The 53,788-nt window shown below is 70.5% G+C and carries 65 protein-coding genes and 20 pseudogenes (2 of these 85 running past the window's edge); 65 read left to right on the forward strand and 20 right to left on the reverse strand.

Going from position 1 to position 53,788, the window contains the following annotated elements; all coding sequences use genetic code 11:
* The 29 genes and pseudogenes from LP418_RS33605 to LP418_RS29905 all read left to right on the forward strand — a co-directional run.
* Positions 1-21 carry the end of a hypothetical protein gene (locus tag LP418_RS33605; protein WP_442940272.1) on the forward strand. 330 nt of this gene lie to the left of the window's left edge, so only the last 21 of its 351 coding nucleotides appear in the window; the start codon falls outside the window, past its left edge; the stop codon is at positions 19-21.
* 73 nt (positions 22-94) lie between these two features.
* The gene (locus tag LP418_RS15985; protein ID WP_257952816.1) at positions 95-268 is read left to right on the forward strand and encodes a hypothetical protein; all 174 of its coding nucleotides are present in this window, start codon (positions 95-97) and stop codon (positions 266-268) included.
* Entirely contained in the window at positions 208-819 is a 612-nt protein-coding gene (locus LP418_RS15990; protein WP_257952817.1) for a hypothetical protein, read from the forward strand. The genes LP418_RS15985 and LP418_RS15990 overlap by 61 nt, the downstream gene beginning before the upstream one ends.
* Positions 816-1,673: an ATP-grasp domain-containing protein gene (locus LP418_RS15995; RefSeq protein WP_257952818.1), complete on the forward strand. Its 858-nt coding sequence runs from the start codon at positions 816-818 to the stop codon at positions 1,671-1,673. The genes LP418_RS15990 and LP418_RS15995 overlap by 4 nt, the downstream gene beginning before the upstream one ends.
* Before the next feature lie 52 nt (positions 1,674-1,725).
* A complete protein-coding gene (locus LP418_RS16000; protein ID WP_257952819.1) occupies positions 1,726-2,241 on the forward strand; it encodes a SigE family RNA polymerase sigma factor in 516 nt (171 codons plus the stop codon).
* Positions 2,238-3,293, forward strand: coding sequence for a hypothetical protein (locus LP418_RS16005; protein ID WP_257952820.1), 1,056 nt, complete (start codon positions 2,238-2,240; stop codon positions 3,291-3,293). Before LP418_RS16000 ends, LP418_RS16005 begins: the two co-directional genes overlap by 4 nt.
* A 350-nt stretch (positions 3,294-3,643) precedes the next feature.
* Positions 3,644-4,894, forward strand: a complete 1,251-nt coding sequence (groEL, locus tag LP418_RS16010; protein ID WP_257952821.1) for a chaperonin GroEL — start codon at positions 3,644-3,646, stop codon at positions 4,892-4,894.
* Positions 4,830-5,231 (forward strand): TCP-1/cpn60 chaperonin family protein, encoded by a 402-nt coding sequence (locus tag LP418_RS16015; protein ID WP_257952822.1) that lies wholly within the window; start codon positions 4,830-4,832, stop codon positions 5,229-5,231. The genes groEL and LP418_RS16015 overlap by 65 nt, the downstream gene beginning before the upstream one ends.
* A 394-nt stretch (positions 5,232-5,625) precedes the next feature.
* Complete coding sequence (locus LP418_RS16020) at positions 5,626-5,898, forward strand: RidA family protein (RefSeq protein WP_257952823.1); 273 nt, start codon at positions 5,626-5,628, stop codon at positions 5,896-5,898.
* Positions 5,899-6,024: 126 nt separating this feature from the next.
* Positions 6,025-6,537 (forward strand): Uma2 family endonuclease, encoded by a 513-nt coding sequence (locus tag LP418_RS16025; RefSeq protein ID WP_257952824.1) that lies wholly within the window; start codon positions 6,025-6,027, stop codon positions 6,535-6,537.
* 126 nt (positions 6,538-6,663) lie between these two features.
* Positions 6,664-7,053: a nucleotidyltransferase family protein gene (locus LP418_RS16030; protein WP_257952825.1), complete on the forward strand. Its 390-nt coding sequence runs from the start codon at positions 6,664-6,666 to the stop codon at positions 7,051-7,053.
* 42 nt (positions 7,054-7,095) lie between these two features.
* Positions 7,096-7,857, forward strand: coding sequence for an AAA family ATPase (locus tag LP418_RS16035; RefSeq protein WP_257952826.1), 762 nt, complete (start codon positions 7,096-7,098; stop codon positions 7,855-7,857).
* Positions 7,773-7,979: a hypothetical protein gene (locus LP418_RS33610; protein WP_257952827.1), complete on the forward strand. Its 207-nt coding sequence runs from the start codon at positions 7,773-7,775 to the stop codon at positions 7,977-7,979. Before LP418_RS16035 ends, LP418_RS33610 begins: the two co-directional genes overlap by 85 nt.
* Complete coding sequence (locus LP418_RS16045; RefSeq protein WP_257952828.1) at positions 7,976-8,314, forward strand: hypothetical protein; 339 nt, start codon at positions 7,976-7,978, stop codon at positions 8,312-8,314. The genes LP418_RS33610 and LP418_RS16045 overlap by 4 nt, the downstream gene beginning before the upstream one ends.
* Complete coding sequence (locus LP418_RS16050; RefSeq protein ID WP_257952829.1) at positions 8,244-8,741, forward strand: VWA domain-containing protein; 498 nt, start codon at positions 8,244-8,246, stop codon at positions 8,739-8,741. The genes LP418_RS16045 and LP418_RS16050 overlap by 71 nt, the downstream gene beginning before the upstream one ends.
* 17 nt (positions 8,742-8,758) lie before the next feature.
* Positions 8,759-8,833 (forward strand): annotated as a pseudogene (locus LP418_RS16055) (hypothetical protein); the annotation flags it as partial.
* A gap of 76 nt (positions 8,834-8,909) precedes the next feature.
* The gene (locus tag LP418_RS16060; RefSeq protein ID WP_257952830.1) at positions 8,910-9,089 is read left to right on the forward strand and encodes a VWA domain-containing protein; all 180 of its coding nucleotides are present in this window, start codon (positions 8,910-8,912) and stop codon (positions 9,087-9,089) included.
* Entirely contained in the window at positions 9,082-9,348 is a 267-nt protein-coding gene (locus LP418_RS16065; protein WP_257952831.1) for an XdhC family protein, read from the forward strand. The genes LP418_RS16060 and LP418_RS16065 overlap by 8 nt, the downstream gene beginning before the upstream one ends.
* 112 nt (positions 9,349-9,460) lie before the next feature.
* Complete coding sequence (locus tag LP418_RS16070; protein WP_257952832.1) at positions 9,461-10,219, forward strand: XdhC/CoxI family protein; 759 nt, start codon at positions 9,461-9,463, stop codon at positions 10,217-10,219.
* A gap of 84 nt (positions 10,220-10,303) precedes the next feature.
* Positions 10,304-10,708, forward strand: a pseudogene (locus LP418_RS16075) (alpha-hydroxy-acid oxidizing protein); the annotation flags it as partial.
* 347 nt (positions 10,709-11,055) lie between these two features.
* A complete protein-coding gene (locus LP418_RS16080) occupies positions 11,056-11,496 on the forward strand; it encodes an alpha-hydroxy-acid oxidizing protein (protein WP_257952833.1) in 441 nt (146 codons plus the stop codon).
* 7 nt (positions 11,497-11,503) lie between these two features.
* Complete coding sequence (locus LP418_RS16085; RefSeq protein ID WP_257952834.1) at positions 11,504-11,812, forward strand: SDR family NAD(P)-dependent oxidoreductase; 309 nt, start codon at positions 11,504-11,506, stop codon at positions 11,810-11,812.
* Positions 11,740-12,297, forward strand: a complete 558-nt coding sequence (locus LP418_RS16090; protein ID WP_257952835.1) for a mycofactocin-coupled SDR family oxidoreductase — start codon at positions 11,740-11,742, stop codon at positions 12,295-12,297. Before LP418_RS16085 ends, LP418_RS16090 begins: the two co-directional genes overlap by 73 nt.
* A 202-nt stretch (positions 12,298-12,499) precedes the next feature.
* Positions 12,500-12,913 (forward strand): annotated as a pseudogene (locus LP418_RS16095) (iron-containing alcohol dehydrogenase); the annotation flags it as partial.
* A 70-nt stretch (positions 12,914-12,983) separates the two neighbouring features.
* Positions 12,984-13,631, forward strand: a complete 648-nt coding sequence (locus tag LP418_RS16100; protein ID WP_257952836.1) for an iron-containing alcohol dehydrogenase — start codon at positions 12,984-12,986, stop codon at positions 13,629-13,631.
* Complete coding sequence (locus LP418_RS16105; protein ID WP_257957267.1) at positions 13,628-14,332, forward strand: hypothetical protein; 705 nt, start codon at positions 13,628-13,630, stop codon at positions 14,330-14,332. The genes LP418_RS16100 and LP418_RS16105 overlap by 4 nt, the downstream gene beginning before the upstream one ends.
* Entirely contained in the window at positions 14,329-15,042 is a 714-nt protein-coding gene (locus tag LP418_RS16110; protein WP_257957064.1) for a sensor histidine kinase, read from the forward strand. Before LP418_RS16105 ends, LP418_RS16110 begins: the two co-directional genes overlap by 4 nt.
* Before the next feature lie 50 nt (positions 15,043-15,092).
* Positions 15,093-15,377, forward strand: a pseudogene (locus LP418_RS33615) (response regulator); the annotation flags it as partial.
* 73 nt (positions 15,378-15,450) lie between these two features.
* Complete coding sequence (locus LP418_RS29905; protein ID WP_272496270.1) at positions 15,451-15,717, forward strand: response regulator transcription factor; 267 nt, start codon at positions 15,451-15,453, stop codon at positions 15,715-15,717.
* A 357-nt stretch (positions 15,718-16,074) separates the two neighbouring features.
* Here LP418_RS29905 and LP418_RS33620 read toward each other — a convergent pair.
* From LP418_RS33620 to mdo, 7 genes and pseudogenes are all read right to left on the reverse strand, one after another.
* A pseudogene (locus LP418_RS33620) lies at positions 16,075-16,347 on the reverse strand (hypothetical protein); the annotation flags it as partial.
* A 370-nt stretch (positions 16,348-16,717) separates the two neighbouring features.
* Positions 16,718-17,308 carry a VWA domain-containing protein gene (locus tag LP418_RS16125; protein WP_442939928.1) on the reverse strand — a complete coding sequence of 197 codons (591 nt, stop codon included), beginning with the start codon at positions 17,306-17,308 and terminating at the stop codon, positions 16,718-16,720.
* A complete protein-coding gene (locus tag LP418_RS16130; RefSeq protein ID WP_257957268.1) occupies positions 17,305-17,640 on the reverse strand; it encodes a hypothetical protein in 336 nt (111 codons plus the stop codon). The genes LP418_RS16125 and LP418_RS16130 overlap by 4 nt, the downstream gene beginning before the upstream one ends.
* A 51-nt stretch (positions 17,641-17,691) precedes the next feature.
* Positions 17,692-18,183, reverse strand: a complete 492-nt coding sequence (locus LP418_RS16135) for a hypothetical protein (RefSeq protein ID WP_257952838.1) — start codon at positions 18,181-18,183, stop codon at positions 17,692-17,694.
* A gap of 58 nt (positions 18,184-18,241) precedes the next feature.
* Positions 18,242-18,406: a hypothetical protein gene (locus LP418_RS16140; protein WP_257957269.1), complete on the reverse strand. Its 165-nt coding sequence runs from the start codon at positions 18,404-18,406 to the stop codon at positions 18,242-18,244.
* 459 nt (positions 18,407-18,865) lie between these two features.
* Positions 18,866-19,156: pseudogene (locus LP418_RS16145) on the reverse strand (AAA family ATPase); the annotation flags it as partial.
* Between the two features lie 415 nt (positions 19,157-19,571).
* Positions 19,572-20,828: pseudogene (mdo, locus tag LP418_RS16150) on the reverse strand (NDMA-dependent methanol dehydrogenase); the annotation flags it as partial.
* A 228-nt stretch (positions 20,829-21,056) separates the two neighbouring features.
* On the opposite strand from mdo, the gene mftA reads away from it, so the two are divergent.
* From mftA to LP418_RS16235, 19 genes and pseudogenes are all read left to right on the forward strand, one after another.
* Positions 21,057-21,164 (forward strand): mycofactocin precursor MftA, encoded by a 108-nt coding sequence (gene mftA / locus LP418_RS16155; protein ID WP_257952839.1) that lies wholly within the window; start codon positions 21,057-21,059, stop codon positions 21,162-21,164.
* Positions 21,164-21,412, forward strand: a complete 249-nt coding sequence (gene mftB, locus LP418_RS16160) for a mycofactocin biosynthesis chaperone MftB (RefSeq protein ID WP_257952840.1) — start codon at positions 21,164-21,166, stop codon at positions 21,410-21,412. Before mftA ends, mftB begins: the two co-directional genes overlap by 1 nt.
* Positions 21,413-21,425: 13 nt before the next feature.
* Positions 21,426-21,884, forward strand: coding sequence for a radical SAM protein (locus LP418_RS16165; RefSeq protein WP_257952841.1), 459 nt, complete (start codon positions 21,426-21,428; stop codon positions 21,882-21,884).
* Between the two features lie 29 nt (positions 21,885-21,913).
* Positions 21,914-22,420 (forward strand): annotated as a pseudogene (gene mftC / locus LP418_RS16170) (mycofactocin radical SAM maturase); the annotation flags it as partial.
* 221 nt (positions 22,421-22,641) lie between these two features.
* Positions 22,642-23,409, forward strand: coding sequence for a mycofactocin biosynthesis peptidyl-dipeptidase MftE (gene mftE / locus LP418_RS16175; RefSeq protein WP_257952842.1), 768 nt, complete (start codon positions 22,642-22,644; stop codon positions 23,407-23,409).
* A 267-nt stretch (positions 23,410-23,676) separates the two neighbouring features.
* Positions 23,677-24,240 (forward strand): glycosyltransferase family 2 protein, encoded by a 564-nt coding sequence (locus tag LP418_RS33625; protein WP_442940273.1) that lies wholly within the window; start codon positions 23,677-23,679, stop codon positions 24,238-24,240.
* Between the two features lie 647 nt (positions 24,241-24,887).
* Positions 24,888-25,214 (forward strand): hypothetical protein, encoded by a 327-nt coding sequence (locus tag LP418_RS16185; protein WP_257952844.1) that lies wholly within the window; start codon positions 24,888-24,890, stop codon positions 25,212-25,214.
* Positions 25,214-25,813, forward strand: a complete 600-nt coding sequence (locus LP418_RS31000; RefSeq protein WP_336276085.1) for a GAF domain-containing protein — start codon at positions 25,214-25,216, stop codon at positions 25,811-25,813. Before LP418_RS16185 ends, LP418_RS31000 begins: the two co-directional genes overlap by 1 nt.
* The gene (locus LP418_RS31005; protein ID WP_336275735.1) at positions 25,810-26,118 is read left to right on the forward strand and encodes a hypothetical protein; all 309 of its coding nucleotides are present in this window, start codon (positions 25,810-25,812) and stop codon (positions 26,116-26,118) included. Before LP418_RS31000 ends, LP418_RS31005 begins: the two co-directional genes overlap by 4 nt.
* A 260-nt stretch (positions 26,119-26,378) precedes the next feature.
* Positions 26,379-26,855, forward strand: coding sequence for a (2Fe-2S)-binding protein (locus LP418_RS16195; RefSeq protein WP_257952846.1), 477 nt, complete (start codon positions 26,379-26,381; stop codon positions 26,853-26,855).
* A gap of 128 nt (positions 26,856-26,983) precedes the next feature.
* A pseudogene (locus LP418_RS16200) lies at positions 26,984-27,778 on the forward strand (xanthine dehydrogenase family protein molybdopterin-binding subunit); the annotation flags it as partial.
* A gap of 112 nt (positions 27,779-27,890) precedes the next feature.
* A pseudogene (locus LP418_RS31010) lies at positions 27,891-28,016 on the forward strand (molybdopterin cofactor-binding domain-containing protein); the annotation flags it as partial.
* 3 nt (positions 28,017-28,019) lie between these two features.
* A complete protein-coding gene (locus tag LP418_RS16205; protein ID WP_336276086.1) occupies positions 28,020-28,841 on the forward strand; it encodes a xanthine dehydrogenase family protein molybdopterin-binding subunit in 822 nt (273 codons plus the stop codon).
* Positions 28,799-29,310 (forward strand): annotated as a pseudogene (locus LP418_RS16210) (molybdopterin cofactor-binding domain-containing protein). The gene LP418_RS16205 and the pseudogene LP418_RS16210 overlap by 43 nt, the downstream one beginning before the upstream one ends.
* A complete protein-coding gene (locus LP418_RS16215) occupies positions 29,307-30,161 on the forward strand; it encodes an FAD binding domain-containing protein (RefSeq protein WP_257952848.1) in 855 nt (284 codons plus the stop codon). The pseudogene LP418_RS16210 and the gene LP418_RS16215 overlap by 4 nt, the downstream one beginning before the upstream one ends.
* A 4-nt stretch (positions 30,162-30,165) precedes the next feature.
* Positions 30,166-30,858 (forward strand): SRPBCC family protein, encoded by a 693-nt coding sequence (locus LP418_RS16220; protein WP_257952849.1) that lies wholly within the window; start codon positions 30,166-30,168, stop codon positions 30,856-30,858.
* An 84-nt stretch (positions 30,859-30,942) separates the two neighbouring features.
* Entirely contained in the window at positions 30,943-31,392 is a 450-nt protein-coding gene (locus tag LP418_RS16225; RefSeq protein WP_257952850.1) for a hypothetical protein, read from the forward strand.
* Between the two features lie 27 nt (positions 31,393-31,419).
* On the forward strand, positions 31,420-33,180 hold the full coding sequence (locus tag LP418_RS16230; protein ID WP_257952851.1) for a DUF2207 domain-containing protein: 1,761 nt from the start codon (positions 31,420-31,422) through the stop codon (positions 33,178-33,180).
* A gap of 46 nt (positions 33,181-33,226) precedes the next feature.
* Positions 33,227-33,799, forward strand: a complete 573-nt coding sequence (locus LP418_RS16235; protein ID WP_257952852.1) for a LemA family protein — start codon at positions 33,227-33,229, stop codon at positions 33,797-33,799.
* Positions 33,800-33,862: 63 nt separating this feature from the next.
* Here the strand turns inward: LP418_RS16235 and LP418_RS16240 are convergent, their stop codons facing one another.
* The gene (locus tag LP418_RS16240; protein WP_257952853.1) at positions 33,863-34,489 is read right to left on the reverse strand and encodes an alpha-ketoglutarate-dependent dioxygenase AlkB; all 627 of its coding nucleotides are present in this window, start codon (positions 34,487-34,489) and stop codon (positions 33,863-33,865) included.
* 107 nt (positions 34,490-34,596) lie between these two features.
* Between LP418_RS16240 and LP418_RS16245 the strand changes: the two genes are divergently transcribed.
* The 4 genes from LP418_RS16245 (at position 34,597) to LP418_RS16265 (ending at position 38,869) form a co-directional block, all read left to right on the forward strand.
* Positions 34,597-35,355 carry an ABC transporter ATP-binding protein gene (locus tag LP418_RS16245; RefSeq protein WP_257957066.1) on the forward strand — a complete coding sequence of 253 codons (759 nt, stop codon included), beginning with the start codon at positions 34,597-34,599 and terminating at the stop codon, positions 35,353-35,355.
* Positions 35,356-35,496: 141 nt separating this feature from the next.
* Positions 35,497-37,671 (forward strand): FtsX-like permease family protein, encoded by a 2,175-nt coding sequence (locus tag LP418_RS16250; protein ID WP_257952854.1) that lies wholly within the window; start codon positions 35,497-35,499, stop codon positions 37,669-37,671.
* Positions 37,571-37,957 carry an ABC transporter permease gene (locus LP418_RS16255; protein ID WP_336276087.1) on the forward strand — a complete coding sequence of 129 codons (387 nt, stop codon included), beginning with the start codon at positions 37,571-37,573 and terminating at the stop codon, positions 37,955-37,957. Before LP418_RS16250 ends, LP418_RS16255 begins: the two co-directional genes overlap by 101 nt.
* A gap of 192 nt (positions 37,958-38,149) precedes the next feature.
* Positions 38,150-38,869, forward strand: coding sequence for a GntR family transcriptional regulator (locus LP418_RS16265; protein WP_257952856.1), 720 nt, complete (start codon positions 38,150-38,152; stop codon positions 38,867-38,869).
* Here the strand turns inward: LP418_RS16265 and LP418_RS16270 are convergent.
* Together LP418_RS16270 and LP418_RS16275 are read right to left on the reverse strand one after the other, a co-directional pair.
* Positions 38,856-39,461 carry an HD domain-containing protein gene (locus tag LP418_RS16270; RefSeq protein WP_257952857.1) on the reverse strand — a complete coding sequence of 202 codons (606 nt, stop codon included), beginning with the start codon at positions 39,459-39,461 and terminating at the stop codon, positions 38,856-38,858. The two genes, LP418_RS16265 and LP418_RS16270, sit on opposite strands and share 14 nt — an antisense overlap.
* Positions 39,433-41,076, reverse strand: a pseudogene (locus tag LP418_RS16275) (DNA repair helicase XPB). The gene LP418_RS16270 and the pseudogene LP418_RS16275 overlap by 29 nt, the downstream one beginning before the upstream one ends.
* A gap of 179 nt (positions 41,077-41,255) precedes the next feature.
* Here LP418_RS16275 and LP418_RS16280 point away from each other — a divergent pair.
* Positions 41,256-41,663: a family 43 glycosylhydrolase gene (locus LP418_RS16280; protein WP_257952858.1), complete on the forward strand. Its 408-nt coding sequence runs from the start codon at positions 41,256-41,258 to the stop codon at positions 41,661-41,663.
* Positions 41,657-42,130 (forward strand): hypothetical protein, encoded by a 474-nt coding sequence (locus tag LP418_RS16285; protein ID WP_257952859.1) that lies wholly within the window; start codon positions 41,657-41,659, stop codon positions 42,128-42,130. Before LP418_RS16280 ends, LP418_RS16285 begins: the two co-directional genes overlap by 7 nt.
* Before the next feature lie 16 nt (positions 42,131-42,146).
* Here the strand turns inward: LP418_RS16285 and LP418_RS16290 are convergent, their stop codons facing one another.
* The 3 genes and pseudogenes from LP418_RS16290 to LP418_RS33635 all read right to left on the reverse strand — a co-directional run.
* The gene (locus LP418_RS16290) at positions 42,147-42,290 is read right to left on the reverse strand and encodes a hypothetical protein (protein WP_257952860.1); all 144 of its coding nucleotides are present in this window, start codon (positions 42,288-42,290) and stop codon (positions 42,147-42,149) included.
* A 52-nt stretch (positions 42,291-42,342) separates the two neighbouring features.
* A pseudogene (locus LP418_RS33630) lies at positions 42,343-42,663 on the reverse strand (substrate-binding domain-containing protein); the annotation flags it as partial.
* Positions 42,590-43,153: pseudogene (locus LP418_RS33635) on the reverse strand (LacI family DNA-binding transcriptional regulator); the annotation flags it as partial. The pseudogenes LP418_RS33635 and LP418_RS33630, both read right to left, overlap by 74 nt.
* A gap of 302 nt (positions 43,154-43,455) precedes the next feature.
* Here LP418_RS33635 and LP418_RS33640 point away from each other — a divergent pair.
* The 3 genes and pseudogenes from LP418_RS33640 to LP418_RS16305 form a co-directional block, all read left to right on the forward strand.
* Positions 43,456-44,001 (forward strand): annotated as a pseudogene (locus LP418_RS33640) (ABC transporter substrate-binding protein); the annotation flags it as partial.
* 157 nt (positions 44,002-44,158) lie between these two features.
* Positions 44,159-44,353, forward strand: a pseudogene (locus LP418_RS33645) (hypothetical protein); the annotation flags it as partial.
* A 51-nt stretch (positions 44,354-44,404) separates the two neighbouring features.
* Positions 44,405-44,629 (forward strand): hypothetical protein, encoded by a 225-nt coding sequence (locus tag LP418_RS16305; protein ID WP_257952863.1) that lies wholly within the window; start codon positions 44,405-44,407, stop codon positions 44,627-44,629.
* Here the strand turns inward: LP418_RS16305 and LP418_RS16310 are convergent.
* A complete protein-coding gene (locus LP418_RS16310; RefSeq protein ID WP_257952864.1) occupies positions 44,623-44,853 on the reverse strand; it encodes a hypothetical protein in 231 nt (76 codons plus the stop codon). The two genes, LP418_RS16305 and LP418_RS16310, sit on opposite strands and share 7 nt — an antisense overlap.
* Here LP418_RS16310 and LP418_RS16315 point away from each other — a divergent pair.
* The 5 genes and pseudogenes from LP418_RS16315 to LP418_RS16335 all read left to right on the forward strand — a co-directional run bounded on the left by LP418_RS16315 (position 44,837) and on the right by LP418_RS16335 (position 48,940).
* On the forward strand, positions 44,837-45,841 hold the full coding sequence (locus tag LP418_RS16315) for a carbohydrate ABC transporter permease (protein WP_257952865.1): 1,005 nt from the start codon (positions 44,837-44,839) through the stop codon (positions 45,839-45,841). The two genes, LP418_RS16310 and LP418_RS16315, sit on opposite strands and share 17 nt — an antisense overlap.
* A 115-nt stretch (positions 45,842-45,956) precedes the next feature.
* On the forward strand, positions 45,957-46,784 hold the full coding sequence (locus LP418_RS16320) for a carbohydrate ABC transporter permease (protein WP_257957067.1): 828 nt from the start codon (positions 45,957-45,959) through the stop codon (positions 46,782-46,784).
* Positions 46,765-47,304, forward strand: coding sequence for a glycoside hydrolase family 32 protein (locus tag LP418_RS16325; protein WP_257957068.1), 540 nt, complete (start codon positions 46,765-46,767; stop codon positions 47,302-47,304). Before LP418_RS16320 ends, LP418_RS16325 begins: the two co-directional genes overlap by 20 nt.
* Positions 47,301-47,819, forward strand: coding sequence for a hypothetical protein (locus tag LP418_RS16330; protein ID WP_257952866.1), 519 nt, complete (start codon positions 47,301-47,303; stop codon positions 47,817-47,819). The genes LP418_RS16325 and LP418_RS16330 overlap by 4 nt, the downstream gene beginning before the upstream one ends.
* 40 nt (positions 47,820-47,859) lie before the next feature.
* Positions 47,860-48,940 (forward strand): annotated as a pseudogene (locus LP418_RS16335) (ABC transporter ATP-binding protein).
* Between the two features lie 236 nt (positions 48,941-49,176).
* On the opposite strand, the gene LP418_RS16340 reads toward LP418_RS16335, so the two are convergent.
* Positions 49,177-49,392 (reverse strand): hypothetical protein, encoded by a 216-nt coding sequence (locus LP418_RS16340; RefSeq protein ID WP_257952867.1) that lies wholly within the window; start codon positions 49,390-49,392, stop codon positions 49,177-49,179.
* Between the two features lie 83 nt (positions 49,393-49,475).
* Here LP418_RS16340 and LP418_RS33650 point away from each other — a divergent pair.
* The 3 pseudogenes from LP418_RS33650 to LP418_RS33660 form a co-directional block, all read left to right on the forward strand.
* Positions 49,476-49,850 (forward strand): annotated as a pseudogene (locus LP418_RS33650) (alpha-galactosidase); the annotation flags it as partial.
* Positions 49,732-50,124 (forward strand): annotated as a pseudogene (locus LP418_RS33655) (alpha-galactosidase); the annotation flags it as partial. The pseudogenes LP418_RS33650 and LP418_RS33655, both read left to right, overlap by 119 nt.
* Positions 50,125-50,209: 85 nt before the next feature.
* Positions 50,210-50,840, forward strand: a pseudogene (locus LP418_RS33660) (alpha-galactosidase).
* 453 nt (positions 50,841-51,293) lie between these two features.
* Here the strand turns inward: LP418_RS33660 and LP418_RS16355 are convergent.
* The 5 genes from LP418_RS16355 to LP418_RS16375 form a co-directional block, all read right to left on the reverse strand.
* Positions 51,294-51,545, reverse strand: a complete 252-nt coding sequence (locus tag LP418_RS16355; RefSeq protein ID WP_257952870.1) for a hypothetical protein — start codon at positions 51,543-51,545, stop codon at positions 51,294-51,296.
* Positions 51,546-51,554: 9 nt separating this feature from the next.
* Positions 51,555-52,037 carry a WYL domain-containing protein gene (locus tag LP418_RS16360; RefSeq protein ID WP_257952871.1) on the reverse strand — a complete coding sequence of 161 codons (483 nt, stop codon included), beginning with the start codon at positions 52,035-52,037 and terminating at the stop codon, positions 51,555-51,557.
* Positions 51,988-52,689, reverse strand: a complete 702-nt coding sequence (locus LP418_RS16365) for a helicase-associated domain-containing protein (protein ID WP_336275736.1) — start codon at positions 52,687-52,689, stop codon at positions 51,988-51,990. The genes LP418_RS16360 and LP418_RS16365 overlap by 50 nt, the downstream gene beginning before the upstream one ends.
* Before the next feature lie 298 nt (positions 52,690-52,987).
* Positions 52,988-53,215, reverse strand: coding sequence for a hypothetical protein (locus tag LP418_RS16370; protein ID WP_257952873.1), 228 nt, complete (start codon positions 53,213-53,215; stop codon positions 52,988-52,990).
* A gap of 13 nt (positions 53,216-53,228) precedes the next feature.
* Positions 53,229-53,788, reverse strand: the 3' portion of a protein-coding gene (locus tag LP418_RS16375) for a hypothetical protein (protein WP_257952874.1). The gene runs 52 nt beyond the window's last position; only the last 560 of its 612 coding nucleotides appear in the window; its start codon lies off the right edge, out of view; it ends in the stop codon at positions 53,229-53,231.

The raw sequence follows: 53,788 nt of genomic DNA on the forward strand, positions 1-53,788 counted from the left end.
GCGGTCCCGGCCGGCGGTTAGGGTCATGCACGTGCCATTTCGTCGTGCTCCCGCTCCCGTGCCCGATCCCGGGGCGGAGCGCCGGCAGCGGCTGATGTCGCTCGACCTCACCGAGCTGGCCGTCGAGTTCGGCACCGACAAGTGGGGCGTCCACCGCTACACCCCGCACTACCAGCGGCACTGGAGCACCTGCGCCAGCAGAAGTTCGTGCTGCTCGAGATCGGCATCGGCGGCTACACGCGCAAGCGTCGCAGTGGTGCCTCGCTGAAGATGTGGCGCTGGTTCTTCCCGAAGGCCCGGATCGTCGGGCTCGACATCGAAGACAAGTCCTTCCTCGACGGCGGCCACATCCAGACCTACCTCGGCGACCAGACGGACCCCGAGATCCTGCGGCGGATCATCGATGAGGAGGGCGCGCCGCTCGTCGTGATCGACGACGGCAGCCACATCCCCGAGCACGTGCGCGCGACCTTCGCGATCCTGTTCCCGCTCCTGCCAGACGGCGCGATCTACTGCATCGAGGACATCCAGACGTCCTACTGGCCGGCCCGGGGCGGCGCGGTCGACCCGAAGGCGAGCGGCACGTCGATGGACCTCGTCAAGGACCTCGTCGACGGGCTCAATCACGAAGAGCTCCTCGTCGAGGGCTACGAGTCGAGCTACACGGACCGGCACGTGAAGGCCGTGCACTGCTACCACAACCTCGTCGTCATCGAGAAGGGTGACAACGTCGAGGGCAGCAACCGCGACACCGCGGCGCACACCTTCCACGGCAGCAACGACGACCCTGCCCACGACGACGACGAGGGCACCCCATGACCGTCCTGCTGGCGACCTGCACCGACTGGCCCGATGGTGAGCCCGGCTTCGAGGCGCTGAACACGGCGTTGAAGGCTCGCGGCATCGACTTCGCGTGGGCCTCGTGGGACGACGACTCCGTCGACTGGGCCGCCGCCTCGCTGGTCGCCGTCCGGGCGACGTGGGACTACGCCGTACGCGCCGAGGAGTTCCTCGCCCGGGCCCGATCGCTCGACCAGTCGCGCCTGCTCAACGGAGCCGACGTCTTCGAGTGGAACCACGACAAGCTCTACCTCACCGACCTCGGTCGGCTCCCGGTCGTGCCCACCCGGCTGGCGTCCGCGTCGGCGGAGTTCGGCGCGGCCATCACCGAGTTCGGCACCGCGGTCGTCAAGCCCCGCGTCAGTGCCGGTGGGGCGGGCCTGATCGTCGTGACCGACCCGCTCGACAGCCGGCTCGGCCAGACGCTGCGCAGCCACCCGACGTACCCGCCCGTCGGCGGCCCCCGGATCGCGCAGCCGCTCGTGGAGTCGATCCGCACCCGCGGCGAGGTGTCGGTCTTCGTGCTCGCCGGCCGGGTGATCTCGCAGGTCGACAAGCTGCCCGTGGGCGACGAGGTGCGCGTGCACGAGCAGTTCGGCGGCGGCTCGTCGGTCGCGACGATCGACCCGGCGATCGCCGCCGTCGCGCTCTCCGCCAACGACTGGCTGACCCAGCGGTTCGGGCGCGAGCTCGACTACGTCCGCGTCGACCTCTTGTCGTACGGCGACGCGTGGGTCGTCTCCGAGCTCGAGGCGATCGAGCCCGGGCTCTACCTCGACATCCTGCCCGCCAACGCCGAGCCCTTCGCCGACCTGATCGCCTCGCGGCTCTAGGTTCTTCGCGACACCCTCCAACCTTTCGGTGCACGATGGCGTTGAGGTGGTCATGGAGCAACGGACGGGCGATCGCGAGTCGTTCACGGCGTGGGCGACGGTGTGCCGTCCGCGGCTGCTGCGGACCGCGATCTTCCTGTCCGGCGACCGCGGCCGGGCCGAGGACCTCGTCCGGGAGGCGCTGACCAAGGTCGCCCAACGCTGGCCGCGCCTGCGCGACGGCAACCCCGATGCCTACGCCCGCCAGATCCCGGTGCGCGACAACATCTCGTGGTGGCGCCGCAGCCGCCTCGAGGTCGTCTCCGACGTGGCCGATCCGGGTCGTACGGCGTCGGGTGACACCGGCGTCGAACGCCGTCTCCTGCTCCTCGATGCCCTGCGCCGACTCACCGAGCGGCAGCGGGCCGTGCTGGTGCTGCGCTACTTCGACGACCTCAGCGAGGCCGACATCGCGCACGCCCCGGGTGTCTCGACCGGCACCGTCAAGAGCACCGCCCACTCGGCTCTGCGCCGGCTGCACGAGCTCGCGCCCGAGCTCAGCGAACTGCTCTCCCCGGAGATCTCATGACCGACACCCAGCTCCGCGACCTCTTCCACTCCGTTGCGCCTTCACTGGATGGTTCCGACCCCGCCGCCGTCGACCGCGCTTGGCGGGACGGCACGCGCCGGCGCGTCGGTGTGCGCACCGCCGTGATCGGCTCCATCGCCGCGTGTGCCGCCGCCGTCACCGGGGTGGCGCTGGTCGGCGGGCCCGACGGTCGGGTCGCTCCGGACCCGTCGGTGGATTCGCCGACCTCGCCTCCCACTCCGCCGGTGACAGGGCCGCCGGTGGCCGAGCGGGTCGGGAAGTACGCCGGGGCGGACGTGTGGTGGGCGCCGTCGGCGACGGACGAGTCGTCCCTGCCACCCCTGTCCGTCGCGCAGCTGCCGCCAGTCATCGACCTCGACGCGGCAAAGGTGGAGTCGGTCGGCGAGCCCGTGGTGGCGCTGTTCTCCGGTCGTGGTGAGCAGGCGTTCGTGCTGACCGCCAGCCAGCGAGTGGTCGAGCTCGACATCTCCGGGCTGGACCGCGTGGCCGACGAGTCGGGCAACGTCAGGAGCCCGCTCTCGTCGTACAGCCTGTCCTCCGATGGCCTTCGCGCCTTCTTCACCCGGGAGAGCTCGCTCGAGGTGCTCGACCTCCTCACCGGGGAGTGGACAACGATCGACACGCCCGACTGGCTGGCCGAAGGTGCTCGATGGGTGATGCCCGACGAGATCTGGGTGCCGGAGAGTCTCGGAGAGGACTCGAACGGGACCGTGCATCAGCTCTCGGGAGGGGACACGAGCTTCGCCGCAGTCGACTGGGTCCGCGGCTGGACCGGCCCCGACGACGAGCCGTGGGGGCCGGTGGTCTTCGGACGAGGCGGCACGGCCCGGGCGGCGTTCGCCGGTCTCGGCCTCGGTGAGCCCCACCCGCTTCGCGGCACCGGAGGTCATCTTCGTGGACCAGCGCGGCGAGCGAAGCGTGCTCGCCTTCGATCGCGACCCGGACGAGGAGGGCACTCGCGTCAAGGGCTGCTGCCTGCCCCGCGCCCGGGTCGACCAGGACACGCTCCTCTTCTCGTCCGTGAGCACTGAGGGGCAGCGGCTCCTCGCCCGGGAGGTCGGCACCGGGAACGTCCATCTCGTCAGCGACATCGTCGGACGCGGAGGCATCACCGCGCTGCGCGACCTCTCCTGACGTTTGCACTCTCCGGGGTCGAGTGCTAAACATGAGGCTGGCAGTCTCATCATGAGAGTGCCAGCACGGCAGGTGACGCTGAGGTCGTCGGCGCCGGCGGGAATGGTCCGTCGGAGGTCGGGGATCGTCCGTCGCGGGCAGCCCACCAGCGCCGTACACAGACTCGACTCATGACGAAGGAAGCTCACGAGTTATGGCAAAGTTGATTGCTTTCAATGAGGAAGCCCGCCGCGGCCTCGAGCGGGGAATGAACACCCTCGCCGACGCAGTGAAGGTGACCCTCGGTCCCAAGGGCCGCAACGTCGTCCCGGAGAAGAAGTGGGGCGCCCCCACGATCACCAACGACGGTGTCTCGATCGCCAAGGAGATCGAGCTCGAGGACCCCTACGAGAAGATCGGCGCCGAGCTGGTCAAGGAGGTCGCGAAGAAGACCGACGACGTCGCCGGTGACGGCACGACGACGGCCACCGTCCTCGCCCGGGCCATGGTCCGCGAGGGCCTGCGCAACGTCGCCGCGGGTGCCAACCCGATGGGCCTCAAGCGCGGCATCGAGGCTGCGGTCTCCGCGCTGTCCGAGCAGCTGCTCTCCATGGCCAAGGAGGTCGAGACGCGCGAGCAGATCGCCGCCACCGCCACGATCTCCGCCGGTGGCGACACCACCGTCGGTGACGCCATCGCCGAGGCGATGGACAAGGTCGGCAAGGAAGGCGTCATCACGGTCGAGGAGTCGAACACGTTCGGCATCGACCTCGAACTGACCGAGGGCATGCGCTTCGACAAGGGCTACATCTCGGCCTACTTCGCCACCGACACGGAGCGGATGGAAGCGGTCCTCGAGGACCCCTACATCCTGATCGCCAACTCCAAGGTCTCCACGGTCAAGGACCTCCTGCCGCTGCTGGAGAAGGTCATGCAGTCCGGCAAGCCCCTGCTGATCATCGCCGAGGACGTCGACGGCGAAGCGCTGTCGACCCCGGTCGTCAACAAGATCAAGGGCACCTTCAAGTCGGTCGCCGTCAAGGCTCCCGGCTTCGGTGACCGCCGCAAGGCCATGCTCCAGGGACATCGCCATCCTCACGGGCGGACAGGTCATCTCCGAGGAGGTCGGCCTCAAGCTCGAGTCGGCCGGCATCGAGCTCCTCGGCCGAGGCCCGCAAGGTCGTCATCACCAAGGACGAGACCACCATCGTCGAGGGCGCTGGCGACCGGGGGCCAGATCGAGGGCCGGGTCAACCAGATCCGCGCCGAGATCGAGAAGTCCGACTCCGACTACGACCGCGAGAAGCTGCAGGAGCGCTCGGCCAAGCTGGCCGGCGGCGTTGCAGTGATCAAGGTCGGCGCGGCCACCGAGGTCGAGCTCAAGGAGCGCAAGCACCGCATCGAGGACGCCGTTCGCAACGCGAAGGCTGCCGTCGAAGAGGGCATCGTCGCCGGTGGCGGCGTCGCGCTGGTCCGGAGCCGGCACCGAGGCGTTCGCCAAGCTCGACCTGCAGGGTGACGAGGCCACGGGTGCCAACATCGTGCGCGTCGCCATCGAGGCCCCGCTCAAGCAGATCGCGATCAACGCCGGTCTCGAGGGTGGCGTCGTGGCCGAGAAGGTCCGCAACCTGACCCCCGGTCACGGTCTCAACGCGGCCACGGGCGACTACGTCGACATGATCGCCGAGGGCATCATCGACCCGGCCAAGGTGACGCGCTCTGCCCTGCAGAACGCCGCCTCCATCGCGGCGCTGTTCCTCACCACCGAGGCCGTCGTGGCCGACAAGCCCGAGAAGGCTCCGGCCATGGGCGGCGGCGACGGCGGCATGGGTGGCATGGGCGGCATGGACTTCTGATCGGCCAGCGAGACCGTTCGCGAAGCGAACGGACTCGCGTCGGCCGATCAGGTTGAGGAGCGAGCCGTACACCCGAGCGCAGCGAGGGAGTGCAGGACGCGTCTCGAACCGGTCGCCAAACGAAGCAACACCAGCAGGGCCCTCGTCCTCGGACGGGGGCCCTGCTCCATTCTGCTCCGCCGGACGTCATACGTTGTTGGACGCATCGGTCCACGCTCGTATGACGTCCCGTCGCCCGTATGACGTCGACCGTGGAGACTGACGGGCATGACCGATGTGGAGCTGCTCCGCTCACCCTCCCCGGCCCAGACTGCGCCGTACGCCTATGCCTCGAGAGTCGGAGAGCTCGTCTTCACGGCCGGCGCCTGCCCCGCTCGACGAGGACGGTCGCGTCGTGGGTGCCGGCGACGTGACCTCGCAGACCGAGCAGGTGATGGCCAACCTGACCGGGGCGCTGGCCGATGCCGGCTGCGCTCTCACCGACGTCGCGAAGACGACGGTGTACGTCGCCTCGTCGGCGCGCGAGGACCCGGTGGCCGCTTGGCAGGTGGTGAGCGCGGCGTTCGGCGGCCACGACGCCCCCAGCACGCTCCTCGGGGTCACGGTGCTCGGCTACCCGGACCAGCTCGTCGAGGTCGAGGCGATCGCCGTACGAGGAAAGCACTGAGCGCTGGCCGCTCCGCCGGGCCTGTGGACAACCGTTCACCGTTGTCGGTGTCGGGTGATGTCGTTGTCGACATGCACCCGAGGAGGCACGATGGCAGTTGTGACGTTGATTCCGCAGAGTCGTCCGATGACGGCGGCCGACCTCGAGCTGATGCCCGATGACGGGCACCGCTACGAGCTCATCGACGGCACGCTGATCGTGACGCCGTCACCGGCCGTGCCCCATCAGCGGATCGTGGGCAACCTCCACGTCCTGCTCCGCGCGGGCGTCGCGGAGCACCTCGAGGTGATGCTCGCGCCGCTGGACATCACCGTCTCCGACATCACGGTCCTCCAGCCCGACCTGCTCGTGGCCGGTCGGGAGACCTTGACCGGACGGAAGATGGTCGGGCTTCCGGTGCTCGCGGTCGAGGTGCTCTCGCCCAGCACGCGACTGATCGACCTCAACCTCAAGAAGGCCGCGTTCGAGAGAGCAGGGGTCGAGTCCTACTGGGTGGTCGACCCGGATCGACCATCGATCACGGTGTGGCAGCTCACCGACGGCGTGTACGCCGAAGTCGCCACCGCCGCCGGGGACGAGACGCTCGCCCCGGACGCTCCGTTCCCACTCACGCTCACCCCGTCCGACCTCGTGCGGTGACCACGGGACTCCTGCTCGCGGCGGGCGCGGGGCGCCGGATGGGTACGCCGAAGGCGCTGGTCGACGATTGGCTGCGGCGCTCCTTCGAAAGCGCTCGTCGAGGGCGGCTGCGAGAGGGTCGTGGTCGTGCTCGGGGCCGCGTCGGACGAGGCAAGGAGCCTGCTCGACGGGCTCGACGCGACGGTGGTCGTCGCCGACGACTGGGCCGACGGGATGGGCGCGAGCCTCAAGGCCGGACTGACCGAGATCGAGGGGGATGTGTTGATCACCCTCGTCGACCTGCCCGACGTCGGCGCGGACGTCGTGGCCCGGATCCCGGCGTCCGGATCGACGCTGGCGCGGGCGACGTACGACGGAAGGCCCGGACACCCGGTCTTCATCGGGGCCGAGCACAAGGACGCGCTCGCAACGACGCTGCACGGCGACGTCGGGGCGCGGGCCTACCTCGACGCGCACCACGTGCTGGGTGTCGAGTGCGGCGACCCGGCGACGGGACGCGACGTCGACAGCCGATGAGGCCAACGTCCGGCCAACGTGCCGGGTCGTAGCCTGACCAGCATGGACCCGGTCATGCAGGATGCCGCCGACGTCGCAGCGCGCCTCGGCGCGACCGGCTACCTCGCCGACGACGAGCTCGCGACGGTGCTGTTCCTGACGATGCGGATGCAGCGGCCGCTGCTGCTCGAGGGCGAGCCCGGCACCGGCAAGACCGCCCTCGCGGAGGCGCTCGCGGAGACTCTCGACCTGCCGCTGATCCGGTTGCAGTGCTATGAGGGCATCGATGCGACGCAGGCGCTCTACGACTGGGACTTCCCGCGCCAGATCCTGCACCTGCGCGCTCTCGAGGCCGCGGGTGCGGAGGGGACGGTGGAGGAGACCGAGAAGAGCCTGTACGACGACCGGTTCCTGCTCTCACGGCCCGTGCTCGCCGCCCTCCAGCAGTCGCCGGCGGTGCTGCTCATCGACGAGGTGGACCGGGCGGACGACGAGTTCGAGGCCTTCCTGCTGGAGGTGCTCTCGACCCGGCAGGTCACGATCCCCGAGCTCGGCACCGTGAGCGCCGCGACCCCGCCCTATGTCGTGCTCACCTCCAACCGCACGCGCGGAGCTGCACGATGCGCTCAAGCGGCGCTGCCTCTACCACTGGATCGACCACCCCGGTCTCGACCGCGAGGTGGCGATCGTCCGGTCCCGCGCGCCCGAGGTGGCCGAGTCGCTCGCGCGCCGGGTCGTCGGTGTGGTGCAGCAGCTGCGCGGACCGCGACGACCTGCTCAAGCCGCCGGGCGTTGCGGAGACCCTCGACTGGGCGCGTGCCCTGAACCACCTCGGCACCACCCACCTCGACCTCGAGACGGCGGCCGCCACGCTCGGCGCGCTGGTGAAGTACCGCGAGGACAAGGACCGGGTGCGGCAGGCGCTCGACCGGATGCTCACCACATGACCACCGACTTCGACCCGCTGCCCGTCCTCCTCGGCTTCACCCGGGCCCTGAAGGCGGCCGGCGTGCCCGTGACGCCCGACCGCGCGCACGGGTTCGTCGAGGCGACGGCCATCGTCGGGCTCGACGACCAGCAGGCGACGTACTGGGCCGGACGCGCGACGCTGTGCGCAGGACCGGACGACCTGACGCGCTACGACCCGGGTCTTCGAGGCGTGGTTCGACCCGCGCGGCGAGCTGCCGAGGCGCCGCGAGACCGGGCTGCCGATGCCGTCGGCGCCGGCCCTCCCCAGCGTCGACGAGGCTCCCGGCGAAGCCGACGCCCGGGACGACGGTGACGTCCTGCGCGCCGCCGCCACGACCACCGACGTGCTGCGCCACCGCGACGTCGCCGGCCTCGATGCCGCCGAGCGCCAACGGCTCGCCGCGATGTTCGCGAGCCTGCGTCCGACAGCACCCGTGCGCCGTACCGCGCGACACGAGCGCTGGCACCGCGGCCGCCTCGACGCCTCCCGCACCCTGCGCGACTCGCTGCGACGGATGGGCGAGCCCGGTGAGCTGGCGTGGCGACGGAGAAGGGTGCGGGCGCGGCGGGTGGTGCTGCTCGTCGACGTCAGCGGCTCGATGAGTGCGTACGCCGATGCGCTGCTGAGGCTCTCGCACCGGTTCGTCTCCACGCAGCCCGGGTGCGAGGTCTTCACCCTCGGCACCCGCCTCACGCACGTCACGCGCGTTGCGACACCGCGACCCCCGACCGGGCCCTGATCGCCGCCGGCGACTGCGTGCCCGACTGGTCGGGTGGCACCCGGCTCGGCGAGACGATGCGTGTCTTCCTCGACCGTTGGGGGCAGCGCGGCATGGCGCGCGGCTCGGTGGTGGTCGTCTTCAGCGACGGCTGGGAGCGCGGCGACGCCTCCCTCCCCGGCCGAGCAGATGGCGCGGCTGCAGCGGATCGCGCACCATGTCGTCTGGGTCAACCCGCATCGCGGCAAGCCCGGCTACGAGCCCCTGCAGCAGGGAATCGCGGCCGCGCTGCCGTACGTCGATGACTTCGTGGCCGGTCACTCGTTGGCAGCCTTCGAGGAGCTGGTGGAGGTGGTGGGACGTGCGTGACGTGATGCGTGAGCTGCTCGCGTGGTGGGAGGCCGGCGAGACGATCGGTGTCGGCACCGTGGTCGCCACCTTCCAGTCGGCGCCGCGACCGGCGGGGGCCTCGATGCTGGTCGGACCTGACGGCTCCGCGGTCGGGTCGGTCTCCGGCGGTTGCGTCGAGGGCGCCGTCTATGAGGAGGCCCAGCAGGTCGTCGAGTCCGGCGACCCGGTGCTGGAGCGCTACGGCGTCTCCGACGACGACGCTTCGCGGTCGGGCTGACCTGCGGCGGGATCCTCGACGTCTTCGTCGAGAAGGTGTCGCGCGAGACCTTCCCCGAGCTGGGGAGGTCGCGGCCGACCCGGACGCCGGTCGCCCGGTCGCCGTCGCGACGGTGATCGAGCACCCGGACCCGTCCCTGCTGGGAAAGCGCGCCATCATCCGGCCGGGGGAGAAGGCGCAGGGCTGGCTCGGCTCGGAGCGGATGAACGACGCCGTCCACGACGATGCCCTCGGCCTGCTCGCGACCGGCAGCAACGCGACCCTCACCTACGGCCCCGACGGCGAGCGCCGTGGCGAGGGCATGCGGGTCTTCGTGTGGGGCTTCGCGCCGAAGCCCCGGATGCTGGTCTTCGGTGCGATCGACTTCGCCGCCGCGGTCGCGCGCGTCGGCAGCTTCCTCGGCTACCACGTGACGGTCTGCGACGCCCGGCCCGTCTTCGCCACGAACAGCCGCTTCCCCGAGGCCGACGAGGTCGTCGTGGACTGGCCGCACCGCTACCTCGCCGCCGAGGTCGCGGCCGGCCAACTCGACCGGCGCACGGTGCTCGCGGTGCTGACGCACGACCCCAAGTTCGACGTCCCCCTGCTCGAGGTCGCCCTCCGGCTCCCGCCGGAGACCCGACCCGCCTACGTCGGAGCGATGGGATCTCGCCGTACCCACGACGACCGGATGGCCCGGCTCCGCGAAGCCGGTCTCACCGACGACGAGCTGGCGCAGCTGTCCTCCCCGATCGGGCTCGACCTCGGCGCCCGCACGCCCGAGGAGACGGCCATCTCGATCGCCGCCGAGATCATCTCCGGACGGTGGGGCGGGACCGGTCAACCACTGGCGGGCACCGACGGGCGCATCCACCACGACCCCGTCTCCTAGCCGGGCCATCCCCTCCGGACGGGCAGTTATCCCGGTCGCTCCGGGCGCCTAGCGTCGAGTCGACGACACGAGGAGGCGTAGGGAATGGCTCAGTGGTTCGAGACGGTGAACGAGGCGCAGCGGCGCGCGAAGAAGAGGCTGCCGCCGTCGGTCTACTCGGCGCTGCTGGCCGGGTCCGAGCGTGGGATCTCCTACGACGACAACACCCGCGCCTTCGGCGAGCTCGGCCCGGCCCCGCACGTCGCTGGCCTGCACGAGAAGCGCGAGCTGGCGACCCGGGTGCTCGGTCAGGACATCTCGATGCCGGTGATCATCTCGCCCACCGGCGTGCAGGCCGTGCACCCCGACGGTGAGGTGGCGGTCGCCCGCGCGGCCGCGGCGCGGGGTACGGCGATGGGCCTGAGCTCCTTCGCCAGCAAGCCGCTGGCCGAGGTGGTCGAGGCGAACCCGCGGACGTTCTTCCAGACCTACTGGATGGGGGACCGCGACGCGATGGTGCGCCGGATGGACCGCGCACGTGAGGCCGGTGCGGTAGGCCTGATCGCCACCCCTGGACTGGTCGTTCTCCCACGGCCGCGACTGGGGCAGCCCGAAGATCCCGGAGAAGCTGGACCTGAAGGCGATGGCGAAGTTCGCGCCCGAGGTGATGCGGCGCCCGCGGTGGCTGGCCGACTTCGCCCGGTCGGGCAAGCTGCCCGACCTGACGGCGCCCAACCTCGCCGAGCCCGGTGCCGCAGCCCCGACCTTCTTCGGTGCGTACGGCGAGTGGATGATGACCCCGCCGCCCAGCTGGGAGGACGTGGCCCTGGCTCCGGGAGGAGTGGGGCGGCCCCTTCATGCTCAAGGGGATCTGCCGCGTGGACGACGCGCTCCGGGCCCGCGACGCGGGGGTCAGCGCGATCTCGGTGTCCAACCACGGCGGCAACAACCCGGACGGCACGCCCGCCCCGATCCGGGTGCTGCCCTCGATCGCGGCCGCCGTCGGCGACGACGTCGAGGTGCTGCTCGACTCGGGCATCCGCCGCGGCAGCGACGTGGTGAAGGCGGTGGCGCTGGGCGCGAAGGCCGTGATGATCGGCCGCGCCTACCTGTGGGGCCTCGCGGCCGGCGGCCAGTCGGGCGTCGAGAACGTCCTCGACATCCTGCGCGGCGGCATCGACTCCGCCCTGCTCGGGCTCGGCCACTCGTCCATCCACGACCTCACGCCCGACGACGTGCTCGTGCCCGACGGCTTCCTCCGCACCCCAGGGGGCGCCGCGCCCGTGACCCGACCGTGACACCGCCATGACCCAGCCCCGCGTCGCCCTCGTCACCGGTGCCGCGCGGGGCATTGGCGCAGCTACGGTCCGCGCGCTCGTCGCCGACGGCTTCCGGGTCGTCGCGGTCGATGCGTGCCTCGGGGCCGACCACGGGCTCACCGGGGTCGGCTATCCCCTCGCATCACGTGCAGACTGGGCGGAGGTGGGCCGGCTCGGCGACTCCGTCATGACGTACGTCGCCGACGTCCGCGACACCGACGCGTGCGCGCCGCGGCGGACGCGGCGATGGAGCGCTGGGGGAGGCTGGACGCGGCCGTGGCCGGTGCGGCCGTGATGGTCGGCGGCAGCCCCCAGTGGGAGACGTCGGACGCCGACCTCGACACGCTGTGGGGGATCGACGTGCTCGGGGCCCGGAACACGGCCGCCGTCGCCGTACCCCTCATGGTCGAGGGGCCGGACCCGGCCGGCTGCCGGTTCGTGGCGGTCGCCTCGACCGCGGGCAGCCGAGGACTCTTCCACCTCGCGGGCTACACCGTGGTCAAGCACGCCGTCATCGGACTGGTCCGCGGGCTCGCCGCCGACCTCGTCGGCACCGGCGTCACGGCCGTCGCGGTCTCTCCGGGGGCGACCGGGACGACGATGCTCGAGGCGACGGCGCGGATCTACGGGCTCGACGACGCGGCGGCGCTCGCCGCCCACCAGCTCAGCCGGCGAGTGCACGAACCCGACGAGGTGGCCGCGACGATCGCGCACTGCTGCTCGGTGGCGGGCGGGCTGCTCAACGGCTCCGTGCTCGAGGTCGGTGGTGGTTCGACCTGACCGAACGGGTAGGTCTGCCCCCGCACAGTGACCGGCGGAAGGAGTGCGGCCGAGGCCTATGGTGAGGACGTCCCGGGGGGTACCGTGGAAGAGAGCCGGTGAGGAGGTCCTGTGGCGTCTGCACTGACCCCGTCGCGGCCACCCTCGTCGCACGCCCGGCCCTCGGCCCCGTCGTCGCCGCCCACCGCGCTCGCGAAGTTCCATGCGCCCGAGGTGGTCTTCGGGGCCGAATCGTTGGGTGAGGCCGGCTACGCCGCCATCCGGTTGGGCGCACGGCGACCCTTCCCCGGTGAGCGACCCCGGGATCGTCGAGGCCGGCTGGCTGGACCTGTTGCTGGCGCTGCTGAAGGACGAGGGCCTGACCCCGGTGCTCTGGACCGACGTCACGCCCAACCCCAAGGACCACGAGGTGCGTGCGGCCTGCGCGCTCTACGCCGAGCAGGAGTGCGACGTCATCATCGCCATCGGCGGCGGGTCGGTCATCGATGCCGCCAAGGGTGTGGCGATCCTGTCCGGCAACGGCGGCGACATCCTCGACTACGCCGGCGTCGACCGGGTGACGCGGCCGATCCCGCCGATGCTGATGATCCCCACGACCTCCGGCACCGGCGCCGACGTCTCGCAGTTCTGCATCGTCACCGACACCGAGCGGCACGTGAAGCTCACGATCATGGGCCGCGCCCCCGGTGCCCGACGTCTCCATCACCGACCCACGGCTGCTGACGACCATGCCCGACGAGCTCAACGCCGCAACCGGCCTCGATGCGCTCACCCACGGCATCGAGGCCTTCGTCTCGCTCGCGCACAACCCGCTCGCCGACACCCACGCGCTCAACGCGGTGGGGCTGGTGTGCCGCAACCTGCGCACCACCATCTCCGAGCCCCGGGAGATGGTGGCGCGCTCGAGGATGGCGCAGGCCAGCCTCCGGGCCGGGCTCGCCTTCACCAACGCGATCCTCGGCGCGACGCACGCGATGAGCCACCGGGTGGGTGGACTGCTCGACGCGCCGCACGGCGTCGTCAACGGCGTCCTGCTGCCCCACGTCATCCGCTACAACGCGCGCGCCAGCCCGGAGCGGTTCGTCGACTCGGCCAGATCGGCCGGCATCGCCGTCGACGGCATGCCGGGGGAGGACGCAGCCGAGCTCCTCGCCGAGCACGTCCGCCGCCCGGCCGACGACGTGGGCGTGCCGCGCGGCTTGGGCGAGCTCGGGGTGACCGAGGCCGACATCGACACGATGGCGCACACCGCGCTCGACGACGCCTGCCTGACCACCAACCCGCGCGAGGCATCCGAGATCGAGATCCGCCAGCTGTTCAAGGACGCCCTGTGACGACGCGGTCGCAGCCCTCCGCACCGGACCCGGCCACCCTCACCGGGGTCAGGTCCGGCAAGAGCTCCTACTACCGCGCCTACGTCCGCTCCGACGAGCGGATGCAACGCGCCGTGCGCGCCATGGACTCGATCTCGCGCGCGCTCGTGCGCACGCTCGAGGGTCCGCGCGGCCTGCTCGAGGAGGTCGTGCGCGCCGCCGCGTCGCACCCGGAGGCCGAGTGGACGCTGCTCGCGCTGTCCGACGGGCACCTGCGGGGCGCGCGACCACGGTTCCCGGTGCTCGGTCCGCCCGATGGTCCGCACGGCCAGCCGACCGTCGACGACACGGGGCTGCCGGCGATCGTGCGTCGCGAGCTGGGTGCGATCCGGGCCGGGCACGCCGTGCGCAGCAACGACGACGGCCGCTGGGTGCGGGTGCCGATGACGTTGGAAGGGCGACCGATCGGCTGCCCGGGTCGGACTGCACGGTCTCGAGGTCGACCCCGAGCCGGGCGACCTGTCGGTGCTGCGCATCCTCGCCAACCGGGCCGCGGTCTCGCTGCACACCTCGGAGCAGTACCCGGGCCAGCATGGCCCTGCACCGGCGCGCCCAGCTTCTGCACGACGAGGCCCGCGCGCACGAGCGCGACCTCGAGGTGCGCACGGCCGAGCTGCGCCGCGTCGAGGACCGGCTGGTGCTGGCGCACCAGCGGGAGGTGATCGACACAGAGCGCCACCGGATCGCGCGCGAGCTGCACGACTCGGTCGCGCAGTACGTCCTCTCCGCCGGCATGGCCGTGGAGGTGGCGCGTGGCGAGGCGGAGGGACTCGGCGAGACGGGTGCCGGCATCTCGCTGCGGCTCGGCACCGCCAAGGAGCTCTCGCAGCAGGCGGTCGACCAGCTGCGGCGGGCGATCTACGCCCTGCACCGCACGCCGAGCGACACCGTCGTCGAGCTGCCCGAGCTGCTGCGCGAGGGTCGCCTCCCACCACCGGCCACAGCTGGTGGTCCAGTCCGGGTCGAGGGGGAGGCCGTCGCCTTCCCCGCCGAGGCCGGCCACGAGGTGGCGCGCGCCGTCGGTGAGGCGCTGTTCAACGTCGCCGTACACGCTCGGGCGGAGCGCGCCGTGGTGCGGTTGCGCTACCAGCCGGATCAGGTGCTGGTGTCCGTGGCCGACGACGGACGGGGCGACCCGAAGGAGCTGAGCCGGCTGCTGCGGCTCGAGCGCGGGAGCCCCGGCGACGGCTCGCACCGCGGCCCGGCCAACATCGAGAGCAGGCTGCTGGACCTCGGCGGCAGCGTCGCCTTCCGGCGCGCGCGCATCGGCGGAGTGCGCGTCGAGATGCGAGTCCCGCTCCCACTCGTGCGGCCGGTCCGACCGGGCCTCATCGACCAGCTGATCGCCACTCGACCCCGGGAGGGCTCGTGACAACCTTGACACCACCCCAGCAGGGCGCCGACGTGGCGACCGTGCGGATCATGCTGGTCGACGACCACGCCATCGTCCGGCAGGGACTGCGCTCCATCCCGGAGCGCGAGCGCGACCTGATCGTGGTCGCCGAGGCGTCCACCCCGGGCGAGGCGCTCACCGTGATCGGCCGCTCCGACCCGCACATTGTGCTGCTCGACCTCAAGCTGTCGACGGCGTCCGACACCGAGGGGCTCGAGCTGTGCGCCGAGCTCACCAGCCGGCACCCCGACATCGGCGTGCTGGTGCTGACGACCTTCCTCGACGAGCAGCTGGTGCTCAAGGCGATCCGGGCCGGCGCCAAGGGCTATGTCCTCAAGGACGTCGACACCTCCGGCCTCGTCCGCGCCATCCGCGACGTCAGCCGTGGTGAGAGCGCCTTCGACGCCCGGTCTGCGGCGGCGATGGTCCGCGGGCTCAACACCCCCCGACCCCGAGGAGTCGCAGCAGCTCACCGCCCGCGAGCGCGAGGTGCTGCGGCTGCTCGCGCGCGGCCTCTCCAACCGCGACATCGGCGTCAAGCTCTACATCTCCGAGACCACCGCGAAGTTCCACGTCGGCAACATCCTGCGCAAGCTCGGCGTCTCCCGCCGGGCCGAGGCGGTCTACGAGGCGACCAAGCTGGGTCTCATCTGACGTCGCGCTGTTCCCCGGCACGGGGTGGCGGCAGATCGCGTCGTCATAGGGGGCGGGACTGTTATGTGCCGCCACCTTCCACGGGCGCGGCGACTCAACGCTTGTCCAGCACCAACCACCCGCCGTGGTGCTCGCTGACCTCGAACGGCAGCCCGGTGGCGTCCCCCCACGACGCCGGGTCGTCGAGGCTGACGGTGCGCACGTGCCCCCCGTGTCTCGTCCGCCTCGTCCTCGAGGGGTACGGCGACCACGACCCGCCGCCTCGCCAGGCGCACCGCCTCCGCCAGCACGCGCGCCGTGCTCGTCGTCGAGGTGCTCGAGGAGGTGGATCGCCAGCACCGTGTCGGCGCTCGCGTCGGCACCGGGGAAGTGGCCGGCGTCGGCGGCGATCGCGGTCAGCGAGATACCGAGTCGTGGAGCCACCTCGGCCGGGAGGCGGGTGGCGCCCGAGGACAGGTCGCTCGCCGTCGTACGACGACCGGACGCCGCGATGCGCAAGGACAGGAACCCGAAGCAGCTGCCGAGCTCGAGCACCGAGCCCGGGACCGGGGAGGCGACTCGGCGCGGGCGTAGACGGGTGCATAGTCGGCGATGGTGCCGTGGCGGCCCGCGCCCGGCCCGTCGACGCACTGCTCGATGCGCGCCATGGTGTTGCGGTAGAAGAGCTCCCAGCTGTCCGGGGCCGCGGTCCGGGAGGTGAGCACGGTGCCGGTGAAGATGCGCTCGAAGAGCTCGGGACCGCGCAGCCAGCCGGGTCCGAAGAGCTCATCGGCGAGCAGACCCGCCAGGTCGTCGTCGACGTGCTCGGCCGGCACCCGGTGGCGGACGTGCAGCAGGTCGCCGTCGCTGTGGACGTCGAAGTGCTCCGTGCGCACCATGTGCAGGCCGCGCCTCGGAGGGATCGGCCCCTGCGCGCGGACCTCGACGATCTCGTCCACGTAGGCCCCGTCGCGGCTCGGGCGGAAGGGGTCGATGGGGACGGAGGTCGTCGCCTCGGTCATCAGCCGACCCGGGACATCGAGGTGGTGACCCGGTCAAGACCGGTGAGGTTGCGCACCACCCGGACTCGGCTGCAGTAGTCCGCATAGGCAGGCAGGTCGCAGCGACCCAATCCCCGGGAATAGCGGGGTTCCGGCGTGAGCCAGACCGTCTCACGGGCCCGTCGGGTGATCTCCTCGAAGACCGGGAGCCGTGGATCGTTGCCGTTGCCACGTCCGTCGCCGAGCACGATGACCGTCGTTCGACGGGTGACGGCGGAGCCGAACTGCTCAAGGAAGTCCTCGAACGCGGAGCCGTAGTCGGAGTCGGCATCGACATCGAGCACGCCGCCGGCCGGCAGCCCCGACATCACCAGCGAGAGCGCCTCTTCGGGATGGTGCTCGGCGAACAGGTCGGTGATCTCCACGAGGTCCTTGACGAACGCGAACGTGCGCACGGAGGAGGCCAGCGACTGCAGGCTGTGCACGAGCTGGAGCGTGAACCGCGCCGCCGAGCGCACCGAGAGCGAGACGTCGCAGAGCACCAGCAGCTTGGGCCGGTCCTCCACCTTGCTGACGGTGACCGGTCGGAACGGGACGCCGTCGAATTTCATGTTCGCGCGATCGTGCGGGCCCCGTCGACGACCCCGCGTGCAGCGGCCTTGCGTCGCGGACGCGGAGCGCCGCGCAGCGATCGCAGCAGTCGGCGCAGGGCTTCCTCGAGCTCGGCCCGCTCGTGCTCGTGGATGCGCTCGCTCTGGGCGGCCCGGATCTCGCGCTTCTCGATCTCGTGCTCGACCGCCATCAGCTTCTCGAGGTGTTGCTTGAGCCGCTCCGGCAGGCCGGCCGGGAAGGGGGCGAGTGCAGCCCGCAGCGCTTCGAGGGTGGCGCCACGATCCTCGTCGACATCGGGCAGCGCGTCCTCGAGCCAACTGAGCAGGGCCATCTCCCCGGGCGACTGTGAGCTCGACGTCGAGCTCCATACCGGGGCTGCGGATCAGGTCGCCGGGGAGCCCGGGTTGTGCATCCGGTGCGTGGAGATCTGCACCCGCGCAGCCTCGCCGGCGCTGCCCTCCGTGTCGTTGGAGAGCACGATCTCATCGGTCAGCGCAGCGATGTCGATCTTGTTGGCCTCCTGATGGAGGTTGTACTGCTGCGCCATGTCCTCCGGCTTGAAGAACTCCTTGATGTCGTCGGGCTTCCCGTGCGAGTGACCGTCCTCCGGGATGTCGCCGGGCTCGTCGGAAAGCGTGAACTGCTCGAGCTCGCCGTCGTCGGTCAGGTCGTCGTGGCTGTGTCCGTGGCCGACCTCGTCCTCGAACACCGCCCGCAACCCGAAGAACAGGTCGAAGACGCGGTCGAAGGTGGCCGGGTCGCGGCGGTCCTTGATCAGACTGACCATGAGCGCCGAGCGGAGCACCTCGCGCTCACCGAGGACGCCCGCCCGGGCCACCGCGTGCATGGCGTCGATCGCCTCCGCCGTACTCACCCGAACGCCGTTGAGACGAAGGAACCTGATGAAGCGATGGACTGCGCCCTCCATCGGATCAGACCGGACGCTTGCGGGCGGTGCGCGCGGCGAACGAGCGCTCACCCCGGCCGGCCGTCACGGTCTTTGCTGGCGGCGACGCGGCGGGCTTGGCTGGACCGCCGTAGGTGTCGCCGTGACGGCCGGGCTTGTCCTTGGCGGCGCGGACCTCCTTGCCGTTCACGTCCGCGTCACCGTCGTGGCTGTGGTCGCCATCGGCGCCGTGCCCGTGTCCGTGTCCGTGCCCCTGACCGTGGTCGTGCTTGCTCGGCACCGTGGAGTTCGGGTCGACCGGGTGAGGGATCGCGGCCAGAGCCTTCTTCAGGTCGCGTTCGTACTTCACGACCACATTGAGGGTCTGCGACAACACGTCGGCACTCAGCTCGCTGACCCCGAGCACGGCGAGCGTGCGCGCCCAGTCGATGGTCTCGGAGATGCTCGGTGCCTTGCGCAGCTCGAGGGCGCGCAGGCCGCGGACGATCTCGATGAGGCGTACGGCGAGGGCCTCGCTGAGCCCGGTGTCCTTGGAATTGATGATCTCCAGCTCGCGCTCGGGCTCGGGGTAGTCGAGGAACAGGTGCAGGCACCGGCGCTTGAGCGCGGCGGACAGGTCGCGGGTGTTGTTGGAGGTGAGGACGACGTACGGCAACCGCTTGGCCCTGACCGTGCCGACTTCGGGGATGGAGATCTGGAACTCCGACAACAGTTCGAGCAGCACGGCCTCGAGGGCCTCGTCGGCACGGTCGACCTCGTCGATCAGGAGCACGACCGGCTCCTCGGAATCGATAGCCTCGAGCAAGGGGCGGGGCGCGAGGAAACGCTCCGAGAAGAAGACGCTGTCCTGCTGGGCGATCCGCTCGACGGCCTCGGACAGGTCGACGGCGTCCTCCACGACCCGGCCGATCTTCTCGCGCAGGATCTGGGTGTAGAGCATCTGCTTGCCGTAGTCCCACTCGTAGAGGGCCTTGGTCTCGTCCCCGGCCCTCGTAGCACTGCAGCCGAATCAGTCGCCGGCCGGTGACGGCGGCGAGGCTGGTGGCGAACTGGGTCTTGCCCACGCCGGCCGGGCCTTCGAGGAGTACCGGTTTGCCCAAGCGGGTCTGGAGAAACACAGTCGTGGCGAGGCGATCGTCGGCGAGATAGCCGGCTTCGCGGAAGCGCTCGAGGGCATGGGCGACGTCGTCAAACTCGCCTTCGCCGTCAGCATTGCGCGGATCGGTGTTCACTGGCGCTCCTCGTACATGGTGTGGATGGTGTCCGGACCGGGCAGCGGTCATGGCTGCCCGGTCCGGCGTTCTGGTGTGAGCTGGGACCTCAGCTGATGAGGTCGTCCGGTCACCGTTCATGCAGTGGTCGATGACGGGGCGCACCGTCTCGAACGTGCACTCCTTGGCGTTGCCGGGCGTGCAGGCGTCGCCGAGCACGTGGTTGGTGATCCGGTCCACGTCCTCGTCGTTGCCCTTGATCACCTTGGCGTTCTCGTAGAACTTCGTCGGCCCCTCGCCGAGGCGGTTCTTCGAGTAGCTGTCCTGCGTGACGTCGGTGAACTTCTCCGGGATGCCCACGTCGCGCAGCAGCCGGATCGACGCGGCGAGCGCGGCGTCGGCGGCCTGCGGCTTGGTCATCCCGTGGGTGTCGATGCCCATCGCCTCGGCGATGTCGGCGAACCGGTGGTAGACCGCCGGCATGTTGAACGCCCACACGCGAGGGAGCGCGATCGCGTTGTTGAGCCCGTGGTGGGTGTCGTAGAACGCGCTGACGGCGTGCGAGATCGAGTGGATGATCCCGAGCCCGCCGGAGTTGAACGCTCGGGCGGCGATGTACTGGGCGTACATCATCCCCTCGCGACCCTCGAGGTCCCGGCCGTTCCAGACCGCCGCGCGCAGGTGCTGTGACGTCAGCTTGATGGCGTGCAGCGCGTTGCCGAGCGAGGGCTGGAAGTTGATCCGCGAGACGTAGGGCTCACTGGCGTGCGCGAGCACGTCGAAGCCGCACTGGGCGGTGTAGTCGACCGGGCAGTCGAAGTAGAGCACCGGGTCGTCGATGGCCGGGCTGGTGACCGACGCGTCGTCGAAGGCGACGTACTTGTGCGGGTTGTCCGGGTCGGTCGTGGTGTCGGTGATGACATAGGCCCACGACGTCTCCGAGCCGGTGCCGGCCGTGGTGGAGACCGCGATGTGCGGCGGGTTCTTGGGGTTCTCGGACATGTTGAAGCCCTCGAACTCGTTGACGTTGCGACCGTCGTGCGCGACCGAGACCCGAGCGCCCTTGCAGGCGTCGTGCGAGGAACCGCCACCGATGGAGACGAACGAGTCGCACTCGTTCTCCCGGTACATCGCCACGGAGTCCATGACGTTGTAGTCCTTCGGGTTGGACTCGACCTTGTCGTAGACCACGACCTCGAGCCCGTGGTACTTCATCGACTCGACGATCTTGTGCACGATGTCGGTGCCGCGCAGGCCCGACGTCATCACCAGCGTCTTGCGGAACCCGAGCTTGAGCGCCTCGGGCCCGATCATCTCGTGCGCGCCGGGTCCCATCAGGGCTCGTGGGAACGGGTGGAACTCCTTGATGGGGAACGGCTTGAGTAGTTCGTCGACCTGCATGGATGACCTCCCCGGGGGCGGATTCCTGACTGGTTCTGGGCTGCTTCGGACGCTAGGTCCGGGCTTCCGGCGGCGACCAGACGAGGATCCGCAAACGGGTCGGTGGGGCAGGAGGCGACCTGACCGTCAGGGCAGGTCCGGCCCGCTGGCCGACGGGTGCGCGGGCACGGGGCGCTTCCTAGCGTGGAAGGGCGACATCCCATCCCAACCCGATCCCGGAGGAACGCCATGACCGACCCGAAGCAGGACACGACTACTGAGACCGAGACGGCCGCTCTCACCGAGAGTGAGCTGGTCGAGGAGGTCTCCATCGACGGCATGTGCGGCGTCTACTGATGCTCGACGGCGAAGCGTGGCGGCTGAGCCCGTCGGTGTCGTTGCGACCGGAGCCCTTCGGGGCACTGGTCTACGACTTCTCGACCCGACGGCTCAGCTTCCTCAAGACCCTGCGCCTGCTCGACGTGGTCCGTCGCCTCGACGGGACGACCGGCGTCGGTGACGCGCTGGAGTCCGCGGGAGTGGGCGAGGGGAGCGCGCCGGCTACCTCAAGGCCCTCGACGGGCTCGCCGCCAACGGCGTACTGATCAGGAGTGCTCCATGACCGCCACACTCATCTCCCCGCCGCCGGCCGTCGGTCGGCTCGTCGACCAGTTCGAGCTCGGCCTCGACGCCCCGATCTGCCTCACACGGGAGCTCACCTACGCCTGCAACCTCGCGTGCCTGCACTGCCTGTCGTCCTCGGGTCGCCGCGACCCCGACGAGCTGGACACGGAGGAGGCCAAGGCACTCATCCGCGAGTTCGAGCGGATGCAGATCTTCTACGTCAACATCGGCGGCGGAGAGCCCACCGTGCGCCCCGACTTCTGGGAGCTCCTCGACTACGCGGTCGAGCACCACGTCGGCGTGAAGTTCTCGACCAACGGCTTCCGGATCACCAAGGAGCGGGCCGAGAAGCTGGCGGCCACGGACTACATCGACGTACAGATCTCGCTGGACGGCGCGACCGCCGAGGTCAACGACGCGGTCCGCGGCCGGGCACCTATGACGCCGCCATGAAGGCGCTCGCCAACCTCCGGGCAGCCGGCATGCAGGACTTCAAGATCTCGGTGGTGTGCACGCGTCACAACATCGACCAGCTCGACGAGTTCAAGGCGATCGCGGACAGCTTCGGCGCCCAGCTGCGGCTGACGCGGCTGCGACCGTCGGGTCGCGGTGCCGACGTGTGGGACGAGCTGCACCCGCTGCCGCACCAGCAGCGCCAGCTCTACGACTGGCTGGTCGCCAACGGCGAGAAGGTGCTCACCGGCGACTCGTTCTTCCACCTTGCGGCGTACGGCGATCCGTTGCCCGGCCTCAACCTGTGTGGCGCCGGCCGTGTGGTCTGCCCGGTGGACCCGGTCGGGGACGTCTACGCGTGCCCGTTCGCGATCCACGACAGGTTCAAGGCCGGCAACATCCGTGACCTCGGCTTCGACCACGTCTGGAAGCACGCGCCGCTGTTCGAGGAGCTGCGCAGCCCGCAGACCGGTGGCGCCTGCGCGAAGTGCTCGGCCTACGACAACTGCCGCGGTGGCTGCATGGCGGCCAAGTTCTTCACCGGGTTGCCGTTGGACGGCCCGGACCCGGAGTGCGTCAAGGGCAACGCCGAGGAGGCGCTGGCCGGCCCGGGACCGGGGCTCCCTCCCGGGCTCGAGCCGGGACCACTCGCACACGGGCACCGTCCGCAACGCTCCCGTCGGGCTCACGCTCGGGCCGACCCGGACGCGGCCGACGAGCGCGTGCGACGAGAGTCCGGTTGCAGGGATGCACTGACATGGTGGCGAGCTCTGCCGGCGAGCCCAGTCGACGCCTCGGCCTCGGCGGGGCTCGCTGGCCCGCGGTGGGGGAGGACCCGCCGCTCGTGCTCGTCCCGATCGGGTCGGTCGAGCAGCACGGCCCCCACCTCCCGCTGGCGACCGACTCGATGCTCGCGTGCGCGGCGACCCGCGAGGTCGCGATCCGGCTGGACGCCGCGGGAGTGCGCGTCCCGGTGGCGCCGGCCCTCGCGTACGGCGCCAGCGGGGAGCACGAGGACTTCCCGGGGACGGTCTCCATCGGGCACGAGGCGTTGTGGCTGCTGCTCGTCGAGCTCGGCCGCTCGGCCTGCCGCTGGGCGCAGGGGCTGGTCTTCGTCAACGGGCACGGCGGCAACGTGCCGACCGTGGTGAGCGCGGTGACCACGCTCCGCGACGAGGGGCGTCCCGTGGCGTGGACCGGGTTCGGGGTGCTCGGCGGCGATGCCCACGCCGGCCGCACCGAGACCTCCCTGCTGCGGCACCTCGCCCCCTGGACCGTGCGGATGGACCTCGCCGAGCCGGGCGCCACGGAGCCGATCGACGAGCTGATGCCGCGCCTGCGCAGCGTCGGCGTGCGCACCGTGTCGCCCAACGGGATCCTCGGCGACCCCGCCGGCAGCTCGGCGGAGGAGGGACGGCGGCTCTTCGAGGTGCTGGTCAACCGGTTGCACCTCGAGCTGACCGACCTCGACGTCGGCAGCGACGGCCGGCTGAAGCGTCCCGAGCGCAGCGGGGTCGGGTCATGACCCTGCCCGCCGGCTTCGCGGTCCGCCTCTCCTCGCGGACCGGGGTCTGCGACGGCGGCCGCTCCCCGGTCGGCGGCAGCCGCGGCTCGGTGCTGTATCTCAGCGACGTCGCCGCCGGCCTGCTCGACAGTGCCGGCGTCGTGCACGCCGACCCCGGTGCCGCGGGCGCACTGGCCGTCGCTGCTCGATCGCGGGTTCGCCGAGCCGTGGTGGCCGGCGGCACCCGACCCCGACACGGCGGTCACCGACGTCACCGTCGTCGTGCCCGTGCGCGACCGCGCCCCCGACCTCGCGCGGCTGCTCGACGCGCTGCCTCCTTCCGTGCCGGTGATCGTGGTCGACGACGGATCCCGGGACCCGTCGGCCATTGCCCGGGTGACGGCAGATCACGGGGCCCGCCTCGTGGTGCACGACGTGAACCGCGGACCCGCCGCGGCTCGCAACACCGGGCTGCGCCACGTCGCCACCCCCGTTCGTCGCGTTCTGCGACTCCGACGTGGTGCCCGATCCGGGCTGGCTGGCCACCCTGCGACGCCACCTCGACGACCCCGACTCGGCCCTCGTCGCACCGCGTGTGCTCGGCCCGTCGCGCCGGCCGGGCGACAGTTGGATCGCCCGCTACGAGCAGGCGCGCTCCTCCCTCGACCTCGGCCCGGAGCCGGCGGCCGTCCGGCAACAGGGGGGTGGTGGCCTACCTGCCCAGCGCTTGCCTGCTCGCCCGCGTCTCCGTCGCGGCCCGGGCCGGCGGCTTCGACGCGGCGTTGCGCTGCGGCGAGGACGTCGACTCGGTCTGGCGGCTGCTCGCCTCCGGTGCCGGCGTTCGCTGCATGAACCCGCCGCCACCGTCCGCCACCGCCACCGCGCGGGACTGCGCGAGTGGCTGGGCCTGCAAGGCGTTCTACGGCACCTCGGCCGCACCGCTCGCGGCCCGGCACGGGGCCGCCGTCGCGCCACTCGTCGTCACCCCCCGGTCGGCCGTGTTCGCGGTCGCCCTGCTCGCCCAGCGCCGGTGGTCCGTGCCGGTTGCCCCGGCCGCCGCGTCCGTCGCCACCGCCGGGACGGCGAGGCGGCTCGGTCGCAGCCAACGCCCGGTCCGGGCGGCCGCCGTGCTCACGCTGGAGGGCAGCGTCGCCGTCGCGTGGCAGACCTCGTCCGCGCTCACCCGGCACTACTGGCCCCTCGCCGCGCTGGCCGCGACCCGTTCCCGCCGGGCCCGCCGGGCGCTGGTCGTCGCCGCCGTCGTGGAGGGGCTGGCTGACCGGCGACGGGTCGGGGCGGACCTCGATCCGGTGCGCTACGTCCTCGCGCGCCGCCTCGACGACCTCGCCTACGGCAGCGGCGTGTGGTTCGGCGCCCTGCGCGAGCACTCGCTGCGCGCCCTCGCCCCGGACCTGCGCCGCATGCGTCGGCGCGCGACCCTCTGACGCGGCGACCCCCGCAGGGCTAAGGTTTGACCAACGACCCCCGTGGAGCCACCCATGAGCACCGACGACCTGCACTCCCGCCGCGTTGACGCCGTGCGCGCTGGACCAGCTTCGTCACGCTCGGCGACGCGGCCGAGCCGGCCGTCCGCCCTGAGATCCGCCGCAGCTGGGAGCTCTCCGGCGTCGTCTCCCCGACGCTCACGCACGCCCCCCTCGCCGACGAGACGTCCACCGCCGAGTTCTGGCGCGACTCGCCGCTGCAGACCGCGGTGGCCCGGGTCCCGGGACGAGCTGCGGCGCACCGCCGAGGACGGCGACCTCGTGATCGCGGTGACCGACCCGGGGAGACCCGCATCCTGTGGACGTACGGCGGACGCGTGATGCGACGAAAGGCCGAGACCGTCAACTTCGTGCCGGGCGGTCGCTGGGACGAGGCAAGCGTCGGCACCAACGCGCTGGCCATCGCCGGTCGCACCGACGCCCCGGCGATGGTATTCAGCGCCGAGCACTACGCCGAGGTCGTCCACAACTGGGTGTGCTGGGCGGCACCCGTGCACGACCCGGTCACGGGCCGACCGCTCGGCGTCATCGACCTCTCGACGACTCGGGACCGGACCCACCCGATCGGGCTCGCCACGGCCCGGGTGATGGCACGACTGATCGAGACCGCGCTCCCGACCTCGCGCCGCTCCCCGGCGACCGGGCTCCCGGCCCCCGACCAGCCGGGCCTGACCCTGACCCTGCTGGGCACGGCCCGGTGTGGCTCGACGGCGAGCGGTTGCTCCTCAACCGTCGGCAGACCGAGATTCTCGCCTTGCTGGCGCTGCACCCCGCGGGGCTCTCGGTCGAGCAGCTGCACTCGTTGCTCTACGGCGACTCCTCGGTCACCACCTCCACCCTCAAGGCGGAGGTCTCCCACCTCCGCGCCGCTCTGCGGGGCCAGCTGTCCTCGCGCCCCTACCGCCTCACCCTGCCCGTGACCACCGACATCGACGAGGTCCAGCGGCGGCTGCGCATCGGCGACGTGCGTGCGGCGCTCGAGGCCTACGGCGGCGACCTGCTGCCCGGCACCGACGCGCCGGCCCCGGTCGAGATGGGCGACTACCTCGCGGTCAGTGTGCGGGAGGCCCTTCTCGTCAACCCGGATCCGGACGCCGTGCTTCGCTACATCGAGCTGGCGCCGTACGACACCTATGTGATCGAGGCGTGCACGGCCGCGCTCGGCCAGCGCAACCACCCGGCCGCCCCGCTGCTCAAGGGCCGGCTCGCTGCCGCGGGCCGCTGAGAATCACGCCGGGCGGTGAGTGAGCCACCTTCTCCGCGCTCGAAATGTGGTCCTCACACCTCCGCTTCGCGTGTCGTACGGCCGCCGCGCCGGCCGACGGTCACACACCCACCTTGTCGGTCGTGCCCATGTGGCTGACGCACCGCCGCGGCGCGCCGGACCCGCAGCCGGACCGCACGCGCGACACGCGCAACCTTTCGCCAACCACGCCTTCCTAGTGTGAACGCCATCACACGATTCCCCTACGTGAAGGCGGACCGATGGCCGGGATCGAACTCACTGTCGACGGGGCCGCGGTCTCCGACGACGTCGAGCCCCGGATGCTGCTCGTGCAGTACCTCCGCGAGAAGCTCGGCAAGACCGGCACCGTGATCGGGTGCGACACCAGCAACTGCGGCGCGTGCACCGTCCACCTCGACGGCCGCAGCGTGAAGAGCTGCAACGTCCTCGCCGTCCGGGCCAACGGCCGGGACGTCACCACGATCGAGGGCCTCGCGAACGGCGAGGAGCTGCACCCGGTGCAGGCGTCGTTCCGCGAGTGCCACGGCCTGCAGTGCGGCTTCTGTACGCCCGGAATGATCATGCAGGCCGTCGACCTGCTCAACGAGAACCCGAGTCCCACCGAGGCCGAGGTGCGTGAGGGCATGGAGGGCAACCTCTGCCGGTGCACCGGCTACCACAACATCGTGAAGTCGGTCCTGCACGCCGCATCGACCAGTGGGGGAGGTGCGAAATGACCGCCGTGGCCGACAAGCCCGACCTCGAGATCGGACGCGACCGCCGCCGCAAGGAGGACCAGCGCCTCATCACGGGCCGCACGCGCTGGACCGACAACCTCGCGCTGCCGGGGATGCTGCACCCGGCGATGGTCCGCAGCCCGTTCGCGCACGCGAAGATCGTCGGCATCGACACCGAGGCGGCCAAGCAGTCGCCCAACGTGGTCGCGGTCTTCACCGGCGCCGACCTTGCCGAGACCCGGGGCGCGTGCATCAACGCTCAGGCGATCACGCCCGACCAGGTCACCCCGCCGCACGTGCCGATGCCGTCGGACCGGGTCGCCTTCGCGGGCGAGACCGTCGCCGTCGTCGTGGCGAGAAGCGCCGCGGAGGCCCGGGACGCGGCCGAGCTCGTCGACGTGGAGTACGAAGAGCTCCCGGCGGCCCTCGACCTCAAGGAGTCCGCTGCCGACACCGTGCTCGCGCACCCCGACCTCGGCACCAACAAGAGCGCCTACTGGGTCTTCGACTCCGCGGAGGCCGGCACCGGCGGCAACGCCGACGAGGCGATCGAGAAGGCCCGCGGCGACGGCATCGTGATCGAGCGCGAATACCGCCAGCAGCGGCTGATCCCGGCCTTCATGGAGCCGCGTTCCACGGTCGTCGACCCGACCGGCGAGCAGATCACCGTGTGGAGCGCGACCCAGATCCCGCACATCCTGCGCTTCGCGATCGCCGCCACGACGGGCGTGCCGGAGTCCAAGATCCGCGTCATCGCCCCCGACGTGGGCGGCGGCTTCGGCGGCAAGCTCCAGCAGACGCCGGAGGAGATGATCACGTTTGCCGTCGCACGGATGCTCGGCAAGCCGGTGAAGTACACCGAGACGAGGTCCGAGTCGCTGATGACCGCGCACCACGGTCGCGACCAGTGGCAGAAGCTCACGCTGTCGGCCGAGAAGGACGGCACGGTGACCGGCCTCAAGGTCGAGCTGACCGCCGACTCCGGGTGCCTACGTCGCGATCGTCGGCGGCGGAGTCCCGGTGCTCGGGGCGTTCATGTTCAACGCGATCTACAAGTTCCCGGCCTACCACTTCGCCTGCCAGACCGTGCTCACCAACAAGACTCGGACGGACGCCTATCGAGGTGCCGGCCGGCCCGAGGCGACGTACGCCATCGAACGCCTGATGGACGAGCTCGCGATCGAGGTCGGCGTCGACCCGCTCGAGATCCGCGAGAAGAACTGGATCAAGCACGAGGAGTTCCCGTTCACCTCGGTCGCCGGCCCGGAGTACGACTCCGGCAACTACGAGGCGGCCACGGCCAAGGCCAAGGCGGCCTTCGGGTACGACGAGCTGCGGACCGAGCAGAAGCAGCGGCGTGAGTCCAAGGACCGCATCCAGCTGGGCATCGGCATCTCGACCTTCACCGAGATGTGCGGCTTGGCACCGTCGCGGGTCCTCGGTTCCCTCAACTACGGCGCCGGCGGCTGGGAGCACGCGAGCGTGCGGATGCTGGCCACCGGCAAGGTCGAGGTCGTCACCGGCACGTCCGCCCACGGCCGGGGCCACGAGACGGCGTTCAGCCAGATCGTCGCCGACCGGCTCGGGGTCGCCTTCGAGGACGTCGAGGTGCTGCACGGCGACACCCGGGTCGCCCACCGCGGCCTCGACACCTACGGTTCGCGCTCCCTCGTCGTGGGTGGTGAGGCGTTGGTCAAGGCCGCGGACAAGGTGATCGAGAAGGCCAAGCCGATCGCGGCCCACCTGCTCGAGGCGAGCGTCGACGACATCGAGTTCAGTGCCGGTCGCTTCAGCGTCCGCGGCACCGACCGGGGGGCTGGCGATGGCCGAGATCGCGATGGCGACCTTCGCGGCCCACAACCTGCCGGACGGGATCGGAACCGAGCATCGACAGCGAGGCGACGTACGACCCGGTCAACTTCAACTATCCGCACGGCACGCACCTGTGTGCCATGGAGGTCGACACCGAGACCGGCGGCGTGCTGATGCGCAAGTACGTCTGCGTCGACGACATCGGCAACATCATCAACCCGATGATCGTCGAGGGCCGGTGCACGGCGGGCTCGCGCAGGGCATCGCGCAGGCGCTCTGGGAGGAGGCGGTGTACGACGACGCCGGGACCCTCGTCTCGGGCTCGTTCGTGGACTACCTGCTGCCCACCTCCGCCGACACGATCAGCTTCGAGGTCGACCACACCACGACCGCATCGACCACCAACACGCTCGGCACGAAGGGCGTCGGCGAGGCAGGCACCATCGCGTCGACCCCGGCCGTCGTCAACGCGGTCGTCGACGCCGTACGCCAGTTCGGGGTCAACGACATCCAGATGCCGTGCACCCCCGAGCGCGTGTGGAGAGCGATCCATGCGGGTGACGGCGACGCGGCAACGGAGGGCGCGGCTGCGCCGCACTTCGAGGAAGACGCCCCCAACCGGGACGAAGGAGCAGGCGCATGATCCCGGTCCAGTTCGACTACCCGGCCCCGACCAGCGTCGAGGAGGCGCTTGCCGCGTTGGCTGAGCACGGTGACGACGCCAAGGTGATCGCCGGCGGGCAGAGCCTGCTCCCGGTGCTGCGGATGCGGCTCAACGCGCCCGAGGTCGTGGTCGACCTCGGTGGCATCGCCGAGCTGCGCGGGATCCGCGAGGACGGCGACGCCCTCGTGATCGGCGCGATGACCACGCACCACGACGTGCTCAACGATCCGTTGGTCAAGGAGCACGCGCTGTTGCTGGTGCGGGCCGAGCACCAGCTGGCCGACGCGCAGATCCGCCACCGCGGCACGTTCGGCGGCGCGCTCGCCCACGCCGATCCGGCCGGCGACCTCGGCGCGCCTGCCCTCGCGCTCGGCGCGGAGTTCGTCATCGCCGGGTCCGGTGGCTCGCGCACCGTCGCGGCCGACGACTTCTTCGTCGACCTCTTCGAGACCGCGATCGCCGAGGGCGAGCTGCTCACCGAGATCCGGATCCCCAAGTTCACGGGCTGGGGCGCGCACTACGAGAAGTTCGTCCGGGTCGCGCACCAGTGGCCGATCGTGGCCGTCGCCGCGGCCGTCAAGGTCGACGGCGGCACGATCAGCGAGGCCCGCGTCGGACTGACCAACATGGGCTCGACCCCGATCCGCGCCCGGTCCGTCGAGGAGGCGCTGGTCGGCCAACCCGCGACCGAGGACGCAGTCGCGTCGGCGGCCGCGCGCGCCACCGAGGGCACCAACCCGCCCTCCGACCTCAATGGTGCCGCGGACTACCGCAGCCACCCGGCCCCAGTGCTCACCCGACGGGCCGTGCTCGCGGCCGCGGGAGCGTGAGCGGATGGAGCTGAGCCACCAGTTCACGGTGCCGACCGGTGTCGAGGAGACGTGGGCCCACTTCGAGGACATCGCTTCCGTGGCGGAGTGCTTCCCCGGGGCCCAGGTGACCTCGGCCGAGGGCGACTCGTTCGCCGGTTCGGTGAAGGTCAAGCTCGGCCCGATCGCGCTCGTCTACAACGGGACCGGCACCTTCGTGGAGAAGGACGAGGAGGCCAAACGCTTCGTGGTCGACGCGAAGGGCAAGGACAAGCGTGGCAACGGCACGGCCGGCGCCCACGTCACGGTCACGATGACTGACGCCGACGGCTCGACCGACGTGTCGGTCCAGACCGACTTGGCGATCACCGGCAAGCCGGCCCAGTTCGGTCGCGGAGTCATGCAGGACGTCTCCGACAAGCTGCTCGGCCAGTTCGTCGACTGCCTCGAGGCCCGGCTGACGGGCCCGGGTGAGTCCGCGGGCGCCGTACCGGACGGTGCGCCAGCAACCGTTTCGGACACCGAGGAGGTTTCAGACCCACCGCCCGCGGCACAACCACCGCCGCCGACGCAGCTCCGACCGCCGACGCCGCGACCGGAGCCCGAGGCGCTCGACCCGGGCAGCGCGGTCCTGCCGATCCTCGCGCGGACCTACTGGAAGCAGGCGGCCGGAGCGCTTGCGGTGCTCGCCGTCGTCTGGCGGATGCTGCGGCGCTGAGCGGGGAACGCCCACCCGCCGAGCGGCGTCTGATCGGTGTGGAACAGTGGTTCCACCCGATCGTGGAGGACGAAGATGTCTCGGTTGACGACTGTTGCAGCCCTTGCTGCCACCGCTGTGCTGCTCGCCGGATGCGGCGGCAGCAACGAGGCGACCGGCTCGAGCGACGGCACGACGCCGACCGACGGTCCCAACATCGAGCTCACCGTCCCCGCCGCCCGGGCCGGGCGCTGCATGCCGCCCAGCGTGGAGAACCTGCAGGCCCGGGACACCGCCTTCGAGGGCATCGTCGAGGAGGTCTCCGACGGCACCGCGACGCTGCTGGTCCCGGACGGCTACAAGGGCGTCACCACCGGCACCGTCACGGTGTCCGCCCCGAGCCAGAACCTCCGGGACCTGCTGCTCGCCGTCGACTTCGAGGAGGGCGAGACCTACCTCGTCAGCAGCCTCGACGGCCGGGTCTCCGTGTGCGGGCTGAGCGGACCCCGGGACGACCTGCTCGCCGACCTCTACCAGCGGGCCTACCGCGGCTGACCCGGATACGCCCTAGGCTCAGCGACCATGAAGCGACTGGTCGTCACGCTGCTCGCGCTCGGCCCGGTCGCCTTCGGCATCGTCACGCCGGCCCTGATGTTCAACCGCTCCAGCGCGGAGGCCACCTACGAGCCGACCAGCATCTCGTCCTACCTCGCCGACTTCACCCTCGAGGCCGACGGCGACCTGCGGGTCGTCGAGACGATCACCGTGGAGTTCCCGTTGTACGGCGACCGCCACGGCATCTTCCGGTTCTGGGACCGCCACGATGTCAACGCGCCGCGACTGCGGCGAGAGCCGCTGGACGTGAGCGTGCTGCGTGACGGCAGCTACGAGGACTTCGAGATGGAGTCCCGCGAGCGGGGCCGCTTCGACGTCGCGAAGATCGGGTCGGCCTACACCACCGTCGAGGGACCGCACACCTACCGGATCGCCTACCGGATCGAGGACGTGCTGCTCCCGACCGACGAGGGATCCCGGTTCTACTGGAACCTCGTCCCGGGCGGCTGGCAGCAGGACATCGCCGACGCGCGGCTGATCGTGCACCTGCCCGCCGACGCCGGCCCCGTCCAGTGCGCGCGCGGCGCGGGCGCCATCGGCGGCTGCGAGGCGTCCGGCGAGGGCACCGACACCCTGACGGTCAACGTCTCCGACCTGCCGGCGAGAACCCCCGATCACCGTCTCCACGCTGCTTCCGCTCGACGCGCCCGAACCCCGCGACGAGCGGCCCCGGTCGATGAAGTGGGAGCCGGTGCTGGGGCCGGGCGTGCTCGCCACCTTGTTCATGCTGGGGGCTGGGCTGGTGTCCGGACTCCTCGCCCTGCGGGGGTGCGCAACGCGCACGAGCCGAAGCCGCCGTACCCGCTCCTCTATGCGCCGCCTGCGGGCGTCGGGCCGGCGCAGGGGCAGTACGTCCTCACCGAGCGGGTGCAGGACACCGCTTTCGTCGCGACGCTGATGGAGGCGGCCGAGAAGGGTGCGATCTCCATGAAGCGGAGCAACGTCAACTGGCAGATCCGGGGCACGGGACACGCGACCGGACCGGCGCTGGACGCGGTCACCCGCACCACGACCAAGCTGCTCGGCGTCACCGGCGAGGGGACCTTCCACGCCGACCGCTCAAACATCAAGGCCGGCAAGGTGTTGCAGACGGCCAAGGCCGAGACCACCAGTGCCGTGAAGGAGTGGGCACGCAAGCAGGGCCTCATGACCACCGCCGGGCTCGGCAGCGCAGGGGGCGCGTCGGTGATCCTCGCGGCGGTCGTGACCGTCCCGGTCGTCATCTTCAACCCGTTCAACATCTCGCTGCTCGCGCTGGTCCCCGGTGCGTACGCCGCATGCGGACTGTGGCTGCTGGCACCCGGGTCGGGCACGAAGCGCACCGCGAAGGGCCGCGAGCTCTGGTCGCAGCTCGGGGGCTTCCACCGCGTGCTGTCGACCCCGTCGAGCCAGCTGCGCTTCGAGTTCTCGGGACGCCGGGAGCTCTACACCGCCTACCTCCCGTGGGCCGTGGCCTTCGGCGTCGCCGACGAGTGGGCCAACAAGTACCGCACCGAGATCGGCACCGAGCCGCCCGCACCGGCCTACTTCGCGACCGGCTACACCGGCACCCATACCGGCAACCACGTCAACCAGATGGTCAACGACTTCGACAGCACCGTCGACGGGGCGATCTCCTCCTACCGGGCCAGCCAGCGCCCGCAGTCCTCCGGCAGCAGCGGCTTCTCCGGTGGGGGCGGTTTCTCCGGCGGTGGCGGCGGTGGCGGCGGCGGTGGTGGCTCGTGGTGACTCCGTGCGCCAGACTCCTCGTGACCTCCAACGAAAGGCCAGCCCCATGACCATTGCCCTGATCGTCATCGTCGTCATCGTCGTGATCGCGGTGGCCCTCATCGGCTTCGTGATCGTCGGCTTCAACAACCTGCGTCGCGCCGACATCGCCGCGCAGGAGGCGCTCGGTGGCATCGACGTGCAGCTGACGCGTCGTGCAGAGCTGGTGCCCAACCCGGTCGCGACCGTGCAGGGCTACGCCAGCCACGAGAGCCGCGTCCTCGAGGAGGTCACCAACGCCCGCGCCGGCGTGCAGGCGGCGACCGCCGGCAACGACGTGGCCGCCAAGGCCGCCGCCGACGCCGCGCTGTCGAGTGCGCTGGTGAAGCTGAACGCCGTCGCCGAGGCCTACCCGGACCTCAAGGCCAACGCCAACTTCCTCGACCTGCAGCGCCAGCTCGCCGAGATCGAGAACCAGCTGGCCTTCGCCCGGCAGTACTACAACGACGCCGTCGCCAGCCTCAACAACCTCACCCAGACCATCCCGTGGATGTTCTTCACCGGCATCGCGGGGGTGAGCAAGCGCGAGTTCTACGACGCGCCCGAGGCCAACGAGGCTGCGCCCCGCGTCGAGTTCTGAGCCCGGCCGCAGGCCTGTCTTCCTTCGGTGGTTGAGGAGGCGCGCCAGCGCCGTCTCGAAACCCTAGAAGACGTTCAGCGGCCTGAACTGCACACTGATCCTCGGCCCCGCCGCGGCCACCTTGGGGATCGCGTGCTCCCACGTGCGCTGGCACGAGCCACCCATCACCACCGGGTCGCCGTGGCCGAGCGTCACGCCGATCGACTCGCCACCTCCGCGTGGTCGCAGCGCGAGCTTGCGCGGGTCGCCGAGCGACACGATCGCGACCATCGTGTCCCGGCTCTGACCGCGACCGATGGTGTCGCCGTGCCGGGCGACGGAGTCCTTGCCGTCACGGTAGTAGCAGCAGCCGGCGCTCACGAACGCCTCGCCCAGCTCCGGCCGGTAGTGCGTGCTCAACGCGTCGCGGGCCTCTTCGAGGGCGACATGGGGGAGGGCCTCGCCGAGCATGTAGGTGTGCACGAGTCGGGGCACGTCGACGATGCGGTCATACATCTGGCGGCGCTCTGCTCGCCACGGGACCTGCGCGACCATCGTCTCGAGGACGTCGTCGGCCCCGGCCAGCCAGTTGCGCTGGACATCGAGCCGGGCGCCGTGTGCCAGGAGCGTCCGCTCCGGTGCGAGCGGGGAGAGGGAAGGGCCGGACTCGACCGGTGCGTCGGGTGCGAAGAGGGTCGACTGGAAGTCCACGCCACGAGCGTAGGTCGAACAGGCGTTCGACACAACCCTGACACCCGGATCAGGGTCAATCCCGGTGGCGGCGGTTTGTCATCGTGGTGGAGTGTGGGCGCATGACGATGACCGATGCGGTGGGCGTGGCCGTTGCCGCGCGGGTGCGGGACCTGACCAAGACCTACGGCAAGGGCGACGCGATGGTGCGCGCGCTCGACGGCGTCAGCCTCGACCTCGTCGCCGGTGAGTTCACCGCGATCATGGGCCCGAGCGGGTCGGGCAAGTCCACCCTGATGCACTGCTGTGCCGCACTCGACACGGCGACGTCGGGCACGGTGTTCATCGGTGATCGCGAGCTCGGCAAGCTCAAGGACAAGGAGCTGACCCGGCTCCGGCGCGACGAGATCGGCTTCGTCTTCCAGTCCTTCAACCCGGTCCCGACGCTGAGCGCCGAGGAGAACATCGTGCTCCCGCAGTCGATCGCCCGGCGCAAGCCCGACCGCGAGTGGTTCGACACCGTGATCGAGACCGTCGGCATCCGCGACCGTCTCGGCCACCGCCCCAACCAGCTCTCCGGCGGTCAGCAGCAGCGTGTCGCCGTCGCCCGCGCGCTCGTCGGCCGACCCACGATCATCTTCGCCGACGAGCCCACCGGCAACCTCGACTCCACGTCGGGTGCCGAGGTCCTCGACCTGTTGCGCCGCAGCGCGGCCGACTACGGGCAGACCGTCGTGATGGTGACCCACGACCCGGTGGCCGCGTCCTACACCGATCGAGTGGTCTTCCCGGCCGACGGCCGCATTGTCGATGAGCTGCGCAACCCCGACCGCGAGGGCGTGCTCGACGTGATGGCGCGCATGTCCGCGCCCGCCGCGGAGGCGTGATGTTCCGCGCCGCTCTCAAGAGCCTGCTCGGGCGCAAGGTGCGCCTGTTGATGAGCACGTTCGCGATCGTCATCGGGGGTCTCCTTCGGCGTCGGCACCCTCGTCTTCAGCGACACCCTCAGTCGCAGCTTCACCGCGCTGATGGCCTCGACGGTCGGCGACGTCGTCGTACGCCCCGCGGGCACCGACGCCGCGTCCGAGCCCACCACCCGCACTGTCGACTCGACGCTGGTCGACGAGCTCGAGGGCGTCGAGGGGGCGGCTCGCGTCGACGGCAACGTGACCGCTTTCGGCGTCTACGTCGTGGGGAAGGACGGCAAGCTCATCGGCGGCAACGGCCCGCCCAGCATCGGCGGCAACTGGAGCGAGGCTCCGGCGGGTCACGACCTCGAGGGCATGGACATCATCGCCGGGCGGGAGCCGGAGAAGCAGGGCGAGGTGCTGCTCGACTCGAGGACCGCGGGCGAGGGCGGCTACGTCATCGGGCAGGACGTCAACATCGTCACCGCCACCGATCGCGGCGCCCTCACCGCCGAGCTGGTCGGGATCATCGGCTTCCCCGAGGGCGGCTCGCTCAATGGCGCGACCTTCACCGCCTTCGACACCCGCACCGCCCGGGAGCTCTTCCTCGACGGGAAGGACGCCTTCACCGACATCTGGGTGACGGCCGAGGCGGGCACCAGCCGGGGCGACCTGGCCGAGGCCGTGACCGCCGCGCTGCCCGACGGAGTCGAGGCCGTCACCGGCGACGACGCGGCCGACGAGGCGGCCAGCGCCATCCGGGAGGCGGTCGGCTTCCTGACCACCTTCCTGCTGATCTTCGCCGGCATCTCGCTGGTCGTCGGCGCCTTCCTGATCGTCAACACGTTCTCGATCCCGGTCGCCCAGCGCAGCCGCGAGCTGGCCCTGCTGCGCGCCCCGGGCGCGAGCAAGAAGCAGGTCACCCGTTCCGTGCTGCTCGAGGCGCTGGTCCCGGGCCTGCTCGGCTCGACGATCGGGCTCGGCCTCGGCGTGCTGCTGGCGGTCGGCATCCGCAGCCTGTTCGCCCAGTTCGGGCTCGACCTCTCCGGGCAATCACTGATCATGGCTCCGAAGACGATCCCGGCGGCCTATGCCGTCGGCGTCATCGTCACCATGGGCGCGGCGTTCTTCCCGGCCCGCCGGACCACCAAGATCGCGCCCGTGCAGGCCATGCGCGACGACATCGCGATGCCGGAGTCGTCGCTGCGCAGGCGGTTCCTGATCGGGGTCGTGCTGATGCTGGGTGGCGGCGCGGCCCTCGCGGCCGGCCTCACCGACTCGGTCCCGCGCCCGCTCTGGTTCGTCGGCGGCGGGATCCCGGCGATCCTGCTCGGCGTCGCTTCCGCCAGCCCGGTGATCAGTCACCCCTTGCTCTCCGCGGCGGCGTGGATCTACGCGCGGCTCTTCGGGTCGATCGGTGCGCTGGCCGGCCAGAACTCGCTGCGCAATCCTCGCCGTACGACCGCAACGTCCTCGGCCCTGATGATCGGCCTCTCCCCGGCGTGCACGATGGCGATCGTCGGCGACTCCGCCAAGGCCAGCGTCGACCGGACGATCGAGGAGAACTTCGTCGGCGACTACGTCGTCAGCAGCCTCGTGGGACAGAGCTTCTCGACGAGGATCGGCCGCGAGATGGCGGACGTGCCGGGGGTCGAGAGCGTGTGGGCCCAGCGGTTCGCGATCTCCCAGATGGGCGGGGAGGGGCAGGGCATCGGTGCCGCCGACCCAGCCACGATGCGCGACGGCTTCAAGATCGACATGGTCGAGGGCGACCTCTCCGACTCGGGTCGACGGCACGGTCGTCGTCGACGAGACCTATGCCGAGGAGGAGGGGCTCGAGGTCGGAGGCGACGTCGAGGTTCGGCTCGCCGACGGGGAGCGCGAGATGGAGGTCGTCGGTTTGTACGCCGAGAACCCACTGCTCTTCTTCCCGATCGTGACCACCCCGCAGACCCCGGTCGCCGCGGGCCACCGGGACTCCGACAACTTCCTGATCATCGACACCGATGGTCGGTCCGGCGTGCAGGACGCCCTCGACGCGGTCGTGGAGAAGTCGCCGATCGTCACCGTCAAGGACCAGCAGGGCTTCGCTGCCGAGCAACGCGAGCCGATCGACCAGCTGGTGTTGATGATCTTCGCGCTGCTCGGGCTCGCGCTGTTCATCGCGGTGCTGGGCATCGTCAACACGCTCGCGTTGTCCATCATCGAGCGCACGCGCGAGGTCGGGCTGCTACGGGCGATCGGAGTCAGCCGGCCCCAGCTGCGGCGGATGGTGACCCCCGGAGTCGGTGGTGATCGCGGTGCTCGGTGCAGTCCCGGGCGTGGTGCTGGGCATCGGGTTCGGGATCGCGCTCATGCACTCGCTGCGCGAGGAGGGGTTGGAGGTGATCTCGGTGCCGACGGGTCAGCTCGCGATCTTCCTCGTCGTCTCGGTCGTGATCGGGGGTGGTCGCTGCGCTGCTGCCGGCCCGGCGAGCCGCGAAGCTGGACGTCCTGCGCGCAATCGGTGCCGAATGAGCGTACTAATTTGTGGACGTTCCTTTACCATGCGCTTCGACAAAACCCTCACGCGTCGTTGTGACCGGTCCTACTCTCGTGCCTGTGGACACCGTGGAAGTGAAGCCTGCTGAGAGCGGGCTCAAGCACGTCCAGGTGCGCGAATACGTCCGTGGCCTCGTGTCCGAGGCCGCTCCCGGGTCGGCCGCCCCCTCCGAGCGGGAGCTCGTGGCCCGCTTCGGCGTCGCCCGGATGACGGTTCCGCCGGGCCCTCGACGTGCTGGTCACCGAGGGGCTGCTCGAGCGGGTCCCCGGCCGCGGCACCTTCGTCGCACATCCGCGTCGTCGGGTGGGGCGGCTGTCGTCGTACACGGAGGACATGAAGCTGCGCGGGCTGCTGCCCGAGTCGCAGACCCCGGTCGCCCGCCGCGAGCAGGCCGGACCGGGTGTGGCCCGGGCGCTGGACATCTCCGCCGGTGACGCCGTCATCCACTGGAAGCGGCTGCGCCGCGCCGACCAGCACATCGTGTGCGTCGAGGACGCCTATCTCAACGAGGTCCTGCTGCCCGGCTTCCTGCAGAGCGGAATGCCGACCAGCCTCTACGACGCGCTCGAGGAGCGGGGTTTGCGCCCGACGTGGGCCGAGGACGCCATCTCCGCCGACGCCGCCACGGTCGACGAGGCGACGCTGCTGGAGATCCAGCCCGGCGCTCCCGTGCTGCACCTGTCACGGCGGGCGCTGTGCGGCGACAAGGTCGTCAACGTCTCCCGGACCGCCTTCCGGCCCGACCGCTTCACGATGTACGTCCAGCTCGGCGACTGGCCTGAGGGATTGGCCCCTCCTCCGTCATTCCCGCTGGCGGTGAGTGAGCCACATTTTTCGCGCGAAACGTGGGTGGGCCACCTGGATTGCGCGTGTCCCGCGCGACTCGCCGGAGCGGCGGTGCCGGGGCCACAAAATCTTCCTCAGAAATGTGGCTCACTCACCGCTGGGTGAGAGCAGCCGCGCGGATCTCCGCGGTCACGTTGGCGCGCGCTCGCGCCTCCCAGAGCGACCGCCCCTGCGGCGTACGGAACAGCGACGGACCGTCCAGCAGATCGCCCAGCACGGCGGCACGACCGGCCCGGAAGTCGGCGTCCGAGACCTGCGCATATTCGGTTCGTACGTCGCGCGTAGTCGGCATAGCGCTGCGGATCGGCCGCCCGGGATCGCCGTGTCGGCATCGCTCAGGGCAGCGGCGTTGAGGTCGTCCGGGAAGGCCCGGTGGTGCTCGGTCATCCGCACCCGGGCGCGCGACCTCGGCGGCCGGCGGGTCCGGGAGCGCGGCCTCCGCCAGCATGGCTGATCGCTCCTCGGCGGACGGCTGACCGTCGTAGACCGCGTCGTGGAACCACGCCGCGAGCACGACGGGCACGGTGTCGAACGAGACCCCAGCAGCGTCGAGATCGTCGAGCCGGTCGAGCACCTCGGTCAGGTGGTGCAGGTCGTGGTAACCGGGCCGGTCCCACGCGGCGAGGAGCTCGTCGCGGACGTCGAGGAGCGCCCGCAGCGGCCAGCGGTCAGCGAGCGGCGTCGAGGTCGGTGGCATCGATGATCCGGTAGGCGTAGCCCTGCTCGGCCGGGAACCGCTGCCGGTTCTGCGCGAACTCGGCGTCGACGGTGTCGCGCGAGACCACGGTGTAGAAGTGCGCGGTCTTGCCCTCCGACTTGGGCCGCAGCAGCCGGCCGAGCCGTTGCGCCTCCTCCCGGCGCGAGCCGAACGACCCGCTGACTCGGATCGCGACCTCGGCCGACGGCAGGTCGATGGAGAAGTTGGCGACCTTGGAGACTACGAGCAGCGGTTCCTCGCCGGAGCGGAAGGCGTCGAAGAGTCGCTGCCGCTCCTTGACCGGGGTCTCGCCCTTGATCACGGGCGCGCCGAGCATCTCCGCGAGCTCGTCGAGCTGGTCGAGGTATTGCCCGATCACGAGGGTGGGTTGCCCCTCGTGCTGGTCCACCAACCGCCGTACGACATCGATCTTGGCGTGCGTGCAAGAAGCCGGGCGGTAGCGCTCCTCGGGCTCGGCGGTCGCGTAGGCGAGGCGCTGGCCCTCGGGCAGCGTGACCCGGACCTCGACGCAGTCGGCGGGCGCGATCCAGCCCTGCGCCTCGATGTCCTTCCACGGCGCGTCGTAGCGCTTGGGCCCGATCAACGAGAAGACCTCCCCCTCGCGACCGTCCTCGCGCACCAGCGTGGCGGTCAGGCCGATGCGGCGGCGGGCCTGCAGATCGGCGGTCATCCGGAAGATCGGCGCCGGCAGGAGGTGGACCTCGTCGTAGACGATGAGGCCCCAGTCGCGCGTTGAGCAGCTCGAGGTGGGAGTAGACGCCCTTCCGGCGGGTGGTCATCACCTCGGTACGTCGCGATGGTGACCGGCCGGACCTCCTTGACGGAACCGGAGTACTCCCCGATCTCGTCGGCGGTCAGGGACGTGCGCTTGATCAGCTCGTCCTTCCACTGCCGGGCGCTGACGGTGTTGGTGACCGGGATCAGCGTGGTCGCCGACGCTCGGGCCATCGCGGCCGCGCCGACGATCGTCTTGCCGGCGCCACAGGGCAGGACGACGACACCGGAGCCGCCGTGCCAGAAGGACTCGGCCGCCTCCTGCTGGTACTTCCGCAGCTCCCAGCCGACCTCTGTCAACGCGATGGCGTGCGCCTCGCCGTCGACGTAGCCGGCGAAGTCCTCGGCCGGCCAGCCGAGCTTGAGCAGCGCCTGCTTGAGGTTGCCGCGCTCGCTGGCGTGCACGACGACCGAGTCGTCGTCGATGCGGTTGCCCAGCATCCCCGCGATCTTCTTGGCGCGGAGGACCTCCTCGAGGACCGGGCGGTCGATACTGCTCAGGACGAGCCCGTGCGTGGGGTGCTTCTCCAGCCGCAGCCGCCCGTAGCGCCCCATCGTCTCGGCGATGTCCACGAGCAGTGCGTGGGGTACGGCGTAGCGACTGAACGTCAGCAGCGCGTCGACCACCTGCTCGGCGTCGTGCCCGGCCGCGCGCATTCCACAGGCCCAGCGGGGTCAGCCGATAGGTGTGGATGTGCTCGGGGGAGCGCTCGAGCTCGGCGAAGGGCGCGATCGCCTTGCGGGCGTCGCTCGCCAGTGGGTGGTCGATCTCCAGCAGCAGTGTCTTGTCGCTCTGGACGATCAGGGGGCCGTCATTCACCGACCCAGCCTACCGGCGTGGCGGAGCGACGTCGGCCGACGCGGAAATGCCAGTGAAGAAACGATTCCGCAGACGCTGTTTCTCGGGTAGCGTTCGCCCGGTGTTTCGACTACCTGAAAGCTGGGTCTGGGACTTCTGGCTCCTCGACGACGGCGAGAACTACCACCTGTTCTTCCTCTATGCCTCGCGCGCTCAAGGATCCGAACGCGCGCCACTATCGCGCCTCGATCGGTCACGCGGTTTCCACCGACCTGACGAACTGGGAGCGGGTCACCGACGTGATGGTTCGCAGCGACGGCCCGGCGTGGGACGACCTCGCGACGTGGACCGGCTCGGTCGTGCGGCACCCTGACGGCCGCTGGTTCATGTTCTACACCGGCTCGACGGCGGCACCGGGCGGCTCCAACATCCAGCGCATCGGCTATGCCACCTCCGACGATCTGATGACTCGGCACAAGGCCGGTCATCCCGTCCTCGAGGCCGACCCTGAGTACTACGAGCGACTCGCCGCAGGGCTGTGGCACGACGAGGCCTTCCGCGACCCCCGGTCTTCGCCGACCCGGAGGGCAACGGCTGGCACATGCTGATCACGGCCCGGTCCAACCGCGGGGCGGGCGGACCTGATGACGCAGTCGATCGTGGAGTCGTGGGCCACGCATGGTCCGCCGACCCGGAGCACTGGGAGCATCGCGGGCCGCTGACCGAGCCGGGACAGGGCTTCGGGCAGCTCGAGGTCGTCCAGACCTACGAGATCGACGGTCGGCATGTCCTCATGTTCAGCACGGGAGCCGAACACGTCTACCCACAGGACTCCGGCGCGACCGGTGGCGTCTGGTGGGCGCCGGCAGCTTCCGCGGTGGGTCCCTTCGACGTTGCCAACGCGCAACGCATCGGCGGCGACGAGTTGTATGTCGGGAAGCTGATCCGCGATCGGGAGACCGGCGCGACGAGGTTGCTCGCCTTTGTCATGGACGTCGACGGCGAGTTCGTCGGCGAGATCATCGATCCGGGGACGGTGGTCTGGGAGGGCGATCGCCCGGTGCTCCGGCGCTGACCTGAGCGGCGGTGCGTCAGGGCTGTTCGGGCGGTGGCGCCACCGAATCGCGACGCACGATCGGGCACTCCATCCGGGCGACGTACCCGTCGCCGTTGGTCTGCCACTCGACGTACGACGTGTCGGCGCCCATGACCAGCTCGATCGCGAGCTTCCCCATCTCGGCGTGGGGGAAGCCGCATGGTGGTCAGCGGCGGGTCGAGCTCGGAGGCGATGTATTCTCGGTCGTCGAACCCCACGATGGACACGTCGTGGGGCACCGAGAGGCCACGGAGCCGAGCCGCGCGGTAGAAGCCCATGGCTGCGCGGTCGTTGAAGCAGAAGACGCCCGTGGGTCGCTGGTCGGGGAGGCAGGTCGAGGAGTCGGCCGCTGGCCACTCCACCGGCTGCTGTGCCCTGCTCTCGGACGTGCAGTTGCGGGTCGGGCGTGATGCCGGCGTCCTCGTGAGCCTGCTGATAGCCGGCCGGGCGGAGCGGGCCTGCGGGAGTTCCCTCGGAGTCGTCGACGTAGGCGACCCGTCGGTGTCCGGCATCGAGGAGCTCGCGCGTCGCCACCCGCGCTCCCTCGACCTCGTCGGGCACGATCGAGCGATAGGGGCCGGAGTCCGCGCGGCAGTTGAGGAAGACGGTCGAGTCGGGCAGCGATTCGTTCGGAGTGACGACCACGTGGTGCATGTGGGCCACGACCAGTGACGAGACTCGGTGCTGGAGCAGCGAGTCGACGGCTCGCTGGATGTCGTCCGCGCGGGGTTCGTCGCTGACGTTCACGGTCAGGAGCAGGTGCCGGCTCCGTGCGGCTTCGTCCTGTGCGGCGGCGAGCATGGCGACAGCGAACGGTGTGGTGGTCACGTCGACGGAGACGAATCCGATCACCTCGCTGGAGCGGCGTCGCAAACCTCGCGCCATCACGTTGGGCTGGTAGCCCGGGTCCTCGGCCGCCTGCTGCACCCGCTGACGCGTCGACTCGGGGACTCGGACTCCCTCGCGCTGCTTGTTGAGGACTACGGAGACGGTCGTTGTCGATACGCCAGCGCGCCACGACGTCCTTCAACGTGGGTCGACGGGGGTGAGGACACGGCCAGCTCCCCGGGTTCGCGCGCAAAATCACGCGGGAGGTATTGACATGGAAGAAACGTTGTATCACCCTTGCGGAAACGTTTCTTCATGTGGCACCCGTCATAGGAGGAAAAACCGATCTCCGGGAGGACCTCGTGGGTCAGACCCCGTCCCGATTGATTGCGAAGGCCGTGGCGGTTGCCGGCGCCACCGCCCTGATCGCCACCGGCTGCGCGAAGGCGAGCACCGGCGGCGAAGAAGCCAACACCATGACGGTGTGGACCCACGCCGGTGGCGCCGAGAAGGAGATCGACCTCCTCGAGACGATCATCTCCGACTACAACGCCAGCCAGGACACCTACACGGTGAAGCTGAAGTCGTTCCCGCAGGAGGCCTACAACTCGGCCGTCACCTCAGCCGCAACGGCCAAGAAGCTCCCCTGCATCCTCGACATGGACGCCCCCAACGTCCCGGCGTGGGCCAACTCCGGATTCCTGACCCCGCTCGACCTCCCGCAGGAGCTCGTCGACAAGAACCTCGAGAGCACCAAGGGCATCTACAACGACGAGCTCTACTCGATCGGCTACTTCGAGGCCGCGCTCATGATCTTCGCCCACAAGGACGCCCTCGACAAGGCGGGTGTCCGGATCCCCACGGTCGAGAAGCCATGGTCCGCCGACGAGTTCGCCACGGCGCTCGACAAGATCAAGGAGACGGGCGACTACGACTTCCCCTTCGACCTCGGCACGGGCGACTCGGGCACGGAGTGGTGGACCTATGGCTATTCACCGTTCCTGCAGAGCTTCGGTGGCGACCTGATCGACACGACGGCTTCAAGAGCGCCGACGGTTTCCTCAACGGTGACGCTGCGAAGGAGTGGGCCGCCCGGTTCAGCGGACTCGTGGAGGACGGCAACGTGCCGCCGAAGTCCGGAGTCGACGCTTCGCAGACTTCTCGAACGGCAAGTCCGCGATGGTGTGGACGGGCATCTGGAACTCCACCGGCCTCGGCGAGGTGAAGGACGGCATCGCGTTGCCGCCGCCGGACTTCGGCAACGGCCCCAAGATCGGTGGCGGCTCCCGGCAGTGGGGCGTGAGCTCAAGCTGCGAGACGAAGGAAGCCGCGATGGACTACCTCGAGTTCTCCCTCGATGCGAAATACCTCAGCAAGATCGCCGGCGACTCCGGCAACGTACCTGCCACCGAAGAGGCTGCCGAGATGACGGAAGGCTGGGAGGTCGGCGGACCGAAGCGGTTCTTCCCGGATGAGTCGGCTGCGTTCGCCGAGCTCCGCCCGGCGACCCCCGGCTACCCGTTCCTGACGTCGACCTTCGCCAAGGCGGCTCAGGACATCATCGCCGGCGGCGATGCGGACGCGATCCCGGACAAGGCTGTCGCCGACATCGACGCCGACCTCGAGGCGAACAACTACTACGGCTACTGAGCGTAGCGCGGGCGGCATCTCCTCCGGGGGATGCCGCCCGTACCACCCCAACCATCGGAGGATCGATGTCCACGACGCTCGCGCCCCAGGGCCGCGCCGGCGAGCACGCCGCGCAGCTCGCGAAGCAAGGCGAAGACCCGGTCCCGGGTCGGCTTCAGCTTCACCGCCCCGGCACTGTTCATGTTGGTGATCTTCTTCTTCATCCCCGTGGCGCTCTGCTTCACGCTCGCCTTCACCAACGCGCGCCTGATCTCGCCCGAGCCGATGCGGTTCACCGGGCTGGACAACTTCGAGCGGCTCTTCGCGGATCCGCTCTTCTGGAAGTCACTGCGCAACACGGCCTACTTCGCCATCGTGGTCGTGCCCCTGCAGTCGGCCCTCGCGCTGCTGCTCGCCATCTCGGTCAACGGCCGGGGCCGGGCGAAGAACTTCTTCCGCACGCTCTACTTCGTGCCCGTGGTCACCTCGATCGTCGTCGTCTCGATCCTCTGGCGCTTCATGTATGCACCCACGGGTCTCGTGAACAACCTGCTCCAGATGGTGACCTTCAACATCATCGACGGCACCGACTGGCTCAGCAACGGCTCCACCGCGATGCCGGCCATCATCGTGATGTCGATCTGGCAAGCGGTCGGGTTCCACATGGTCATCTGGCTCTCCGGCCTCCAGACCATTCCCGGCGACCAGTACGAAGCGGCGGCGCTCGACGGGGCCAGCGAGTGGGACAAGTTCCGTTTCATCACCTGGCCCGGCCTCAAGGAAACGCGCACCTTCATCATGGTGACGATCACGATCGCGGCGCTGAGCCTCTTCGCGCAGATCCAGGTCATGACCAACGGTGGCCCGCTCGACGCCACCTCGACGGTCATCTATCAGGCCGTGCGCGCCGGCTACACGCAGCAGCAGACGGGCTACGCCTCGGCGATCTCCCCCGGTTTTCTTCGCGCTGGTGCTCACCATCTCGTTGACCCAGCGGTTCCTCACCCGAGACAAGGATGCCCGATGACGACCCTCGCCCAGGGACGCACCGCAGCGTCCTCCGAAGCAGAAGCGCCCGATCACCGGCCGCACGATCGGCATGAACATCGGCCGCGTCGTGCTCGGATTCTTCTTCGCCTTCCCGATCGTCTTCATGCTGGTCTCGTCCCTCAAGCCCGACGAGCAGATCTTCGCCGACCCGGGTTCCCTCAAGGCGTTCTTGCCGGTGGGTGACCTGTCGCTCGACAACTACCGAACGACTCTCGACACCGTCCCTGCCGTCCGGTTCCTGTTGAACTCGATCCCGGTGTCGGGTGTCACCGTGGTCCTCGGACTCATCATCAACAGCATGGCGGCGTTCGGCCTGTCGCGACTGGAGTGGAAGGGCCGCGGGCTGGTGCTCAGCCCGGTCCTTGCCACCCCGGTCGTGCCCTTCGAGACGTTCGCGCTGCCGCTGCTGTGGTGGGTCAACCACCTGCCGTGGCTCACCCACGAGGGCTTCACGATCCTGTGGACCGAAGGGTGGTTGGACACCTACCGCGTGCAGATCCTGCCGTTCATCGCCAACGCCTTCTCGATCTATCTCTTCTACTCCTACTTCCAGAGCATCCCCAAGGAGCTCGACGAGGCGGCGCGGGTGGACGGCGCGGGTTGGTTCCGCATCTACCGCAGCATCGTCATGCCGCTGTCCGGTCCGGCCATCGCGTCGGTCTCGATCCTGACGTTCCTGCCCGCGTGGAACTCGTTCCTGTGGCCGCTCATGGTGGTGCAGACCGAGGAGCTCCGACCCGTCATGCTCGGGGTGAGCTACTTCTTCCAGCTCAACGTTGCACGGGGGCCCATGATGGCCTACTCCAGCCTGATCACCCTGCCGGTGTTGGCCCTCTTCCCGGCCTTCCAGCGCTCCTTCATCGGCAGCATCGCGTCCAGCGGGAGTGAAGGGATGACCGTGACCGCCACCCTGAGGACCTCGCTCAGGCCAGCCCTGCACCTGACCGCTCCGGCGGGGTGGATCAATGACCCGCACGGTCTCTTCCACGCGGACGGGCGCTATCACCTGTTCTTCCAGCACATCCCGGACTCGCTCCGAGCATCGCATCGACTGCCACTGGGGTCACGCGACCAGCACGGACCTGCTGCACTGGGAGCACGAGCCGATCGCGCTCTCGCCCGGTGACGGGGATTCGGGCATCTGGTCGGGCTGTGCCGCGGTGAGCGATGAGGGCGAGCCGCTGCTCTTCTACACGTCTGCCAGCGAAGGGGACGTGGGTCGGGCGTCGATCCGGGTCGCCCGTCCGGCGGATCCGGAGCTGCGCACCCGGACCAAGGGTCCTGTCGTTGCCTCACCCCAGCGCCCGGAGACCACGGTCTTTCGAGACCCGGTCATCACCCGCGACGCAGACACGTGGCGGATGGTCGTCGGGCACGGTGACGCCGAACGGACGGCCGGTGCCGAGGTGTTCCGGTCCGCCGACCTCCTCACTCGGGACTACGACGGCTTGCTGAGCACGCGGGCCGCAGCGGACGAGCCGTTCACGGGCGCTGCATGGGAGTGCCCCCAGCTCGTACGCCGAACGCATGGCCTCGATACGGACCTGCTGGTCGTCTCGGTGTGGGATGACGATCCCTTCCATGTCGCAGCCTCCGCCGGTACCTACTCCGAGGGCAGGTTCACCCGGGGGACTGGCAGCGGTTGACGGTGGGCGCCGGCCACTACGCATCGACGCACTTCATCGACGCCGATGGTCGCCCAAGTCTGCTGTTCTGGATCCGTGGAATCTCCGACCCCGGCACGTGGGTGGGTGCGCTCAGCGTGCCCTACGTCGTGTCCCACGACGGGAGTCGTACGGCGCTCACGCCGCACCCCACGGTTGCCGCGGCACGCAGCACGTCCACGGGCGGCGAACCCGCCACGGCGCTCGACGTCGAGTGGTCGCCGCACGGCACGGGCACCCTGCGCCCGGTCGGCCCGGACGGGGTGAGCCGTGCCGATCTGGCCCTCGCCGACGGCGTGCTGACCATCAGCGTGCCGGGCGCCGACCCCGTCGTGGTGGAGCACCACGAGCCGACACTCCGGGTCATCGCCGATGCGCAGGTCCCGGAGATCGTCGCCGACGGAGGTCTCGTCGGGCTTCAGCTGACCGACGTCGCAGGAGGCCTCATCCCCTACGCCGATGACCCGAGCCACCTCGCGTGGTGGCACCTCTCCTGACCCAGCCCCTCTTCTCTCCGCACGACCCAAGGAGCACGACATGGCCAGCATCACCTTCACCCGGGCCCAGCGGTGGTATCCCGGGACCGACAAGCCCGCCGTCCCCGGCATCGACCTCAAGATCGAGGACGGCGAGTTCATGGTCCTCGTCGGACCGTCGGGCTGCAGCAAGTCCACGACGTTGCGCATGCTCGCCGGGCTCGAGGAGGTCAACGCAGGGCAGATCCACATCGGTGACCGCGAAGTCACCGGACTCGCCCCCAAGGATCGCGACATCGCGATGGTCTTCCAGAGCTATGCGCTCTATCCGCACATGACGGTCGCCGAGAACATGTCGTTCTCACTGCGGATGGCCAAGGTGTCGAAGGCCGATCGCGAGAAGCGCGTGGCGGAGGCCGCGGAGATGCTCGGCCTCACGGACTACCTCGATCGCAAACCCAAGGCCCTCTCCGGTGGTCAGCGACAGCGTGTTGCGATGGGCCGGGCGATCGTCCGCAAGCCGCAGGTCTTCTGCATGGACGAGCCGTTGTCCAACCCTGGACGCGAAGATGCGAGTTCAGACCCGCACGGACATCGCCAAGCTGCAGCGCGACCTCGGCGTGACCACCGTCTACGTCACCCACGACCGAGTCGAGGCAATGACCATGGGAGATCGCGTGGCGGTCATGAAGGACGGCCTCATCCAGCAGGTCGACACCCCGCTCGCCCTCTACGACCGTCCGGTCAACCTCTTCGTCGCCGGCTTCATCGGCTCACCGCAGATGAACCTGCTGTCCGGGCAGTCGGTCGACGGCGACGTCCGCATCGGCACCTATCTCGTCCCGGTCGACCCCACGGCCGCCAAGCGCATGGACGGCAACGTCGTGGTCGGCGTCCGTCCCGAGAACTGGCGCCTGGTGGGCCCGGGCGAGGGCATCCCGATCACGGTCCGCCTGATCGAGGAGCTCGGTGCGGACGCGTTCGTCTACGGCACCTGCGAAGCACAGGGGACTCCCCATGACGTGATCGTCCGCGTCCCCGGCCGCGACTCGACGCAGAAGGGCGACGTCCTCCACGTCACCACCGACCCGACCCACGTGCACGTCTTCGACCGGGAGACCGGTGACCGCCTCTCTGCCTGAGATTCCGGGAACTCTCACCCGGACCACGGTTGAGCTGCTCCGAGCGGACGACCTCCTGCCTGTCGTGGTCCCGCTCCGTGCGGGTGGCGGCGAGAAGTCCTTCACTCCGCTCGTCCTCAACGGTCCCGGGATGCCGCTCCCGGGCGAACATGCCCGAGGTCTGTTCACGCGGCCCCACCTGCGGGGACACCGGGTGGACGGTCGAGCGTGGTCGACGCGGTTCGACCGGGTCTCGATCACCGAGGGCGCTGGCCGCCTCCCCGGTGGAAGCGGTCGACGCCGACGCAGGTCTGGCGTTTCGGGGGGTCTTCGAGGAGGTGGCCGGGGGCGTGCTGCGCCTCAGGTACGCCGTCACGAACCTCGACCCGTCGGCCTACCTCATCGAGGGGTTGGAGGTGGTGCTCCCGGTTGCTGACGACCACACCGAGGTCCTTGACTTCACCGGTCGACACGAGCGCAGAGCGGACCCCGCAACGCCACGGTGTGAGAGATGGGCTGTGGCTGCGCGAGGGGCGGGGCGGTCGACCCGGACTGGATGCCGCGACCCTCATCGCGGTCGGGGGTGCCGGGGTTCACGACGACGGATGGCCGCGTCGTCGCCGTACACGTGGCGTGGAGTGGGAACTCCGTGCTGCGAGTGGAGCGCAGCGCTGCCACCGGCACGACGATCGGTGGTGGCGAACACCTGCTTCCCGGCGAGGTGGTGCTCGCCGAGGGCGAGAGCTACGAGACGCCCCGGGTCCACTTCGTGGCGGCCGCGAACGGTCTCGACGAGGTGGCCGGCGCCCGGCATGCCTACGCCCGTTCGCTCCCCGCACACCCCGACCTGCAACCGGTGGTGCTCAACGTCTGGGAGGCGGTCTACTTCGACCACGATCTGGACCGACTGCGAGACATCGGGGATCGCGCGGCCGCGGTCGGTGCGGGAGCGCTTCGTGCTCGACGACGGCTGGTTCCGGGGCCGACGCGACGACACGGCCGGCCCGGGCGACTGGTGGGTCGACGACAGCGTGTGGCCGGACGGCCTCGGGCCGCTGATCGATCACGTCCGCGGACTGGGGATGGAGTTCGGGCTGTGGTTCGAGCCCGAGATGGTCAACCCCGACTCCGACCTGTTTCGCGCGCATCCCGAGTGGGTGATGTGCTCAGGGCACCGGCTGCCGCTGCTGCACCGCAACCAGTGGGTGCTCGATCTGACCCACCCGGACGCCTTCGCCCACATCCCGGAGCGACTCGACTCGCTCCCCGGGCGCCCACGCGATCGGCTATGTGAAGTGGGACCACAACCGCGAGCTGTTGGAGGCGGGGGCGTTGCGGAGGGCCGGCGCCCCGGCCATACACGAGCAGACGCTGGCGTTCTATCGCCTTCTCGACACCCTTCGCGAGCGTCACCCGTCGGTCGCCTTCGAGTCCTGCGCATCAGGCGGCGGGCGGATCGACCTCGAGGTGGCGGAGCGGGTCGAACGGTTCTGGACCTCCGACATGACCGACGCTGGCGCGGCAGGCGATCCAGCGGTGGACGACCCAGTTGCTCCCACCGGAATATCTCGGCGCCCATGTCTCGGCACCGACCTCGCATGCCACGGGTCGGACCCTCCAGCTCGACTTCCGGGCTGCGACCGCCGTCTTCGGCGCATTCTGGGATCGAATGGGACCCGGCGGAAGCGAGCGAGGGCGACCTGTCCCGGCTCGCCGACTGGGTCGCGCTGCACAAGCGGCTCCGTCCGCTACTGCACTCAGGTCGTGTGGTGCGCCCCCTCTCCGCCGACCCCGCAGTGCTGCTCCACGGGGTCGTCGCACAAGACCGGAGTCGTGCGATCGTGGCGCACGTTCAGCTCGACGAGTCGGCCCACAATCGCGGCGTTGCCGTTCGCGTGCCGGGTCTCGATCCGACGGCTGACTACGCGCTGACGTGGGCGGCACCGACCGACCTGCGCATGGTGAGCATGTCCTCGCCGCTGCCGGCCGCGGGGCCCCACCGAGGGTGTCCCAGTGAACGGGCGGGAGCTGGGGGCCGGTGGTTTCTGGATGCCGCGTCGACGACCAGAGACGGTGACGCTCGTCGACCCGGCCCGGATCGGCTAGCTGGCTGCGGCCTTCTGCCGGGCGCGGTAGGCCGCGACGTTGGCCATGAGGAACACCGCTCCGAGCAGTAGCGCCGGGACTGGTTGGGCGAGGTGTCGACGAAGACGTTGTCGCACTTGACCGCCCGGGCACAGCCCGAGGCGGGTGGCGCCGAGGTCGCAGACGAGGTTGGCCAGCCCCATCAGCGACTCGCTGATCAGCAGCTCGGAGACCGACGCGGCGCGGTTGGCGACGTGCATGTGCAGGTGGTCGGGGTCGTGGTCGCTGATCATCGGCGTGACGGGGTGCTCGATGAGCAGCTCGTTGAGGGTGGTGACGACGGTGCCGGGCTCGCCCCGGTCGGACGCCTCGAAGACCGGTCGCAGCTCGGCACCGGAAGTTCCTCAGCGCAGTCACGTCGCGCGCGACCACGGTCGGGTGCAGCCACGCGCTGCGCGAGATGGTCCAGCAGCGCGTCGACGTCCGGCAGGTCTGCGTTGAGCAAGGCCGCCGCCGACTCGGCGTACCGGATGAAGTCCACCTGACCACTCTACGGTTGGGGCGGGGACAGCGGAGCCACAGTCGTGATGCGGTGTACGGCGAACAGTCGCTCGTCGTCGCTTCGGTGGTCGTGCGCCATCAGCTGGCCACCCTCGAGCCGCAGGGGATCGACGACGCGGTCCGAGCTGGCGCCATGGTTGTCGACGTAGCCGATCACGACGGTCTCACCCAGCTCGATCGCCTCGCGGATCGCGGCCAGCGCGCTCGACGGGGTGGTCGCGATCGCGGGGGAGGCCGGCCGACTCGCGGTCGCGAGGTCGCCGCTGCGGATGGCGGTGACGACGGACGAGACCGTGGCCTGCGCACGGGCGGACGCAGCGCCGCGAGTGCGCGCGGAGCGCGGGCGCCGGGCCCGCAGCAGGTCGCGACGAGCGACGCGCACGGTGCCGTCGGGCGCCTCGACGACGGGTGCGGCGCCGAGCTCACGCAACCGCGGGAGGAGCACGTCGACGGGCACGGTCGAGATCAGCACGGTCGGCGCAATCCGGCGCAGCCCGAGCGTGCCGGCCTTCGGGTTGTGCAGCAGCTCGGTGAGCGCGGCCTCGTCGTCGGCGCGCAGGAACGCCTCGGCCTGCCCGACCCGGACCGTGCCGAAGGTCCGCGCGGACGTCGTCGACGAGATAGGTCAGTGGCTGGGGGACCGGGGTGCGCGACACGGAGCCGACGAAGTCGTGCACCTCGAGTGCCGACCAGCCGGCGTCGAACGCGCGGCGGACCGAGCCGTTGGTGAAGCGGTAGACCGTCGCCCCGCCACGCGACTCGACGTCCGCGAGGAGGTGCAGGGTCCGGGCCAGCTCGGTCTCCAGAGGCCCCGGTGCGACCGCCGTGAGGTCGGCCCTGGAGCAGCACGTGGTCGACGGGGTGCGGCAGGTGCGGGGTGATCGCGGCCAGCGCGGCGTCGTGGTCGTGGGTGAGGATCGCGCGGCCGGCGTTGGACAGCCCACCAGCGCCGACCAGTCCCGGGAGCCCGGCCTCGTGAACGGCCGCCGCGACGAGATCTCGGTGCACCGACGGGCGTCGCGGACGCAGCCACGCCACGCGCTCGACGAGCGAGGGCACGCCGGTGCCGGTGGCCAGCACCGAGCCGGGCGCGAGGGAGTCGAGCTGGGCCAGCGCGAGCGCACGGGCCTCGGGCGCCATCACGCTGGACAGGTCGGGGGCGAGCGCGTTCCGGGTCTTGCCGCCCGGATCCTTGCCACCGATCAGGCTGGGCAGGCGGGTCGTGTCGAGCCACGCCAGTGCCGGGGTCACCCAGCGCTCGGCGGTCGAGCCCGCGGCCCACGTGTCGAAGGCGTCGGTCGGCAACCAGACCTCGTTGCCGTCCGGGATCGGCGGCCGTCGTCATCAGCCCGGCCGCGGAGGCGACCTCGACGAGCAGGCCGGCCTCGGGCTCGGACACCTGCAGCTCGGCGGCCGCCGCCTTCAGGTCGCGTACGGCGAGCCCGCCGCTGCGCAAGGTCGCGGGGGTTCGAGGCCCCAGTGGTCGAGGAGCAGCTCCGTTCGCCGTACGACATCGAAGGCGGCACCGCCGGCGGTCCGGTCGACGAGCTCCGCGTCGCGCTCCGTGGTCGCGAGCTCGGGCACCTCGTCGCGGGGCGTGGTCGTGGTGTGGCCGCCGCGCAGCGCGATCCCGACCTCGCCGGGCAGCACCAGCAGCCCGCCCTCACGCGGGATCAGCAGGCGGTGCGCGATCAGCTCCTCGACGGGGGTCGTGGCGTCGGCGGGGAGACCGTGCGCCGGGCGTTGCCGGTGGTGCCCTCGCCGCCGTTGGCCAGCACGTGCTCGAGCAGCGCGCAGCCCGCGGACTGACGGAGTCGAGGCGGGCCACGACGTCAGCAGGCGAGCCCGGGTCCGCCGACATCGGCCGCAGACCGCTCACGCCGGCCGACTCGTCGCCCTTGAGCGCCTCGCCTACTCCGCTCAACGGCCGGAGTCCGCCGGGCGACTCCCAGACCAGTGCGAAGTCGATCAGTCGCTCGATCGCGACCGCCGTCACGACGGGGTCGGCGTGGACGATCCGGAGAAGTTCGGATTGGGTGGTTTGGTTTGCAACCACGAGGGCATCAAGGACGGAGAGCTCGAGCCGGCTGAGGTTGTCGAGCGCCCTGAGGACAGAAGAACGAGTGGCGGCGCGCGATGCCAGCTGCGCGGAATCATGAGGTGCGGGAGTGGCGAGATCCGGACGCAGCTGCAGCAGCGTCGCGAGCCGTGCATCGGGCCAGC

It is taken from the genome of Nocardioides sp. B-3 (genome assembly GCF_024703895.1).
Taxonomy (GTDB): Bacteria; Actinomycetota; Actinomycetes; order Propionibacteriales; family Nocardioidaceae; genus Nocardioides.

Coding starts and splice junctions, on each gene's coding strand:
- LP418_RS15985 (WP_257952816.1), top strand. CDS start 95: ATGTCGCTCGACCTCACCGAGCTGGCCGTCGAGTTCGGCACCGACAAG.
- LP418_RS15995 (WP_257952818.1), top strand. CDS start 816: ATGACCGTCCTGCTGGCGACCTGCACCGACTGGCCCGATGGTGAGCCC.
- LP418_RS16000 (WP_257952819.1), top strand. CDS start 1,726: ATGGAGCAACGGACGGGCGATCGCGAGTCGTTCACGGCGTGGGCGACG.
- LP418_RS16005 (WP_257952820.1), top strand. CDS start 2,238: ATGACCGACACCCAGCTCCGCGACCTCTTCCACTCCGTTGCGCCTTCA.
- groEL (WP_257952821.1), top strand. CDS start 3,644: ATGAACACCCTCGCCGACGCAGTGAAGGTGACCCTCGGTCCCAAGGGC.
- LP418_RS16025 (WP_257952824.1), top strand. CDS start 6,025: ATGACGGCGGCCGACCTCGAGCTGATGCCCGATGACGGGCACCGCTAC.
- LP418_RS16035 (WP_257952826.1), top strand. CDS start 7,096: ATGGACCCGGTCATGCAGGATGCCGCCGACGTCGCAGCGCGCCTCGGC.
- LP418_RS16045 (WP_257952828.1), top strand. CDS start 7,976: ATGACCACCGACTTCGACCCGCTGCCCGTCCTCCTCGGCTTCACCCGG.
- LP418_RS16050 (WP_257952829.1), top strand. CDS start 8,244: ATGCCGTCGGCGCCGGCCCTCCCCAGCGTCGACGAGGCTCCCGGCGAA.
- LP418_RS16060 (WP_257952830.1), top strand. CDS start 8,910: ATGGCGCGGCTGCAGCGGATCGCGCACCATGTCGTCTGGGTCAACCCG.
- LP418_RS16080 (WP_257952833.1), top strand. CDS start 11,056: ATGCTCAAGGGGATCTGCCGCGTGGACGACGCGCTCCGGGCCCGCGAC.
- LP418_RS16085 (WP_257952834.1), top strand. CDS start 11,504: ATGACCCAGCCCCGCGTCGCCCTCGTCACCGGTGCCGCGCGGGGCATT.
- LP418_RS16125 (WP_442939928.1), bottom strand. CDS start 17,308: ATGAAATTCGACGGCGTCCCGTTCCGACCGGTCACCGTCAGCAAGGTG.
- LP418_RS16130 (WP_257957268.1), bottom strand. CDS start 17,640: ATGGCCCTGCTCAGTTGGCTCGAGGACGCGCTGCCCGATGTCGACGAG.
- mftA (WP_257952839.1), top strand. CDS start 21,057: ATGACCGACCCGAAGCAGGACACGACTACTGAGACCGAGACGGCCGCT.
- mftB (WP_257952840.1), top strand. CDS start 21,164: ATGCTCGACGGCGAAGCGTGGCGGCTGAGCCCGTCGGTGTCGTTGCGA.
- LP418_RS16165 (WP_257952841.1), top strand. CDS start 21,426: ATGACCGCCACACTCATCTCCCCGCCGCCGGCCGTCGGTCGGCTCGTC.
- mftE (WP_257952842.1), top strand. CDS start 22,642: ATGGTGGCGAGCTCTGCCGGCGAGCCCAGTCGACGCCTCGGCCTCGGC.
- LP418_RS16185 (WP_257952844.1), top strand. CDS start 24,888: ATGAGCACCGACGACCTGCACTCCCGCCGCGTTGACGCCGTGCGCGCT.
- LP418_RS31000 (WP_336276085.1), top strand. CDS start 25,214: ATGCGACGAAAGGCCGAGACCGTCAACTTCGTGCCGGGCGGTCGCTGG.
- LP418_RS16195 (WP_257952846.1), top strand. CDS start 26,379: ATGGCCGGGATCGAACTCACTGTCGACGGGGCCGCGGTCTCCGACGAC.
- LP418_RS16205 (WP_336276086.1), top strand. CDS start 28,020: ATGGACGAGCTCGCGATCGAGGTCGGCGTCGACCCGCTCGAGATCCGC.
- LP418_RS16215 (WP_257952848.1), top strand. CDS start 29,307: ATGATCCCGGTCCAGTTCGACTACCCGGCCCCGACCAGCGTCGAGGAG.
- LP418_RS16220 (WP_257952849.1), top strand. CDS start 30,166: ATGGAGCTGAGCCACCAGTTCACGGTGCCGACCGGTGTCGAGGAGACG.
- LP418_RS16230 (WP_257952851.1), top strand. CDS start 31,420: ATGAAGCGACTGGTCGTCACGCTGCTCGCGCTCGGCCCGGTCGCCTTC.
- LP418_RS16235 (WP_257952852.1), top strand. CDS start 33,227: ATGACCATTGCCCTGATCGTCATCGTCGTCATCGTCGTGATCGCGGTG.
- LP418_RS16245 (WP_257957066.1), top strand. CDS start 34,597: ATGACCGATGCGGTGGGCGTGGCCGTTGCCGCGCGGGTGCGGGACCTG.
- LP418_RS16250 (WP_257952854.1), top strand. CDS start 35,497: ATGGCCTCGACGGTCGGCGACGTCGTCGTACGCCCCGCGGGCACCGAC.
- LP418_RS16270 (WP_257952857.1), bottom strand. CDS start 39,461: ATGCCACCGACCTCGACGCCGCTCGCTGACCGCTGGCCGCTGCGGGCG.
- LP418_RS16280 (WP_257952858.1), top strand. CDS start 41,256: ATGCCTCGCGCGCTCAAGGATCCGAACGCGCGCCACTATCGCGCCTCG.
- LP418_RS16285 (WP_257952859.1), top strand. CDS start 41,657: ATGCTGATCACGGCCCGGTCCAACCGCGGGGCGGGCGGACCTGATGAC.
- LP418_RS16290 (WP_257952860.1), bottom strand. CDS start 42,290: ATGGGGAAGCTCGCGATCGAGCTGGTCATGGGCGCCGACACGTCGTAC.
- LP418_RS16305 (WP_257952863.1), top strand. CDS start 44,405: ATGACGGAAGGCTGGGAGGTCGGCGGACCGAAGCGGTTCTTCCCGGAT.
- LP418_RS16320 (WP_257957067.1), top strand. CDS start 45,957: ATGGCGGCGTTCGGCCTGTCGCGACTGGAGTGGAAGGGCCGCGGGCTG.